Source organism: Bacillus sp. EB106-04-02-XG92 (assembly GCF_058791995.1).
In genome coordinates, this window is sequence record NZ_JBYTEA010000002.1 from 43,698 (window position 1) to 100,609 (window position 56,912).

Consider the following 56,912-nt stretch of genomic DNA (forward strand, 5'->3'; position numbering starts at 1 on the left):
GGATGGAGCTTCTGACATAGAGGCGCTTTTTGCCTCGGCGGAAGAAGCGAAGCCACCGAACATTTTAGCCGCTGGAGCTAGATATTAATAAAAGCGGAAGCGGCTCGTTCAAAATGTGAGGGGGATGGAGCTTCTGACATAGAGGCGCTTTTTGCCTCGGCGGAAGAAGCGAAGCCACCGAACATTTTAGCCGCTGGAGCTGGATATTAATCTAAAAGCGGAAGCGGCATCGCTTCCTAGAAAGAGACCCAAATGGGTCTCTTTTTTTATTCAAATAACAATTCCCCTTTAACATCATAAAACAAAATTGGAAATCCCTCTCAAAAAATGAGATAATTAATACTATAGAATCGTTCACACATATATAGAAAAAAACATAGGGGGACGACACATGCCAAAAATGGGGAATACTTTTTTAACAATGCAAGAACTAGAAAAGAAAAAAGAGTATTTATTAGACCTTTCATCCGTTATACCAACGTGGAATGCGAGCTACCAATTTTTATTTAAAGAAATCCAGCAAGAATTATTAAGTAAAGTAAATGAAAAAATCGAACAACATCAATTCATTTTAAATATATGTGCAGATCAACAAGTAGGGGCATAATGTATTACATACAATTGTAGTATAAAAAAGAGACCTCACCGGTCTCTTTTTTCATTTTAAGACAGCCAATCTAATTTTCTAATCCCGAGCTTATCAACTGGTAAACGAAGTGATCCATAAAAGTGCTTCATAAATTGCTCTGAACGGTTCACATCGTGTAAAATGGCTTCTAAGCGATCTCTATATATGCTTTTTTGTTCTTCGTTTCCTGTTTGGTAATATCGTTCAACTGTTTCAAAATAGTGAAGCGGGAACAGGAGCCTTGCAAATAATAAGCGCCAACCAAATGAGGATAGCGAATAATTTCGTTCATAATCTGTAACAAATTGAACGATTGTTTTCTCCCAGTCTTTCTTTTTTTCAATCATCATATAACGGATTAATTCTGCTATATCTCGAGTTGGATGATCATACACCCAATCAAAAGGGAGTTTGAGACGCTTCGTTTGATGCCATAATAAAGGTGTGAATCGTTCTTGGCAAATTGTTGCTGCATCAGTTAGTTGCGGCGTATCATCCATCTCTGTATCAACAACATATTGAATTGCATTTTCTGCAACTCCTAAGTAATACGGGAAGGATTCAATAAACAATTGATCGAATACGTCTGTAGGGTGGTTCATCACTTGTGATTGCCAAAACTTTTCTAATTGATCGAGCCTTTTTTCCCATAACGCTTTCCATTCACCAATGCGGCTTAATTGCTCGATCTCTTCCGGAAAAAAAGCACCTCGTTTATGGAATATAGAAAGCTCACTTCCTAATGATGTAGCATGTCGTTCTAACGCACGCATACCTTTTAATAAGCAGTAATTTTGTTCTTCTATCTCACTTACATAGTAGCCGTGTATAGTCGGAACGAAAGTCGCTACAGTTATATCCCCTTGCTGGTTCATATAGTCACTGAGCTTTTTCATCTCTACAAGTACTTCTTCCTCCATTTCTCCAATTGGAACAAGTACATAAATTTTGTTGCGAATCCAAAAGCTTTTATAGGGGCCAAGGGGGATTAATTCTTTAACATGCATATGATAATGCTCATAAATATGATGAATCATCGCATTCGCCACCTATGGTTTTTCTTTATATATATGAGCTTGTGCTCGCCTTTCATTCCTATGCACGTGATAAAGCAACGAAACGTATACAAATACTAAAAAGAAAAAAAGGTGATAAACATGAAAGAATCAAATCAACTACAAGAAAGAGCATTGCAACTATTACAAGAGCGCGGTGTAACGATTGACGATATTGCTGAGCTTGTTCATTTTCTTCAAAAAAAATATCATCCAAATTTAGAGATGTCAGAATGCCGTTATAACGTTGAGCGTGTATTATCAAAACGTGAAGTACAAAACGCATTGATTACAGGTATCGAACTCGATGTTCTTGCTGAAAAAGGAATGTTAAGTGAGCCATTACAAGATATCGTAAAACGTGATGAAGGCTTATACGGAATTGATGAAGTAATCGCACTTTCTATCGTTAATGTGTACGGCTCTATCGGTTTCACGAACTTTGGATATATCGATAAATTAAAACCTGGTATTTTAGAATATTTAAATGATAAATCATCTGGAAAGGTGCATACATTCCTTGATGATATCGTTGGCGGAATTGCTGCCGCTGCTTCAAGCCGCTTAGCGCACAGAGCTGAGCATTCGGAATAATAAGACATGAAAGACCGTCAGTTTCATATTGACGGTCTTTCGTATTCCATGAGCATAAATTCTCTTCCCCGGCTCAAAAAAATAGGACCTTGCTGAAAACCTATATTTTTATATAGCGTAATTGCTCTCGTATTAAATGTCGCTACACTAAGCCGGAATGTTTTCGGCTTACATTCTTTAACAGCAAAGGCTATCCCAGCTTGAAAAAATTTTTTCCCCAGCCCCTTCCCTGTTAACACTGGCTTCATACCAAGTCCGATATCAATTACATCTTCTCCACCATATAAATGAGCATCTCTTCCCCCTGGCACTTGTGCATTTTCCCCAAAACAAAAATAGCCAATAAACGCTCCCTTATCGTCACAGCAGCCATAATACGTCCCATCTAATAATTCTTCTATTACTTCTTCCTCACCTGAAAAACTATACAAATTATAAGGTTCTTCGTACGTCCACGTATTTACCTCATTTGCTTCTTCTACCGTTAACTTATGTATATCCATCCTTCTCTCTCCTTATCAAATGTTCTATATATACTCATTCATTTTTCACACCTCATTTCCCTCCAATCGGAATATGCATAATTGCATACGCACACCTATGAATCAAATGGTACAATTTTATTTGAATCGCTGTTGCTACACTTCTTGATCAAAGAAAAGGCGTTAAAACGGATATTAGCGCCTTATCAAACTCAAGCAATTGGCACATTTTGTCATCGTTAAAGACACTCAAAAGAGTGTCTTTTTTTTATTTCTCACAAGGACTTACTCATTTCAAAGTATAAACACATAAAATAATGTAACTCTTTACATGCATGAATCCTTTTCTCAAAGTTGTTCAGTAGACTCAAAATAAAAAAGCACTCTTCACTAGAGTGCTTTTTACTTTCAAATAGGGAGGTTACATATATGGATAGTACTCTCGTATTTAACTTCGGCATTGGTATTGTCATCATTTTATTTGTTTTCTTTGTTCTTTGTATGAGCGGGGTATAGCAATCTTTTATGCTGATAACTCCTTTAAAGTATCACTTAATTTAAACTTTCTTAATTGTAAGGAGGCAATCCATGCTGCCCCTGCCCCAAGTATCACGCTAGCTAGAGCCAGTATGACAACTTGATTATACGGAATAATAATAACCGTTAACTCTAAGCTTGATAACACGATATAGCTAAACAGAATCCCACCAAAAATGCCGATACAACCAGCTATCGCTCCAAGTAAAGTTCCCTCTAATAAAACGATCCTTCTCATTTGCTTCGGAATAGCTCCTACTGCACGAATCATACTAATTTCAGCACGTCTTTCATGCAAACTTGCGACAATTGCATTCATTAATCCTATGCCAGAAATAATGAAAACAATTACAACTAACAAGCGAATTAACATCATCATTTGCGATAATAACTGCTCTTGTTCTTTCAATAAATCATAACTGTTTATAACTTCTACATTCTCTTTATTCTTTGTAATTTCTTTTACTTGCTTCTTAATCACTTCAAATGATTGATTAGAATTAGTCATAATTTGAATGGCTTCATATCCTTGTACGTGAAACTTATCGCGAGCCCATTGTTCATTCACAAAAATATCCAAACTCCTTAACCTTAATCCTTGCTCAATAATCGAAACGACTTTAATTGTTTGTTTTTCTTTCCCTTTTCCTTGTACTTCAATCGTATCATGCAACTGAAGCCCTAAATTTTTAGCCACTTCTTTCGTAATGACTCCCTCACCATCTTGTAATGGCTTATTTAAAGCTTGTCCTGCAATCACTTTCGCCTTTGTTACTTTCTGGTACGCTACAATATCGTTACCTACAACTTCCATTGAATCATAGTTCAAATTGTTTTTTTTCATAAATTCATACCACTCTTGATTCGCTTTTTTAAAGTCAAAATTCACAAGCTTTGCTGTAAAGTCAGTAGCATTTCCTACACTTGCCTCTACGCCATCAATTTTTCTAACCTTCTCCATCCAACTAAACGGTAATGTTTCTATTCCTTGCGACTCTACTGGAATTCTTACTACTAAGTCCGCTGGTAAATGTTTTTGTAACCCTTTTTTCATACCTTCATACATAGAATTTACATACATCGTTCCAACAAGTGCTAACATAAAACCAAATGCTAATATAGCAACCGACACAGCTGCCTTGTTTCGATAACGAATTACATTCCGGCTACTAATCGTCGTTTCAACTCGTAATATCATTTGGAACGGTTTTGCAATCACTGGTGCTATTACGCGAATAAATAACGGAATCGCCAATAACAAACCAACTGCAAATAACAGCGCTCCTATCGCACTTGGATTGAAACCGATATACTGCTCTAATATGCTACCCGTGAGTCCAATAACGGTACCAATGATTAAAATGCTAAGGCTAAAAGCACTCCATCTTTTTTCTTTTTTCTCATTACTAGGAAGACCTGGCCGAAGTGCTTGAACAGGTGGAATCTTTCTAACCATGAAAGCCGGTATAATAGCTCCTATGACAGACATAACAATCCCTAGTAAAAACGTAATGAGTAGAACCTCACCTGAAATCGAGAATGATGCTTTCCCTGCCCCCTCAATATTCACCCATTTGTTAATAAAAGATGCGGCGATTGTTTGCGTACCTGCCCCAAGAATAACTCCTGCTAGCGATCCAATTGCTCCGATGCATAAAGCCTCTAATAAAACGACTAATATAATTTGATTTGGGTTACTACCAAGCGCACGTAATAATGCCCACTGCTTAAATCGACTTCTAACAGATAAGAAGAAACTTCCCATTATTAAAAGAGCTACAACAAATAAGGCAATACCACCTAAACTAAAAATTAACGGTTTCATTACATTTAGTCTTTCAAATGCCTTATCAACATAAGTACGTTGATCTACCTTTATATTTTCTACCTTCTTATTTACATCAAGAGCAATTGCTCTTTTCACATGTACATCGGCTGTTTTCACTTGAACGAGATTAAATTGATTTGGTAAATTTAATTCTTTTTGAAGCCAATGGATTGGAAAATAAGCACTGTGCCCCATTGCTGCCATTAACGGCGGATTTAAAATGCCGACGACTTTCACATTCTTTTCTCCATGCTGCGGGAATGGCAATTTAATCGTATCTCCTACTCGTATATTTTCACGATCTGTATACCCTTTTGTCAGTGCTACTTCAGCCCCTACTTTCGGATATCGACCTTCTACTATTTTATAAGAATGCATTTCTGGAGAATCTTGCTCAACACCCCAATAGGACGGTTTTCCTGATAACTCTTTATAATTTGGAAAAGGATATGGTATAAGTACTTTTGAAATTTTTTCAGCATTTTCTAAGCCATCTATCCCTTTTAAACTTTCATTATTTAAATACATATCGTTTTTTATATAGCCAAATTGTAAATTATAATCTCCATACCGGCTTACTACTTGTTCCTTCATGCTTTTCTCTACTGATTGATTGCCTAGCAATAACATCGTCGCTAACATGACACCTAAAGCTGCACCGAGGGCAATCAACATGTTTCGCAGCCAATTTTGTTTCATTGATTTTATCGCATACTTAATTACCCATCGCATCACCTTTACCTCCTACTTTAAAGTGACGGTTCATAATCTCTTGAATGTGAGTAACTTGTTGCGGGATATTTCGAAATTTCCACCCTTTACTTTCAGCATGTTCATGAATCACTGCACCATCTAATAAGAACACAACTTTATCCGCATGGGCCGCTACGAACGGATCGTGCGTTACAATGACAGCTGTTTGCCCTAACTCATCACAGGCATTGCGAAGTGCCGCAATTATGTTTTTGCTATTTTCCGAATCTAATGCCCCTGTTGGTTCATCAGCTAATATAATAGCCGGCTCATTTGCAAAAGCTCTTGCGATCGCAACCCTTTGCTGTTGCCCACCTGATAACTGTGCTGGTAAATGCTTTCCTTTTCCCTTTAGCCCGACGAGTTCTAATAAACGAGTTGCTGTCATCGTTGCCTTCTTTTGCGAGACATTATCTAACAGTAACGGTAATCCTACATTCTCTTCTGCACTAAACACTGGAATCAAATTAAACTGTTGAAAAATAAAACCGATTTTATGCCTTCTAAATAAAGCTAGCTCTTTTTCTTTTAATGTTGATATCTCTGTACCGTCAACTCGAATACTACCTACTGATGGAATATCTAATCCACCTAACAACTGAAGTAAGGTCGTTTTACCCGATCCACTTGCCCCCATAATACAGACGAAATCTCCTTTTTGAATTTGAAGATTAATGCCTTTTAATATTTTTACTTTACTATCCCCAATATCAAACGATTTTTCTAACCTTTCAATTTCAATAATATTCATCCCAATATCCCCTTCTCTCTCTATTTACCAATCTATATATTCTATTCAGAATGCAAAATCCCTACTTTTTTGTATTTTTTTGTCATATACTAACATGTATCCCATATTAGCTAATTACATTTCCGCTTTATTTCTCACGTCAAAAAAGTTGACTCTCACAACAGAGGTAACCATAATAGTTACATAAATAAAAAACTATCCACAAATAGGAGGAAGAACAATGAAACATGTAATCGTTTATGCACACCCAAATACAGAAAGCTTCAACCATGCGATTTTAGAAACGGTAAAAAGTCAATTAGAAGAAAAAGGTCATGAAGTACGCGTTCGCGATTTATACGAGTTAAACTTCAATCCAGTATTAGGCGCTTCCGATTTCATCTCATTTTCTCAAAGAAACACACCAGAAGATATTAAAGAAGAGCAAGAGCATATCTCTTGGGCTGATAGCATTACATTCATTTATCCAGTTTGGTGGGCGGGACTTCCTGCTATTTTAAAAGGATACGTTGACCGTGTATTTAGCCACGGCTTCGCTTATGCTTACGGTGAAAATGGTATTGAGAAGTTATTAAGTGGTAAAAAAGGCTTATTATTATCTACAATGGGAAATACGAAAGAAGCATACACAGCAGGCGGTATGTTTGAAGCAATGAAGAAAACAGCAGATGTTGGTATCTTTGAATTTACAGGCATTGAAACAATTGAGCATACATTCTATACGAGTGTTCCTTCTGTGGATAATAGTGTGCGTAAGCAATATCTTGAAGAAGTTAAAGATGTTGTGAATCGTGCATTTTAATAAAAAAACTCCGGCTTTAACAACCGGAGTTTTTCATTTCATCATTAATTTCGGAATATATCTTTGAAGAACGCTTTCTAATTCATTCATATCTTCCTGCCTAATAAGTAAATTTACATTGTCATTCATTTTTTCTCGCCCGCGATATAAAAATATATTTTCTTTTGGACTTTCCCATGTTGATGTTTTATAGCCTTTTAATTCTTCGTATGAATAAAAGTTTAATCCGTCTACTACACCTTTTTCATATATTTGTACACTTTTAATAAGATGGATAGCTATTAAAGTCATAAAACAACTTGCTACAGCATGAATACCTAGCTGAATGAGAAACTGTTCAACAGTATCCATATCGCCACTTACGTACTGAGCATATATATACATACATTGTCCAATGAAATATGCTGGTCCAAGTAATGCAATCCAACGTCTTTTCACCCGAGGATACATTGCAATGCGTTTTCCTGCGCCTTTTTTCATTTCATTTATTTTATATATCTTCCATAGAACAAAAAACAACACACATAATGTAAAAATAAACATAATACATGACATCCAATACACTCTGATCCCCCCTTGTATCATTACATATAAATTTTACATTTTATATAACGACAGCGAATATGCAATTATGCATAAAAAAACAGGTAACCTATTCCGGTTACCTGCTTTTCATTACATCTTCTCAATCCACTCCGTCAAGTTATGCACAACTTGCGTTGGTTGTACTTCATATTCTGTTAACTTCTCCACAGTTGTTACTCCAGTGTGGACAAGAAGGGTGTGCATACCAGCATTTATTCCTGCTAAAATGTCTGTATCGTAGTTATCCCCAACCATTAATGCTTCATTTTTTTCTATGCCAAGCACTTTTAAAGCTTGTTCCATAATGATTGATTCTGGTTTTCCGATGAAGATCGGATCCACACCTGTTGATACCGCTACAACTGATGTTAATGAGCCGTTACCTGGTAATAATCCGCGCTCAGTCGGAATAGCAATGTCTCCATTTGTAGAAATAAACGTTGCGCCGTTACGTACAGCAAGACAAGCTTTTGCTAATTTTTCATATGTGATGTCACGATCTAAACCAACAACAACGAAATCAGGATTTTCATCCACAAGTTCAAAGCCTTTTTCCACAAGCGCATCATGTAAGCCTTCTTCACCAATCATATATACAGTTGCGTCTTGTTTACGTTCATAAATAAAGTTCGCTGTCGCCATACTCGTTGTGAATACTTGCTCTGCTTTCGCTGGAATATCGAAACGAACAAGTTTTTCTGCCACTTGTTCTGGTTTACGCGTTGAGTTGTTCGTAACGAATAAATATGGAATACCGCGCTCTCCTAATGCTTTTACAAAGTCGCTCGCTTCTTCAATTTGTTCTTCTCCGCGATACATCGTACCGTCTAAGTCAATTAAGTAACCTTTATACATCGATTATGTCTCTCCTTCTATGCTAACGTTCTCACCTATCATACCACTCTTATATTACCCGCTTTTCCCAAAGAAAAAAACGCTTTACCTTAAAGCGCCCCATAACGTTCATTTTTTCTCTTTTACTTGGTAAGAACAACTACAATCGCCCTCACACATGTTTGCTAACGTCTTCACATCTGCTCCTGCAAATAAACGATTATACATCTCTTTTTCATCTTCACATACTTGCGGGAATCTCTCTGCAATTTCCTTTAACGGACAGTTTTGTTTTTCAATTACGAAAGAGTTTTCTCCATCTCTCTTTATTTGAACCATATAACCATTTTTCTCTTGCATAGCTGCTATCTCTTGCACTTTATATGCTAAATTCTTTTGATTACTCACTCGCTTTTGCAACTGTTCTTCCATTCGCTTCGTTCTCTCTTTTAAAACGTAACGAAGTATTTTTTCATCACCCATTCGAGCTAAATCTTCTAGCATATCAATCGCAAATTGCTTATACTCCTTCGGGAATGTATCTTCTCCCTTTTCACTTAATCCATACAAATAAGTTGGTCTTCCGACATGTTGCCTTACCATCTTGGAATAGATGAAACCATCTTTCTCAAGATTACTTAAATGTCTTCGAATCGCCATTTCTGTAATCTCTAAAACGTCAGCTAGTTCCGCTACCGTGTGTTCTCCCTTTACTTTCAACAATTGCACAATTTCGTCTTTCGTCGTACGTGCTTCCCCCATGTTTCAACCTTCTCCCTTTTCTTTCTCGCATACAATATAAGATCCCCAAAAAGGTACCTTGGGGATCTTATAAGCATAATTATTCTGGTACAAATGCAGATACAGGTCCTAATTCCTTCTCTAAATAACTGCGAATATTTGCTGGGTATTTCTCTACCACTGCAATATGTTTTTGAATCGTCTTATATAATTCATCATGATTCATTTGAATATAATCTTGCGTAAGCATTTTTCGAAGAAGAATCACTTCTTTCATTCCTTGTCCTTCTTCTGCACTTATCACTCGCTCGTCCATCAAAATGTCGATAATATCTTCATAACTTCCTGGATCGCGCATAATAAATCCATCAATCATCGCATTCCCTACATCTAATACAGTATCAATAATGAGATGAGCTATGCGTTCTAATGCGTAAAATTCAAACTCGGTTTCATATATCTTTTTCTCTTGAAATGTACTTGTTGCTCGTTCTAAACATACTAGCATTTGTTCTATTTTCTTTCTGTCTACAAAATACATGAATGTCACCTACCTGGAAATTAAAGCATTTACATTTTAATTGTAACGCTTTCTTCTGAAAAAATCGACAATTTTTCGAATTCACCTTTTCTCCGTTATTTGTTATAGTTATATTTGTATGATTTTTGAAATTGGAGGAATGAAATCTTGGAACGTGAACTCGCACTAGAAATTGTCCGTGTAACAGAAGCAGCAGCATTAGCATCCGCACAGTGGATGGGCCGCGGAAAGAAGAACGAAGCAGATGATGCAGCAACTACAGCAATGCGTGATATGTTTGATTCAGTAAACATGGCAGGTACAGTTGTAATTGGTGAAGGAGAACTTGATGAAGCACCGATGTTGTATATTGGTGAAGAACTAGGAACAGGTAACGGTCCAGAAGTAGACATCGCCGTTGACCCATTAGAAGGTACAAACATCGTTGCAAAAGGTCTTGCAAATGCAATGGCAGTTATCGCAATCGCAGATAAAGGGAACCTTCTTCATGCTCCTGATATGTACATGGAAAAAATCGCGGTTGGTCCAAAAGCAGCTGGTAAAATTAGCTTAGATGATCCAATTGAAAAAACAATTGAAATTGTAGCAGAAGCTAACAATAAAAAGATTCGCGATCTAACGGTTATCATTCAAGAACGTGAACGTCATCAAGATATTATTGATCGTGTTCGTGCAAAAGGTGCACGCGTAAAATTATTTGGTGATGGTGATGTTGGTGCGTCAATCGCAACAGCACTACCTGGGACAGGTATTGACTTATTCGTAGGTACTGGCGGAGCTCCAGAAGGTGTTATTTCTGCAGCAGCATTAAAATGCCTTGAAGGTGAAATGCAAGCTCGCTTAGTTCCAATGAACGAAGAAGAAGAAGCTCGTTGTCGTGAAATGGGATTAGAAGACCCACGTCAACTTCTAATGCTAGAAGACTTAGTATCTGGTGATGATGCAATCTTCTCAGCAACTGGTGTATCTGCTGGTGAATTATTAGACGGCGTGAAATTCCTTGGCGGAGATTTAGCTGAGACATATTCTATCGTAATGCGTTACAAAACAAGAACAGTACGATTCATTAAAACGCATCACCATTTAGATCATAAGCCACACTTAAACTTAGATATTTAATAAAGGAGCCATGTGTATGGAAGAACGTTTCTTTCTGTACGACGATACAGTCGCTACAAGAACTCGTTTCGTTAGCTTTATGGGAGAAAATGAGCGTCATGATTTAGCGCTTTTATACTCCGATCGTCATTACGGTAAAACAATTGTCCTTGATATGCAGCGCAATAAATTTGCAATCATCGGTCCTGACGATTTAAACGAACCAGGCTACTTAGAGCATGCATTTTCTATGACTGAAGAAATTGCAGAAGAACTACGCTCATTTTTATTTGAACTTATATAATTTATCTTAGGCACCAGCTGTTTTAGCTGGTGTTTTTCTGCTTTGAGTATTTTTAATTTTCAAACTAATGTGTTATAATTAAGAATAAATCTATTTGGATAGAAAGGACGTTATCTACGTATGCCAACAACTACTTTGTAATGGACCAGCAATTGGATAGCATTACTCTCAAAAAAGCTCCGTGCTTTTTCAAGGGAGTAGTCTGCCCATTCCCATTACAAAGGAACGTAACGCATCTGTAGTATGATGTTTACGGAGGTTCCTAAGGGAACCTCCTTTTATTTTTGTCTATTTCTCATGTCTTCATACTACAAGACATCCAAATAGCTGTATTACGTTTCTTTGCCACTACTATAAGAGGTGAAGAAAAATGCAGAAAGTACAACTTTCTTGGAGTTTATATGAAAACGAGCAAAATACAATTGAAAAGTATTGTAAAAATTGCAGACGCACTACCTTATTTACTGACACGAATATTCGTAGGCATAACGCCAACGGAAAAAATATATATCGTTTTGCCATTTATAAATGTCCGAAAGATCATACGTGGAACCAAAAGCTTCGTATTTATAAATCATTTACTGATCATGTGGAAACAGTCGATATGCCTCAACAAGATCAAACAGAAACAACTACTACCATTTCCATTACACAACATAAGGAAAGCGACGTAGCTGAAATTACAATTGTATTAGACCTCGTTTTTGGTTCCCACCGAATCGATAAAGCTTTATCCACATATATTTCTGACTGGAGCCGTACACGCATTGTGGATAAAATTAAAAATGGTGATATTCAATTGAACGGACAACAAATGAAGCCAAATACAATACTTTCTGAAGGCGATCATATCTCGATTTGTTTATAATGCAAAAAATCCTCTTACAATCGTAAGAGGATTTTTTTATTTCTTCACTTTTCGTAATACGAAGTGTGCACAACCGAAGTTACAGTACTCGTATAAATACTCTGTTAACGTACTAATTTTTGTATCATACGTCGAACGTTGATTACTATCATCAAAGAAACCGCGCAATCTAAGTTGCTCATAACCCCAGTCTCCAACGATATAATCATATTTATTTAAAATTTCTGCATAACGCTCTTTAAATGCTTCTTCACTAAAACCATCACGAAAGTTTTTAATTACTTCGTACTGAACATTATTAATGCTCACCGTAGCATGCATCTCTTGCTCTTGCTTTTGCTCCATCATTAACTTCCTCTCTAAGCATTCTTCTTTTTATCGTATCACAAAGCATACCAACCAACAATTTCAAATACAAAAAATTGAAAATTAGTGCATGCTATGGAGAAGGAGGTGATACATCGTGAAAAAACAAATTATACTCTCTCTCCTCACTCTTTCCTTATTTGCAGGCTGTCAAACAAATAATAAAGCCGAAATGGAACGTGAAGAAGGAAGTCGTGTTCTTGTTTCCAACAAAAACGACATGTATCATACGGAAAATACAAATACACGATTAACGAGAGTCGGTTACTCATCTAAACAAAAACATGAAGTATCTAACAAACAAGTAGGAGCTATTAACCGTGAGAAAGTCGCTGAAATGATTACAAGCATGGCAGTCAAACTTCCTGACGTTACAAACGCTGCTACACTCGTTACTGATGATGAAGTATTTGTTGTATACCGTGCAAACACAACGGATCCAAAACTCGTAGCGGATCAAGTATATAGAGCTGCTTTGTCCATCGTTCCTCGCTATTATAAAGCATATGTATCAACAGACCAAAAGTTGATTTCTCAAATTCAAGGCCTTCAATCTGGCGCATTAAATGATACAGAATATACACAAAGCATTGATATGTTAAAGCGTGAAATGAGTAAAAATCCTCATTTGAACAATACAGGGGATCAGACTTTAAATAATATGATAAAAAAATAAAGAAGGTGGAGAAAAACTCCGCCTTCTTTATTTTTAACTATTTCTTACGATCCGCATAAACCGCCATCGCATCACACATAAACTGCGCTAATCCCACGCCAAACTTATCGATATTTTTCGTGAAGCGCTCATCAGCGACGTACATTTGACCGAGTCCTTTAAAAGCGTCTAATGAATATTCACCGAAGTTTTGCAAGTAATCGTACCATACTCCAATTGCTTCCTGTGCCTCTTTACAATCTGGTGCGCCGTGTCTAAGCGCCGCTAAGTTTCTGTAAATCGTATTAAACTCTTCTTGATTGTCTTTTGACATACCTTTCGCATATTCATTCGCTTTATCTACAGCTGCGTCTCCCCATCTTTCACGCGCTTCTTCTTCGTACGGATTATGGCTGAAATCGAAGCCTTCAAATTTCTCTTTATTCGTCATTTCAATCTCTCCTTTTGTATGCTGAATTGTCTTATCAATCGTCGCAATTACTTTATCTAACCGCGCACGCTTTTCAAGAAGCATTTTCTTATGAAGCTGTAGCGCTTCTTCTCGGTCAAATGATGGACTCATGATAATTTCTTTAATTTTCTTCAAAGGGAAGCCTAGTTCTTTAAAAAATAAAATTTGCTGCAATGTCTCTAAATTTTCATTGGAATACAGACGATATCCAGACTCTGTCGTCTCGTCTGGGGTTAACAACCCAATTTCATCGTAATGATGCAGTGTGCGCACACTAATTCCAACTAAATTAGCTACTTCTTTTACCTTCATTGTCATGTGTATCTCCCCCTTAATACATACGATAAAGTATGACGCAACGTTAGAGTCAATAAGTAAATTCATTTTTTTGTTAAAAGTTTCATCTCCACTATATTTCATGCATAATAGATATGTACATATATTAGAAAGCGGTGAAAATATGGTTTCAAGTACGGTAATTGCCAGTATCACAATTCAACTTGTGCTTTCGATTCTGGTACCTATTATTGCGTTTGTTTATTTTCGTAAAAAATATCATATTAATTGGAAAGTAGCCGGCGTCGGTGTTCTTATTTTTATTGGGTTTACTCAAATTCTGGAGACGCCGTTCCACCTATTTATGCGCGGAAATCCGGCAATCGCTCCAATTTTAGAAAATCCATTTGTCTTCGCACTTTATGGCGGTCTAACCGCTGGTATTTTTGAAGAATTAGGACGCTTCGTTGCCTTCTTCTTCTTACTAAAAAAATATCAAGAATATAAAGATGGTTTTGCTTACGGAATAGGTCACGGCGGGATTGAATCTATTTTAGTCGGTGGATTCTCGGCATTACAGACACTTATATTCGCAAATGCTATTAACAACGGTAGCTTCGCTCAAATGACAGAAAAACTACCACAATTAAATGTTGTAAAGGATATGTTAATAGAGCAGCCTGCTTATTTATACTTCCTTGGCAGCTTGGAAAGAATTATGGCTCTTGTGTTGCAAATTGCCTTTACGATGCTTGTCTTATACGCAGTAAAACAGAAGAAATATATCTTCCTTGTTTACGCTATATTATTCCACACATTTGTAGACTTTTTCGCGGCACTTTACCAAACAAAAACAATCAACATCTTTGTTGCAGAAGGAATTACCCTTCTCTTCACAATTGGTGCTGTCATTCTTATACGTAAAATGAAAGAAAAATTAATGAGTGTGCCGGAATAAAAAATAACCCACCTGTTGGTGGGTTATTTTTTATATGGATTATCATAATGATGATGATAGCTTTTTCCCTCTTGCAGCTTCCTCTTCGTTTCTGCATCTATAACAATGTACTTACGAAATTCGTCTGCTTCATTTTGAGAAAAGGACGCGAAAAAATAAACTTGGCGATCAGGGTGAATAAAAGAATCTTGGAACACCACACTACTCCGACAACCTACAGCTGTTTTTTGTAAGAAAGAAAATTCTTCATCCGGCACTTCTTTAAATAAGATCTTTTTCCGAACGCTATATGCTACATCGTTGTATTCTTTGTAGATTTTCTTATCTAACTGTTCATAAAATACATCTTCACTCGCAAACGATTTATTTCGGTTGCTTGGATAATCTAACCTTTGATTGGAATGTGCATATGTTGTGGACATTTGCGTAAGAAAACAAATCATGAATACGAGACATATCATTTTTTTCATACTGGCACCTCAATTTTCATTATCCACATTACTTTTCCACATCTATAAATCAATATGCCGTTTCCAATAAAAAGGAATTTTTTTCGCATTTGTCGAAGTATATAGCGTCAACTTGAAAGATGGGGATGAATTATGAAGAAATTGATTGTAATACGACATTGTTCAGCAACTGGCCAAGAACGTGGTGCGGAATTAACGATTGCAGGAAAAAATCAAGCAAACATTCTTGCTACATTTCTCTTAGAAAACCAACCACAAATAGATCATATTATTTCAAGCCCATTTGTGCGAGCTATCGATTCTATTCGGCCTTATGCACTCCAAGCTAATTTGTCTATCCAAGAAGATGAAAGATTAGCTGAACGCATATTAAGCGACGTTCCAATGGACGATTGGATGCAAAAACTAGAATCTACTTTTACAAATATAGATATTGCCTTTTCAGGCGGAGAGTCAACAAAACAAGCAACAGACCGTGCTATATCGCTTATCCAAGACGTTTTAAAATTAAACCGTACTACAACACTACTCGTTACACATGGAAACTTACTTACGCTCATTTTAAAGCACTTTGATCATACGATCGGCTTTAATGAATGGAGAGCTTTAACGAATCCTGATGTTTATGAAATTATAATCGATGAACAATGTACTATAAAACGATTATGGGAAGCACCATCCAAGTAATATCTCTTTCCAACACATTCAGTTGACGCCACGAGAAGAAACTGTACTAACAATAGAAAGGGGTATCACTCCATATGTACGAAGATGTACTTGCTTTACTACATAAAACAAATGCTTCTTACGAAAAGTTTGAGCACGAACCGGTACTCGATTATGAAACAGATCGTATCGTACGTGAAAGGCTCGGCTTACAAGGTACTCCAAGTAAGAGCTTATTTTTGAAATCAAAGTCTGGAAATTATTACGTATTTTTCACGTTAGAGGGCACAAGGCTTAACCGGGGAGAGATGAAAGAAATAACTAGGGAACGCTTATCTCTCTGTTCTCCTGATGAACTGCGAGACAAAACTGGTTGTACGCCGGGATGTGTAGCTCCTTTCGGGTATTCACACGATGTAACAATTATTGTGGATAACGCTATTTATACGTACGATAAAATTTTAATTACACCTGGTGTACCTGAATTTACAATCGAATTATCCACAGAGGAATTAAAGAAAATCTTATTAACATGCTCAAATACTGTTTTAGAATATAAACAAAAAGAGAGCTTATAATAGCTCTCTTTTTTTCATTATTTTGCTTCTGCTGTTTTTTCTTTTGCAGAACGAACTTGCTCGTCCGCATGGTAAGAAGAACGCACAAGTGGACCAGCTTCACAGTGGCTAAAGCCTTTGCTAAGTGCAATTTCTTTAAGCTCTGCAAATTCTGCTGGTGGGTAATATTTAAGAACTGGTAAATGCTTCTTAGATGGTTGTAGGTATTGTCCAAGAGTTAAAATATCCACATTGTTTGCACGTAAGTCATCCATTGCTTCAATTAAATCTTCTCTCGTTTCACCTAACCCCACCATAATGCTCGATTTAGTTGGAATATCAGGCTGCATTTCTTTCGCTCGACGTAAAAACTCTAATGAACGGTCATATTTTGCTCTAGCGCGAACTCGGTTAGATAATCGACGTACTGTTTCAATGTTATGGTTTAAAATATCTGGTTTTGCATCCATTAACATTTTTAAGTTTTCTTCTACTCCACCCATATCAGATGGTAATACTTCGATTGACGTAAATGGATTTTTACGACGTACAGCTCGTACTGTTTCAGCAAAAACAGCTGCTCCCCCGTCTTTTAAATCATCACGTGCAACCGCTGTTATAACAACGTGCTTTAAGCCCATTTGTACTACAGAATCTGCTACGCGTTCTGGCTCTTGTAAATCAAGCTCAGTTGGTAAGCCTGTTTTAACCGCACAAAAACGACAAGCACGTGTACAAACCGCACCTAAAATCATAAATGTTGCTGTTTTTCTTACAGCCCAGCATTCATGAATATTCGGACATTTTGCTTCCTCACAAACTGTATGAAGATTTTTAGAACGCATCATTTTCTTTAAGCCTGTATAGTTTTCATTCGTGTTTAACTTAATTTTCAACCATTCGGGCTTGCGCTTATATTCTGTTTGTTTTGTCATGGTTATCAACTCCGCACAATATGAAATAGTTTACCGTGTTCGCTTCTTTCAATGTAACATATCTATTCTAACGTATGAAAGCGATTTGCTCAAATGAAGATTCTAAGATTTTTTCCAATCGTTCCCTATAATGAAATACTCCGTATATCCCACACTAAAAAGAGTGATGATGTGAAAGGAGTCTATTTCATGCTTCGAAAAATTTCTCTTTTGCTTTCGATTTGCTTTCTTCTCCACCAAAACATCGCTTACGGTGAGGATAATCAGCAAAGCATATACGAAAAGCGCATGGCACTATATAAAGAAACCGAGCAATCTTCAGGCATTCCGTGGTATTACTTAGCTGCAATGGATCAATATGAAAGAAATATACGGAGCGTAAGAAAAGATATTCCGAAAAAACCAGATGCCATCATCTCCCTCTATTTCAAACCAGAAATATGGGCTGGACCTGTTAACGGTAACGACACTCTTCCCCATACAATTGCTCTATTTGGCGGGTTAGGTTTAGATGGTGACAAAGATGGATTTGCAAATGCAAATAACGACCGTGATCTTTTGCATACAGCAGCAACGATTTTAAAAAAACAAGGAACGTCCGAAGACCGTGTTCACATTATGCTTTGGGAATATTATAGACGTGCAAAAACAGTTGAATTAATTTCCGAATACGCGCAAATTTATAAACATTACGGACGTATTAATTTAGAAGGAAATGCGTTCCCTCTTCCAATTCGTAGTGACCATAGCTACCGTAGTACTTTCGGTGCTGGAAGAAGTTTTGGGGGAAGAAGAGTTCATGAAGGAACTGATATTTTTGCAGGCTATGGCGTACCAGTAAGATCTACTTGCTATGGCATTATTGAAACAAAAGGTTGGAACCGCCTTGGTGGATGGCGCATCGGTATTCGCGACCTTCATAATAATTATCATTACTACGCTCATTTAGGCGGATTCTCAAAAGAAATACAGCTCGGACAAATTGTTGAGCCAGGAAAAGTAATCGGATTTGTTGGTAGCACCGGTTACGGCCCTCCCGGCACAGCTGGAAAATTCCCGCCCCACTTACATTTCGGTATGTATAAAGACAATGGCTATACAGAATGGGCTTTCGATCCATACATGCATTTAAGTCTTTGGGAGCGAAAAGAACGCGCGAATACAAAACGATAACCGTAGCAATATGCTACGGTTATTTTTTAAATTCGGCTAACTATCCGTTTTCTTTTTATCAGGTACAACAACACTTCCGCTTCCATAATACGTAGGCACTTCTCCTTGAACAATGCGCGTTGCAATCGGAACGTCTTGCTTCACTTTTATTTCTTTCGTATGAAATGGAATAATGACTTGCAACGTTACTTCCATCTCCATAATAATTTGAATCGCTGTCGTATTGATTCCGTGCGGTTCAATTTTTTGTTTAATATCCGTATTCACATGACCAATCGTCGTGAAATCAATTGGAATATCGGGTCCTATATTTCCAAGAAGCGCATTATCCGTTACGCGACCAAAAGGAACTGCCATCGTTGCTCCATTTTTTTCAGAAATACCTAGCTCCTTCAAGTCACCTTGTTCTACTTGCTGTAAATATTTTTCTATGTACGTGGTTGTTGACGTTACGATTTCATTTACTTGCTTCGTATTTAAATTAATTGTGGATACTTTCCCGTTTTTATCATTTTGTACTTTCATTAATGAATCGACATCGAACCCTTCATTAATTCTGTCTTTTACCGCCTTCGTCATAACCGCTGTCGCCATTTTATGCGTCTCTACTTCTCCATATTTCATTAATGTGGGCTGAATGCTACTATTCACAATCCATAATCCTTGTACGAGTAATATGACAAAAAGAATAAACGACATAAGCAGTATGTACCGAAAGGAAATAGGTCCCCTTCGAAACCGCGAATTTTTCGAACGAAATATACTCATAAAAAACCCTCCTTCTTATATCATTTCTATGCAAGAAGGAGGGACGATATATGCTTATCTCATTTTTAATAATGCTTCTTTTCCGATTGTGCCAGCCGTAATACCTAAAGTTTCGGCTTCAATCGTTACTGATTCTAGCGGTGCTTCAAGAAGTTGTTCAATCGTTCTTACACCAACCGCACGGCCAGCAATAATTCCTCGATCCCCTAACTTCTCATTTAAAAGACCTACATCTAATGCACCGCACATAATATATCCTTTATCGCTCATTACAGCTAGCAAATTTGTCTTTGGAAGTTTGACGCTAACCGCGATAAACGTATAATTATCGATTATAATTGGCTCCACATTAACCATAGTTCACACTCCTCTCTTTCTTATCTGTATGACAAGAGAAAAATGAGTGTTACAAGTTACCTAGCCTATAGTTTGACGGAAGATGTATGAGTTATTAACATGTCTGTTAACACATCTCTAAGTAGTTCTGGCATATAATATTGTTTGTCAGAAAGTGTGGATAGCTCTGGGTATAAGTAGCCGAATGTAAACATATCAATCGTTCCTATTGTATATATACGATCTAATTCCAGCGATTCCCCGTTAATCAATACATCTTCGAGTAAAATTTTATTCCCAGGAATCGTATCTGGAATAACTTCTACACCAGCGTAAATCATTTTCCCCATCACTTTCCCGCGAAATCCGAATCCTTTTACCTCAAGGTTCTCCATATTCGGGCGACGTGCTTTCAAAATAACTTCTCGTAACGTTTTCCCTGGCACTTTTAATAAACATGGATTAATGGGATGTGGACAAATTCTGTGAATATCTCCGCGCGTCACAACACCTTCTTCTAACCCTTCAAGAAGTACACCAGCGTTCACCATGCCAATCTCTGCACCGCACCACGTTTTCAGCGCATTCGCTAACATGTGCGAAAATGCTGTCTCCTGAAACCAATCGACCGGTAATGATTCCTTTAAATGAACGACAGGCTCTGCCATAATCTGTTTACTTTCTGCTTGCAGCAATCCAATTGTGGATAACGGTTTGCTATAAGCACCTAAACGTTCTATCTTAATCGCTCTACCGTCTTTTTTCAACAGCTTCTTCGTTTCTTTATCCACAGTAAGCTGAACGTGCCCAACGTAACGTCCCCACTTTTCACAACAACAAAGTAACGTATTATTCATAAGAACGCCACGCTCAAATAAATGATGCGTATGTGCCCCTAAAATAACATCTACATCATAATGCTCTGCCATATACTCATCCATACTTTTTCCAAGATGAGAAAGGACAACCGTAATATGAGCCTCATCTCGCACTTCTTCTAAAATAGACTCTAAATGAATAAGCGGATCTTCAATATGCCAATCGAGCATATGATAAAACTCTGGATAAGCTACCGTTAACCCGATAAAAGCAATTGTAATCCCATCTGTCGTTGTATGTAATTTATAAGGCTTTGCCCACTCCGGACGTACCCCTTCTTTTTCAAATAAATTCGCGACGAGCACCTCAAATCCAGCATCATCATATAGATGATTCAAATGCTCCTTCGCTAACGTAATTCCTTCATTATTTCCGATCGTTACATAATCATATAACGCCTCATTTAAAAGCTTCGTATTGCCAAGTCCATTCGTCGCTTCCGAAATACTATGAAAACGATCCACATGATCGCCGATATCAACCGTCAAAACGGTCTCTCCGGCTTCTTGTCTTCGCTTTTTCTCCCCTTGTACAAACCGAGAAATTTGCGGCCAATTTTCAAAATGACTATGTATATCGTTTGTATGATAAAGGTGGATGATTGTTTCTTTATTTATATTCAGAGAAAAAACCTCCTCTCAGTTCCTTACTGCCATTTACGCTATGCGTACGCAATAATCCTGTAAATACTTTTCGTCTTTTCTTGCTATTTTACATTGTACTCGCATTATGAGAAAAAGCAAAAAATTACCCTTTTTGATATGAAAACTTTATTTTTCTAGTTTGTGGATTAGTTGGTAAAGCGGGGATTTGTGAGAATTTTTTTTGAGTGGTTTTGCGAGTATTTTGGTGGATTTCCCCCATGGGTTTGTTAGTATCTTAGCATCAACTACTTCAATTCGGTGCTTTATGAATAGGTGCTCCTCTTTCCTCTAAATATTGAGGGGTATATGCCCAGTTCTGCTATGTCGTAATTTGTTGATAAGTCGATATTCCTTGTCGAATCGTCGATATATTGAAATAATCGCTGATATATTCCGAGTTATGTTCGATATATTTGAAAAATCGCTGATATATTTAGCTGGAAACCTACCTGGGTATCTCAGCTAATCCCAAGCCCAGCTCACAAAATAAAAAAGCGCCCTGCACAGCAGGGCGCTTTCTTCATACTTATATTAACCAATAGAACCTTCCATCTCAAACTTGATCAGGCGGTTCATTTCAACTGCGTATTCCATTGGAAGTTCGCGAGTGAATGGCTCGATGAAGCCCATTACGATCATTTCTGTAGCTTCTTGCTCAGAAATACCGCGGCTCATTAGGTAGAATAATTGTTCTTCTGATACTTTCGATACTTTCGCTTCATGCTCAAGTGAAACGTAATCGTTTTTGATTTCGTTGTAAGGAATTGTATCAGATGTAGATTGGTTATCCATGATTAACGTGTCACACTCGATGTTAGAGCGAGAGTTTTTCGCTTTTGGTCCGAAGTGTACGATACCACGGTAAGTTACTTTACCACCATGCTTCGCAATCGATTTAGAAACGATTGTTGAAGACGTGTTTGGTGCTAAGTGAATCATTTTCGCACCAGCATCTTGGTGTTGGCCTTTACCAGCAATCGCGATAGATAATGTTAAACCACGAGCGCCTTCGCCTTTTAAGATAACTGCTGGGTATTTCATTGTTAATTTAGATCCGATGTTACCGTCAATCCATTCCATCGTTGCGTTTTCTTCACAAACCGCACGTTTTGTAACTAGGTTGTATACGTTGTTCGCCCAGTTTTGGATTGTTGTATAACGGCAATATGCATCTTTTTTAATGATGATTTCTACTACCGCACTGTGAAGTGAGTTAGTTGTGTAAACAGGTGCTGTACAACCTTCTACGTAGTGTACGTGTGCGCCTTCGTCTACGATGATAAGCGTACGCTCGAATTGTCCCATATTTTCAGAGTTAATACGGAAATACGCTTGAAGTGGCGTATCAACTTTAACACCTTTTGGAACGTAGATGAATGATCCACCAGACCAAACTGCAGAGTTTAATGCAGAGAATTTGTTGTCTGTTGGTGGGATTACTTTTCCGAAATGCTCACGGAAAATATCTTCGTTCTCTTTTAATGCGCTATCTGTATCTTTGAAGACGATTCCTAGAGCTTCTAGGTCTTCTTTCATGTTGTGGTATACAACTTCAGATTCGTACTGTGCAGATACACCAGCTAAATATTTTTGCTCAGCTTCTGGAATACCTAATTTATCAAATGTTGCTTTAATTTCATCAGGTACTTCATCCCAAGACTTCTCAGATTTCTCAGATGGTTTTACGTAGTACGTAATTTCATCGAAATCTAAGTCGTTTAAGTCGCCGCCCCATTGTGGCATTGGCATTTCATAGAACTTATCCAGTGATTTTAAACGGAAGTCTAACATCCACTGTGGTTCTTCTTTCATACGTGAAATCTCTTCAACGATCTCTTTTGTTAAACCGCGTCCAGCACGGAAAATCGAAACGTCTTTGTCTTTGAAACCATATTTGTAATCGCCGATATCTGGCAGTTGCTTCGCCATGTTGGTGTGTCCCTCCTTAGATAACCTCGTTTTTAGGAACCTTTAACATTACTTATCTTCGTTTAAGCCCTTTTCTAACGCTTTCCACGCTAATGTTGCACATTTAATACGTGCAGGGAACTTGCATACGCCTTGTAATGCTTCAATATCTCCTAAATCGATGCTGTCATCGTACTCTTTTCCTAGCATCATGTCAGAGAAAATTTTAGAAAGCTGAAGTGCCTCTTCAATTTTCTTACCTTTTACTGCTTGTGTCATCATGGAAGCTGAAGACATTGAGATAGAACATCCTTCTCCTTCAAACTTCGCTTCTTGCACAATACCTTCTTCTACTTTCATCGTAAGTTGAATACGATCGCCGCAAGTTGGATTGTTCAAGTTTACTGTAACACTATCTTCTAACACGCCATTGTTACGAGGATTTTTATAATGATCCATAATAACTTGACGATATAACGTATCTAAATTATTAAATGACATTTGTGAAATACTCCTTTGTCTTGATTAGCGATTCAACAAATGTATCAATTTCTTCTTTTGTATTATATAAATAGAAGCTCGCACGTGCTGTTGAAGAAGCTTTCAGCCACTTCATAAGCGGTTGTGCACAGTGGTGTCCTGCGCGAACTGCAATACCTTCTACATCTAATACTGTCGCTACATCGTGAGGATGTACGTCTTCAATATTAAATGTAACAAGACCAGCGCGATGCTTTGGACCATAAATTGTAACGCCATCTACTTCTGATAGTCTTTCTAAAGCATATTGCGCTAATTCATGTTCATGCTTTTCAATATTATGAAGACCGATTTCTTCTAGGAAATCAATCGCCGCACCAAGTCCGATTGCATTACCGATAATCGGTGTACCTGCTTCGAACTTCCACGGAAGCTCTTTCCACGTAGATTCTTGTAAATCTACGAAATCAATCATTTCACCGCCAAATTCAATTGGCTCCATATTGTTCAGCAATTCTTTCTTACCATATAATACGCCGATGCCTGTAGGTCCGCACATCTTATGAGCAGATAATGCGTAGAAATCACAGTTCAAATCTTGTACATCCACTTTCATGTGAGGTGTACTTTGTGCACCGTCAACGACCATAATTGCGCCATTTTCATGTGCGATTGCTCCGATTTCTTTTACAGGGTTAATCGTTCCAAGCACGTTTGAAACTTGCATAATAGAAACGATTTTTGTATTCGGTGTAACTGTTTGACGAACATCTTCTAAAGAAATTGTACCGTCTGGTTGAAGCGGAAGGTATTTTAAAGTTGCACCAGTTTTCTTCGCAACTTGTTGCCACGGAATGATGTTACTATGGTGCTCCATGTAAGAAATAACGATTTCATCGCCTTCTTTTACATTTTCAAGACCATAGCTAGCCGCTACTGTATTTAATGCAGTTGTCGTTCCGCGCGTGAAAATAATCTCTTCCATTGATTTCGCGTTAATAAACTTACGAACTTTCTCGCGTGCACCTTCATACGCGTCGGTAGCTTTCGTACCGAGCGTATGAACACCGCGATGCACGTTAGAATTATATTCTTTATAGTAACGTTCTAACGTTTCAATGACTTGAATTGGTTTTTGAGAAGTTGCTGCACTATCGAAATAAACAAGTTGTTTGCCGTTCACTTTTTGATCAAGAATTGGAAACTGTTTGCGTATTTCATGAATATTCATTAGCGAACTTTCCTTTCAATTACCTCAACAAGCTGTGCCTTTACTCCTTCAATTGGAAGCTCATTAACTACAGGTGCTAAGAATCCATGGATGACTAAACGTTCTGCTTCGCGTTTTGGAATACCACGGCTCATCAAGTAGTATAGTTGGATTGGATCTACGCGACCTACTGAAGCTGCGTGACCTGCCATTACATCATCTTCGTCGATTAAAAGAATTGGGTTTGCATCACCGCGTGCTTTTTCATCTAACATAAGAACGCGAGAAGATTGTTGTGCATTTGATTTAGATGCACCGTGTTCAATCTTACCAATTCCGTTAAAGATAGATGTTGCACTATCTTTTTGTACACCGTGTTTTAAAATCCAACCTTCAGAGTGTTTACCGAAGTGAACAACTTTAGTTGTAAAGTTTTGTGTTTGGTTACCACGGCCAATTGTTACTGTTTTCGTATCAGCATATGAACCGTCGCCCCTTAAGTTTGTAACGTTCTCTGAAATTGTGTTTCCGTCATTCATAAGGCCTAGAGCCCAATCAATGCGGCCGTCGCGTCCTACTGTGCCGCGGCGGTTAACGTAAGTTGTTACGTCTTTTGCTAATAGATCAACCGCACCAAATTTCACTTGTGCGCCTTGTTCCACGATTACTTCTGCTACGATATTTGCAATACCTTTAGCATTTTCATTTGCAACGTAGTTTTCTACATAAGTTGCAGTACTGTTCGCATCAGCTACGAATAATACGTGGTTATATACGTTAGCTTCTTCGCCGTCTACTAAGAATACAGCTTGAAGTGGAGTTTCAAGAACAACGTTTTTCGGAACATATACGAATGCACCGCCGTTGATTAATGCAGCATGAAGTGCAGTTAGACGATGCTCGTCTACTTTCACGCCGTCTTTCATTAAGTACTTTTGTACTAGCTCAGCGTGCTCAGTTGCAGCTGTTACGATGTCTGTAAAAATAACACCTTTTTCTTTTGCTTCGTCTGCTAAAGAAACGAACGCAGTTGTACCAGTGCGTTGTACTAATACGCTGTTGTTTTCATCGATTAAGTTTTTCACTGCTTCTGGAAGCTCTGTTAAAGAACTTACAGGCTCTTGCTTAGCAGCGTCGCCTTTTCCGATAAAGTCCCATTTTTCAATTTTCGTTTTATCAGGCGTTGGCATTGGAAGTTCAGTTGCTTGTGCAAGAGCTTGTAAGCGGAACTCAGTCAACCAAGCAGCTTCGTTTACTTCGCTTGCGCGTTGACGGATTGTTTCTTGATCGAAAGGTAATGTACCGATTGTCATGTTTATGCTCCTCTCTTACGCTTCTTGCTCTGTTGTTTCGTCTTCAATACCTAATTCTTTTTTAATCCAGTCGTAACCTTCAGCTTCTAGACGTTGTGCAAGCTCAGGGCCACCAGATTTAACGATACGACCGTTCATCATAACGTGAACGAAGTCTGGAGTGATGTAGTTTAATAAACGTTGGTAATGCGTAATCATTAGGCAACCGAACTCTTCGCCGCGCATTTCGTTAATACCTTTAGATACAACTTTTAATGCATCGATATCAAGACCTGAGTCGATTTCGTCTAAGATTGCGATTTTTGGCTCAATCATCATTAATTGAAGAATTTCGTTACGTTTTTTCTCTCCACCAGAGAAACCTTCGTTTAAGTAACGTTGTGCCATTTCTGGATCCATTTCTAGGAATTCCATGTTTTTATCTAATGTACGGATAAATTTCATAAGAGAAATTTCATCGCCTTCTTCACGACGTGCGTTAATTGCAGAACGTAAGAAGTCAGCGTTTGTTACTCCGCTAATTTCACTTGGATATTGCATTGCTAGGAATAGACCTGCTTGTGCGCGCTCGTCTACTTCCATTTCTAATACATCTTCACCGTCGATGATGATGCTACCTTCTGTTACTTCATATTTTGGGTGACCCATAATTGCAGAAGATAAAGTTGATTTACCTGTTCCGTTAGGTCCCATAATTGCGTGGATTTCTCCACCCTTTACTTCAAGGTTTACACCTTTTAAAATTTCTTTGCCATCAATTGATACGTGTAAGTCTTTAACCGTTAATGTAGAACCAGCCATCTCAATACCTCCATTAATCCTATATATACATTTTAAAAATTCCTAAAACGTTCATATTCTCATTTTATTCTCATTCTAATCTTATATCAAATAAAATGATATCGCAAACGACGAAAAAAAGTAACAATTTTTTCACAAATGTATATAAGTATTTCCCTTGCCCCCTTATATGATACACCTTTCTTCTTATTTATATAAAGAAAAAAGGACTGGTAATTTTCCAGCCCTTTCCTTATATTTATTCATTTACCGGAAGTACAGCACCTTTATATTCTTTAGTAATAAAGTCTTGAATTTCTTTTGAATGCAATACTTCTACTAGCTCTTTAATTTCTTTTTTCTTCTCGTCACCTTTACGAACTGCAATAATATTCGCGTACGGAGAGTCTGATCCTTCAATCGCAATTGCATCCTTTGTTGGATTTAATTTCGCATCAATTGCATAGTTTGAATTAATGAATAAAGCATCGCCTTCATTATTTTCATATAACTTCGGTGACAATCCAGGCTCTACATCTGTTTTAAACTTTAAATTTTTCGGATTTTCTACAACATCTTTTACTGTTGCCTTAACAACATCTACGCCATCTTTTAATTTAATAACGCCACCTTTTTGTAAAAGTGCCAGCATACGTCCACGCTCTGCCACGTTATTACTCATAATAACTGTCCCGCCCTCTGGCAAGTCTTTTAAGCTTTTATATTTCTTAGAATAAATACCCATTGGCTCTAAATGGATTTTTCCTGCATTTACAATTTTATATCCTTTTTCTTGAATTTCTTTATCTAAGTAAGGAATGTGCTGGAAGTAGTTTGCATCAATTTCCTTATCCGCTAACGCTTTATTCGGCAGCACATAATCTTGGAATTTTTTAATTTCTAATTTAATACCCTTTTTCTCTAATATCGGCTGTGCCTTCTCTAAAATAACAGCGTGCGGCACGTTAGAAGCTCCCACAACAAGCTTATTCTCCTCTTTCCCTCCGCAAGCCGCTAATGTAAATACAGACAGCGCTGTAACAACTGACAATAGAATCTTTTTCATATGATGTCCCCTTCTCCCCTATAGTTATGTAGTAAAAAAAGGACCGGCATACACCAGCCCTTTTTCAGCAATTATTCTTTTACAGGAACAACCGCTCCTTTATATTCTTTAGTAATAAAGTCTTCGATTTCTTTAGAATGCAATACTTCTACAAGCTCTTTAATCGCTTTTTTATCTTTATCACCTTTACGGACAGCTACTACGTTTGCGTATGGAGAATCGTCACCTTCAATTGCAATTGCATCTTTTTCTGGGTTTAATTTCGCATCAATTGCATAGTTCGAGTTAATTAAAACAGCGTCGCCTTCTTTATTGTTATACACTTGTGGTAATAAACCAGGCTCAATATCCGTTTTGAACTTTAAGTTTTTCGGATTGTCTGCAATATCTTTTGGAGTTGCACTAACTGGATCTACTCCGTCTTTAATTTTTAAAATGCCTTCTTTTTGTAAAATTGCTAAACCACGTCCATGGTCAGTAACGGAATTACTCATAATAATTGTCGCCCCGTCTGGAAGTTCTTTTAAGCTCTTATATTTTTGCGAGTATACACCGATTGGTTCTAAATGAATTTTCCCCGCTATTTCAAAATCATATTTTTTATCTTTAATTTCTTTTTCCAAATACGGAATGTGCTGGAAGTAGTTTGCATCCAAATCCTTATCCGCTAACGATTTATTTGGCAACACGTAATCTTGGAATTTTTTCACTTCTAATTCAATTCCTTTTTTCTCAAGTAACGGCTTTGCCTTTTCTAAAATTTCAGCGTGCGGTACGTTAGAAGCTCCCACAACAAGTTTCTTTTCATCTTTATCTTTCCCGCCACAAGCAGCTAACCCAAAAATTGAAGTCGAAATAAGTGCTGTAAGTAATAATTTTTTCATTTGAAACATCCTCCCGTTTTTTATTATCGTTTATCTATTCGAGTCGTTACACGATCACCAATCCACTGAATGAAAAATACAACTAGTAATACACAAATTGTCGCAACGATTGTTACATCGTTATTTCCTCGTTGGAATCCTTCTAAATATGCAAGTGTTCCAAGACCACCAGCACCAACAACTCCCGCCATTGCTGTATAGCCTACTAAAGCAATTGTCGTAACCGTAATACCAGATACTAATGCTGGTAACGATTCTGGAATTAACACTTTCAAAATAATTGTGCTTGTTTTTGCTCCCATCGCTTTTGAAGCTTCAATTACGCCTTTATCAATTTCGCGAAGTGCGATTTCAACCATTCTCGCGTAAAACGGTGCCGCCCCAATAATTAAAGCTGGCAACGCTGCACTTGCTCCAAGAATTGTTCCAAGCAAGATCTTTGTGAATGGGATTAATAAAATAATTAAAATGATGAACGGTATAGAACGGAAAATGTTTACGAACGCTCCAATCGCCGTATTAACCGTTTTGTTTTCCCATAAATTATCTTTCGCTGTCATGAAAAGTAACAATCCTAAAATTAGTCCTAAAACAAATGTGGCAAGAGCTGCGATTGCCGTCATATATAACGTTTCACCAGTTGCTTCTAACATTTGATTCCAATCAACATTTGTGAGTAACTTATCCATGTGCAATCACCTCCAGCTCTACTTGATCTTGATGTATTCCCTCTATTGCTTGCTGAATCGCTGTTTCCTCACCATTTAAATGAACAACTAAACTACCGTAAGAACCGTTATTCGTTTGTGCGATATTCCCTTGTAAAATGCTAACTTCTATATCACTGCGCTGCATTAATCTTTGAAGTACTGGTCTTTCTACAGCTTCACCGATAAATTGCAAACGAACTACTTTACCATCTGGATATTTTTCAATTAAACTTTCAATCGTTTCATTTGTATCTTCAGAATCTGTTAACTGCTGTACAAATCGTTTCGTAATGTCTTTCTGCGGATTGCGGAATACATCAAGTACTGGACCCGTTTCTACAATCTGCCCTTTCTCCATTACCGCTACTCGATTACAAATTTTCCGAATCACGTGCATCTCATGTGTAATAAGTACAATTGTTAAACCGAGACGCTTATTAATATCTAATAATAAATCTAAAATTTGATCTGTCGTTTCTGGATCAAGAGCTGATGTTGCTTCATCACATAAAAGCACTTGCGGATTGTTAGCTAGCGCTCTTGCAATACCAACGCGTTGTTTTTGTCCTCCGCTTAGCTGAGATGGATACGCGTCTCCTCTTCCTTCTAATCCAACAAGATGAATTAACTCATCCACGCGTTTTCTTCTCTGCGCCTTATCAACACCTGCAATTTCAAGCGGGAACTCGATATTTTCGCGTACAGTTCGTGACCAAAGTAAATTGAAGTGCTGAAAAATCATTCCGATTTCTTGCCTTGCCTTACGAAGTTCACTTCCTTTAATCGCTGAAATGACACGATTTGCAATTGTAATTTGGCCAGAAGTTGGTTTCTCTAACTGATTGAATAATCTGATTAAAGAACTTTTCCCAGCGCCACTATATCCGATAACACCAAAGATTTCACCTTTGTCTATTTTTAAATTGGCATTATCTACAGCAGTGACATCACCGCTTTTTGCTTTATATATTTTCTTTACATTCTCTAATAGAATCATGGTGTATCACCCCTTTTTTTAATAAAAAGCGTAAGCGGCTCGTTTAGAACAAGAGGACGCCCGAATCCCTGACGTAGAGGCGCTTTTTGCCTCATAGGAAGGGATGAAACGACCGACTGCTCTAGCCGCTGAAGCTAGATTTTTGGATCGACTCCGCAATTTTTTATGTTTAATGCGTGTAGTCCACCGTTATCACTACTTTTATTATTTGAATGTCCTCCACATTCAAACAATAAAAAAACCTTTCCGCTTTAGAGAAGCAGAAAGGTTTATGTGCGTATATAACAACATTATCCCTCTCTCTCATCTCTCAAAGCATTTGCTTTGCAGGAATTGGCACCATTTCAACATAAGTTGACGGTTGCCGGGCTTCACAGGGCACAGTCCCTCCACCTCTCTTGATAAGAGAAATCAGATTACATTTTCGTCTGATTTGTAATTTATGAAATTGTCTATATTTTATGAATTGAATTGTATCAATATCCACACACCATGTCAACAGAAATTTTCGCAAAAAATGAACCTTCAGAATTTTAAGCCCCTACTGACATCGGTTTACATATGTGAAACATCGATTCGACTAATAGCATCGTTCGATATGTTCCCGAATATTGTACACGTCCATCGTTCATTAACATTTGCAATCGTACATTGCCGTTTACCAATTGTTTTACATCTTCTTCATCTACACAAACGATTTGCTCCGTCCCTATTTCCTCATGTAGTAGTTCTATATAATCTCTTGAAATTTGTAACGAACAACTTTCATCTCCAAAGCGGAAATTAACAGTTTTTTCTCCTTGTCTTAAAAGCGGCTCTAAATGATACTGACCATTAGCGTAATTTACAAATGATTGCAGCAAAGAATATAATTTCACCTTAAATCACATCCTTCATATCACTTTCTATTACACATACCATTCCCTCTCACTAAGGAGCAATCCTGTTACTTTCGCTCGACAAATACTGTAACCACACTGCATCTCGACATATTTCCCAAGAAATATGTCGAGGCGGCAAAAACTTTGCCGCCTACTTTAATTCCGTATATAAATATTCAACCGAATGAAATGCATATATCTTCTTCATGAGTGTCCCATTTTCAAAAACAAGTAAACACGGTACACTTTCGATTCCATACTCTTTCGCTAAATGCGGAGCATAATTTAAATCTAACATTCCAATTTTCAAATCTTCAATTGTCAGCTCAACGACAGTTAACATCTTTTTTGCTAATTGGCATGTTCCACACATTGGAGTATATACATATAACACTGTTTTTTCTTCGTTCTCTATTAGGGCTGTTGCTTCGGCTCCTGTCCAGTCAATCACTTCTATCATTCCTTACCGTAAATATTCTGTATAAACGTCAATGTCAGCTCCCCATAATACATTTGCTAAGTGTGAAGATGGCGCAGTTGCCACTTCTCGGTACGAGCGATCAATATAAATATGCTCTGCTTGCGGAAATTCTTTGCGAAATTGTTTCCTTAACTTTTCTCCAGCATCATCAGCATCCACTAGCACATACACTTCCTTATCAAAAAACTGATCAACGAGCTCATCCATTTTCGACAAACCAATTGTACCATTTGTACAAACAATTTCCACCGGTTCCCGAATAATAGATTCAATCTTTCTTCTATCTGATGTACCTTCTACAATAATGACTTTTTCTACATAAATCATATGTCATCACCCGATCACCATATACTATACAACCTTTAACTTAGTATATAGTATATTCGTTATTTTCATGTTGTTTCCTGTTTATTTTTGCAAAAGAAAAGCGGAGGCGGATCGTTCAGATTGTGAGGGGGATGGAGCTTCTGACGTAAAGGCGCTTTTTGCCTTGTAGGAAGAAGCGAAGCCACCGAACAATCTAGCCGCTGAAGCTGGACAATAAAAAAAGCGGAACCGACTGTTTAGCCCTGTTGGCTAAGGTTCTTTCGTACAGAAGACGCTTTTTGTCTTCTCGTACGGAAGGTTCTTAGACAGGAAGGGCTAGGAGGTGGAGCTAGACAATGAAAAGCGCAGGCGGCTCGTTCAGATTACGAAGCCCATGAAATCTTACCAAAAAACGTTCATTCCCATAATAGCTTATTCATTTACGCTCGATTTTAAATGTATTATGTAGCACAAAATAAAAAAGGACAGCACAAAGGCTGTCCTTTAGTCGACTATAATTAGTCTTGGTTTGTCATTTCTGCATATTTTTCAGCAGTTAATAACTTCTCAACTTGGCTTGCATCAGAAAGTTCAACTTTAACCATCCATGCACCCTCGTATGGAGATTCGTTAACAAGTTCTGGTTGGTCACTTAATTCTTCGTTTACTGCTACAACTTTACCGCTTACAGGCGCATATAACTCAGAAACTGTTTTAACAGATTCTACGCTTCCGAATGGCTCGTCAGCTTCGATTGTTGCACCTACTTCAGGAAGTTCAACGAATACGATATCGCCTAGCTCACCTTGTGCAAAGTGAGTAATACCGATAACAACTTCATTACCTTCAGTTTTTACCCATTCGTGTTCTTCAGAGTAACGTAAATTATTTGGAATGCTCATGACTGTACCTCCAGTGAATGTATTAATTATGTAAAAATACCTTATTGGTACTTTTTCCACACACTTTCAAACTGCTCTTCGTTAAAACCAAGTGTTACATTCGTTCCATCTGTTACAATTGGACGTTTAATCAACATGCCATCAGATGCTAAAAGCTCGTACATTTCGTCTTCACTCGCATCTTTTAACTTATCTTTCAGACCAAGTTCACGGTAACGCATTCCACTTGTATTAAAGAATTTTTTCAATGGTAATTCACTTTTTTCATGTAAATTACGTAAATCTTCTTTTGATGGTGGATTTTCAACAATATGAATCATCTCATATGCTACATCGTTTGCCTCAAACCATTTCTTTGCTTTTTGACATGTGCCACACTTTGGATATGAATAAAATGTTACTGTCATAAATTCACCTACTTTTTTACTAACCTTTACCTTTATCATATAGAAAACGTTTTATTATTTCAAACGATTATTCGCTAAACTTTTACTTATTTCGTGATTATTTTTAATAATCCTGCTGATTTTTCTTATTTTTCCGCCATTTGTTAAGAAAAAATAAATATATAAATTTTTTTAGATTCTTCTCGCATCCATCCCCGAACATACATCTTAAACAAACGTTTGATTAACTCCCTATTTTTCTTTGTTAACCCTTGAATTGCATCGGTTTCTTCCTACCGAACATATACCTTAAACAAACGTTTGATTCATTCTCTATTTTTCTTTGTTAACCCTTGAGCCGCATTGTTTTCTTCCTACCGAACATACATCTTAAACAAACGTTTGATTCATTCTCCATTTTTCTTTGTTAACCCTTGAGCCGCATCGATTTCTTCCTACCGAACATATACCTTAAACAAACGTTTATTTAACCATTTCAGCCTATAGTCACAGAATCTGTAAACACTTTAAATGACAAAGGCTTACAGATAAAAGGAACTAACGATTTTGACCGTAGTAATGAGCCCATAAAAAAGTTATTAAGCCTATCATCAATAAAGCAAAAGTAACTGCTCCTGAGAATATGAAATTCAAATTATTGACTGAAATATAAAAGAAGTGCCCTTGCTTAGAGACAGGGTACTTCTTTTTTATCATTAATCTAAAGGTAAACGTATCCTTCATTAAAGTAAAAATATATAGTTCTCTACTTTTTCGTAATTTATTCAAAATCTTTGCGGAACCGCCACTAGCCCATTTACATCATTAGCGTTAGCTGAGATTAATTATATTTTTCTACGTACTACATAAAAAGCTAAGGAACCCATAATAATAGGTGCAACTAAACTAGAAGCATATGCACTAGTAATAGTAAAAAGAGAGAGTATAAATATATAGATAAGAGCTAGTCCAATAAATACAGGAATTCCAACTCGAAACTTCCTACATTGTTTTATGTTCCTGTATAACCCTTCTCCAATTAGGCAAGCTACAAGATCTAATACACTACCAAATATGATGAGAATTACAATAAATCCAACTATGTTAGGTAAACCATTCTCGTTAGAATAACTAGGATCAGAAATATACGGTATTAAGAACCATAGGATAATAAAAGTAAGCAGACTTGCAGCATAACTAATTAAAAATTTCCTCAACGTAATCATCCCCATAATTTTCTAATATTATCTTCATTGTATGACATAATGCCCTATTATCGATAGCAAGACTACCATCCACGAAATTGCTAATTGCATGAAATAAAAAAGACGCATTTAAATGGATGCGTCTTTTTGCGATGTTTCTTTTGTGAAATCATATAAAGCAATTGCGCCTAAAATAACCAATATACTTTCAGGGGCATCTAACAAAATAGTTTTCCAAGTTTCTGATATTACCCATTTAATACCTGCTGCTGATTCAAGATATGCTTGAAAATAACCGATTGTAAAATCAATTACAAATAAACATACAAGTAATGTTAGACCAATTCGAATTAATTTCTTGTTTGTAAACATGTAACACCTCTCAAAATTCATTGTATATTTTTGATTTTAATTATTTATATACAAAAATCCCTATATTTAATTTTAACATAGGTAATATCCAAATAAATACAATATGCACATTTGCATATTTCATGAATATTGAGGAAGTACTGTTAATAAAAAAACTTACTAATATAGGGCAAACTAGCTTTAGCAATCCCAACAAATAATCGTATAAATAACGGAATTAGTTGAACCACTATATAATAAGGGAAAACCCCAGTTCCTGGTTACCAACCATAATAATAGCCCAATACTCATTAACTTAACTACGTTTCTTTTTTCCATGATATTTCAAATTCTCCACCATGTTCTTCTGTTATAATTTTAACTTTATATGTATCATCTTTAGACACTTTAATATTATTTTTACTGTTTCCACTAGTAACTTCCAGTATTTTATTATCATTTGAATCTAAAACATAAGCCTTTATGGTTCCTTGCTTAGTTTTATCAGTAAAAGAAAAGATCCAATTCTCCCCTTTTCTAACTTTCCTATCTTGAGTTGCATATCCAGTAAATTTCCTATAGTCCCCAGATATACTACCAGATACGCTATCTGAAGAACCATGAACTTTACCACCAACAATCGTTCCTTCTCTTGTAAAACACCCACTAAGAACTACCAAACATAGAACAAATAATAATGTATTTTTAATAGTTTTCAACATCATCCCCCCTTATCCTCACAATAAATATCCTCCTATTTACATTTTTTCTTTCATAAAGAAAAATGGACCTATGCCCCAGTAAATAACGTGATGAATGTTGACAATCCCCTTGTTAGAGTACCATATAAAAAATAAAAAGGAGTAATAAGCAATGAATATTAAAATAGTGGATATATCAGACAAATTATTAGATGGATATAAAGTTTTAGTTCAAGTAGATAGCAATCAATTTATCGCTGAGTGGGGTGGCGATAAGCCAGAAAAACACGAAAACTATAATGTAGAAATACATATAGATGATGAATTTATATGGAATACAAATATAAGCTTTTCAGATAAAAATGCAAATGCAATAATTCAGAATAGTAAAGGCTTTAAAGTAATTGCTAAGCTAGATTATAACAGTGAGGATAACTTAGCAACACTAAATATCTACGATAGTATAATACTAATTGATTTAGAAGAAATCGAGCAAGATATAGAAAATGAATGGGTAGAAATGCAGTGCACTTCAATTAAGATATTTAATACTAATTTTTAAAAGAAACCCATTACATAACTATGGCATAGTCGTTATGATGTAGTGAGATATAGAAAGAGTAAACGAATATATAAATAAAGATGTTTATATGCATATGAATATCCTACTGCAATTCCTGCTCAAGCAGACGCCACTAACCAATACCAATCCCAAAGGGAGATGTGGAACTAACATTATCACCCCTTAATAAAACGAGCTAATATTGGATGCGCTTCATTAAAACTTTATAATTAAATCCGCAATAGCTGATATACAATTATAAATCGGTATCATTACATCTCGCATACGTTGTAAAGCTTGCGTGAACTTCTCAATCATATTTTTATCTATGCTTCTGCATAAAAAATAAGAAGCCTCTTATACAGGCTTCTTCCTCATCTATTCAAATAATCTGCAATCGTTTTAAATACGACGATATACATATTATGAATACTTTCTTCAGTATTTCCACCATTTGATAAACCAACTGCCCATTGTTGTCCTTCACCACTTCCGATATTTGCAAAGCCTTGCGTATACATAGCATTTACATCTTTTCGAGCACTGTTATACTCTATCCCTTTTGTAATAAAAATCGAATATGACTTATCTTGTAAACCGATAAAAAACACTGGTTTCTTTAGTGATGAAAATACATTTTTATATTGTTCTGTTGAGGCTTCTTGAAAGTGATCTTTCATTATTAGAAAACCATCCACTTCCTTAGATTTCTTTTCCAGTTCCTCTAACTTCATTTCCTCAAACTTTATATTTCTAAACGTATCTTTCGGTTTTTCTCCAATAACTCCAATTACGAGTGCTCTTCCGTTATATTCTAATTTCTCTCCTTCTTTATCCTTTGCACACCCAGCACCGACTAGGCATATCAATATAAAAACTAAGAAATACGATAAACGCTTCATATAGCACCCTCCCCTTCTTTTCAGTCAAGTGACAAAAACGTAAGGTTCATTCAAGAAAATGTAAGTAAAATCGATAGCCCAAATTACGTTTCTATATTATAATCAATTGAATTTACTTACATTACTAAACATAGGAGATTATTATGAAGAAATTTAAACTTTCATCTTTTCTTCCGTTAAGTTATATACTTCTACTCGTACTCGTAAGTCCCCTTTACGATGTATTAAATAAATCGGCTGTTCACGCAGTAGATGTCACAACTATAGTAGATGATTGGATTCCATTTGTAAAAGCATTTATTATTCCTTATTTACTTTGGTTTCCTTACTTATACGGCGCACTTATTTATTACTGCTTTGCAGATCGAAAACAATATTATGTCACTTTAAGTAGTATCATTCTTGGAAAACTTGCTTGTTTTTCTATTTATTATTTTTGGCAGACAACTGTACCACGTCCAACAGTCGTTGGATCAGACGTATTTTCCGAACTAGTCCGCTATATTTATAGTATCGATCAACCAGTAAACTGTTTCCCTAGCATTCACGTTCTTACTACCTTTATCATTATGTTAGCTGCCTTTAAACGTAGAGAACAACATGCTTTTGAATATTACATCCTTATGTTCTTCGGTACGCTCATTATTTTATCAACGCTATTTACGAAGCAACACGCATTTGTAGACGCTATTTCTGGAATGACACTGGCAAGCATACTATACTTCGGCGTTCAGCTGTTATTAGCAAAAGAAACCGTACGTGTTCCAGTAAAACAAAATCAAAAAATGTAAAAAGCAGACTGTGGCTTCCAGTCTGCTTTTCTCTATATAAAAGGAGATTTTCAAGTTAAGATTGTGGTACAGTCATATCACCAGAGTGAATACGACCTGCTTTTTTAAGAGCAATGTAAAGTATATAAGAAACAGCTACTGGAATGATGATATAAGTGATTACCATCGCTGGGACAACTTCCCATCCTTCGCTAGAAATTAAATTAATTGGTGCGATAAGAGAACTTAATCCAAGACCTGCAATTTCTTTTCCTGCTTCCAGTTGGAAAATTAATGCGGATACTGGACCAACTATAGCACTGGCGACGACAGTTGGGACGAGAATCATTGGATTTTTAGTGATATTTGGCAACTGTACTTTCGGAGTACAAAGTGCTTGAGCTAATATGCCGCCTAAATTGTTTTCTTTCGCTGAGATGACAGAGAATCCGATAAACTGAGCAACGCAGCCTGCAAGAGCAGCACCACCTGCAACACCGTCTAAGCTAAGTGCGATCGCTAACGCAGCTGATGAAGCTGGAGAGATAAGTAATAGTCCCCAAACGACTGCAATGACGATAGAAGCGATGAACGGGCTACCAGCTGAGCTATCTTTAATAAATGCTCCAACTGTATTTAACACAGGAGTAATATTATGAGATAACCAAATACCGACTAAACCAGAACCTAATATTGCCGCAAATGGAACGAGCATCATATCTAACGCAGTTTTTCCACTTAAACGTTTACCAATATATACAGCTAAAGTCGCTGTTAATAATGCACCGATTGGCTCACCTGTTTTAATGATTAGACCTGCTTCAGTAATTGAAATGGATCCAGCACCAATCGCTCCAGCTACCATAGCCGAGAAGATTACAAGGCCATTTGCACCGAGCATAAAGGCAATTCCGGCACCAATGGCTGGTGCCATAAGTGATTTTGCAACAACTCCGATTGTAATAAGCAATGGAATATCAACAATTCTTCCTATATTTTCGATTAGTAAACCAATTCCAAGGGATACGAAAATACCTTGTGCGATTCCAGCAGATGCTTTAAATACACGAGACATTATATATTCCTTCATTTGTTTCACCTTCTCCTATAAGTTAGTAACCAATTGTTTTCATATAATCACGTAAAATATCGTTTGATTTTGCGAATCGAGATTCTTCATCCTCTGTTAAGTTCAGTTCTACAATTTCTTTTATACCATCTCTAGTAATAATAGCTGGTACTCCTGTACAAATATCATACTCTCCGTACTCCCCATCTAAAATGGCTGATACAGCAATTACACGGTGGTCATCGTTAAAGATTGAACTCGCAATATACGCTAGAGAATTTCCGATTCCGTAATAAGTAGTACCTTTTCGTTTATAAATTTCCCATCCAGCTTTTGCAGTCTTCTCAACAATTTCATCTAAATCTATTTCACCAAATCGTTCTTTTTGTTCTTCTAAAATTTGTAGAATTGGCTTTCCACCAACAGTTACGTGAGACCAAGCAACCATTTGAGAATCACCATGTTCTCCTAATGAATACCCATGAATACTACGAGGATCTACATGTAACATTCCAGATAAAATTGTTTTTAAGCGAGAAGAATCTAGTGATGTACCAGTACCGATTACACGATTTCTAGGTAATCCAGATAATTTCCACACTTCATATGTAATAATATCAACTGGGTTCGATGCAAGTAAGAAAATACCATCAAATCCACTTTCCATTACGCCGCCAACAACACTTTCCATAATCTTCGCACTCGCTCCTAAAGTATCTAAGCGACTTTGCCCAGGCTTTGGTGCTGGTCCTGCTGTAATGATAACGATGTCCATATCTTTGCAGTCTTCATAGCTTCCTGCATATACTTTTGTTCTTGTATTTGTAAAGTTAATGCAGTGTGATAAATCCATCGCTTCCCCAACTGCACGTTCATGATTTATATCAATTAATAATAGCTCTTCGCAAATGCCTTGATTCACAATGGAATATGCACAACTTGATCCAACTAATCCAGTACCGATAATTGCAATTTTTCTTGTATTTCGTTTCATAGCAATCTCTCCTAATTGATCATATAATCTATTTCTTTTGTTCTTTACACTCCTAATTATAGAGGTTCCCACGATATAAACCATGGATACTTTGTGAAATATTGAACAAACTTTTGTCCTTTTTGTGAATTGTTATATTCCATTTTCGTCATATTTGTTACAACTGGAAAAATATTTATTATATATTTATTGACATACACAAAAGAAAAAAACGAGCGACTTCATTCGCCCGTTTTTTCATCCCATTATTCTGCACTTAATTGGCCTTTTAATTGCTGTACAATCATTGGGTTAGCAGGTGCTGCCGGTTTGTAATAACTCTTTTGCTTTGCGTACTCATACATATTACGTTGACGCATCTCATCTTGATTACGAATTTGAATTAACGTTTGATGTAACTGTTCATTATCAGACTGAGCAATATAATTTGCATAACTTGTTAAACTTGCATTTAATCCTGCTAAATAATCATTTACCATATCTTTTTCATTCATGTTCCGCTTCCTCCTATCCTAGGAAAGTCATTAATTGTTGCTTCGTATTTCGTGCATCTTGCGCATCCTTTTGTAACATTTGTTTCAATTGTGGATCTGTACACGTTTGTGCATACTGCTCCAACTTGTTAATAATTGTTGCGTGTCCACCGATCAAATGACGTAAGTTTTCTACTTCAAGCTCTGTTAAGTTTTGCATGGAATACTCCTACCTTTCTTCTTTCATTCTCCTTTAGTATTCTACTCTTTTTAAATCATATTCATGAAAAAGCTTTCTTACATTTCACATCTATTTATAAATACAAAAAAATGTTATAATTACAGAAAAATACAAATTTTAAATAGGTAACCTATGACAACAATATAATCCCCGAACAAACCATAGTAGGTAGGTGTGCTTATGCCAAAATATTTTAAAGTTATCTTCCTAATGGTTTATGCGATACTGTATGTAAAATTGTTGATTGATATATTAACTTCAAAACCATTATTCACTTCTATACCTTTACATATGTTATTTCTCATTTGTTTTTTACTCATTGTGCTTAACAACTATAAAAACCACAATACTACGTTTTTCTTAGCATTTATTAGTACAACTCTATTAGTAAGTATTAGTTTCATTAAAAGTATTCTTATATAAAGGAGCAATGAACATGAAAACACATGACTTCCTTACAGAAATCCAGAAGGGCTCTGAACCTAGTCCATATCAAGATCCCATCGCATTCAGTTTCGTTTGCTTTTTCTTAGCGATATATACATTTTTCAAACCTGCAAAATGATATCATTTCATAAGAAAAAACCTACCATTCTTTTCGAATCATATGCACTAAAAAACCTTAGAATCACTTCTAAGGTTTTTGTTTGCCTCACTTCTTATTCACGTAATCCTTTAATAAACGTTTCCAATAATACATGTAAACTTATATCCAAATCTAACGGCAAACCAAATCCGCCTTGCTGTTCAATCGACGCAAATCCATGACAAATACTTCTGAATCCACGTGTCGCATGAAGTGCATTCTCTCCGTCTAACCCGTACTGTTGTAAAACATGAAGACAAAGCGTTACAATTCCGTCACCTGCTTTTCTTACTTCTTCATCTCGTAAAAAAGTTGCTTCATACAGTCCAGGATGTTTGCGTACGAATGCTACATACGCTTCTCCTAAAGCATGAATTGCTTCGTCCGTACATTTCCCCTCAGCAGCTTCTTCTAGCCTGTTATGCAGCTGTTTGATTCCGTAAATACCAAGATTTTTCCGTACATCTTGTAAACCTTTTACATGATTGTATAGCGAGGGCGAACGTACTCCTAATGTTTGCGCTAATGAAGCTAACGTTACTTCTTGTATTCCATTTGTATCTGCAATTTCTGCTGCTGTTTCTACAATTTTCTGTAATGTAAGTCCGATTCTCGGTGACATAAATTAGTCCTCTTTTCTACTTTCTATATTCCGCTTCGCTTCCTTAATAGCAAGCTCTATGACAGTGCCTGGATTCTTTATCATTTTCCCATGTCCTGCCGCAAGTAAGGAAGGAGCATATTCGCTTAACTTCTCTGCACTTTGTAATGATATTTCTTTGCTCCACGTTGCCATCGCAGGAAACGGAAACCAAAATTTCATTTGTCCCGAAACAGCCATACCTCCTCTTGTTTGGAATGCATCCCCGACAATAAGAGCTTTATTTCGTACATCAAGAAATGACATGGAGCCTGGCGTATGTCCCGGTGTCACAATTGCAAGAAGCGATCCAACTCGGTCGCCATCTTCCAATAACACATCAGGTACCGTTTTTACTTTTTTAGGTACACCGCCTTTTATCGGTATATTCGGTTCATCCTCTTGTAACGTCGTATCTCCTTCTAACAGCTTTGCGTCCCGCTTAGAAATATAGACTGGAACGTTAGGAAGTACTTCCTTTAATGCGTCTAATGAACCGATGTGATCATCATGTGCATGTGTTAATACAATCTTAGTAATTGGTTTTCCTATTTTCTCAGCCGCCTGTAAAATACCTTTTGCGCTATATGGCAAAGCTGCATCAATTAAAGTTAAACTATCTTCTTCCTCCACAAAGTAACAATTCACAGGAAACACTCTTGGCAAAAATGACAATTGATATACCGTTTGTTCATGTATCATTCTCATATTTCCATCTCCCTTTTCACGAAAACTAATACTATTAGTTTCATTATACTAATGGTATTAGTTTTGTGTCACTAAAAATTTCATTTTTACAAAAAAAAGAAAAGTAGCCGTTTATACGACTACTTTTCTTTACAGCTATTAAACTGTGTAACGCTCATCTTCTAAAATTTTCGCAGCGATTTCACGTTTCTTCGGAATTACGTTAAGTGGTGTGTGGCGAGTTAATTTACGTAATGATGATAACATCATGCGCAGCATGTCGCCATTTTCAACTGCGATAAGTGTTTCTTTCGCATCTGCTTCGATTTCGTTGAACGCTTCTTGGCAGAATACTTCAGTGTATAACACTTTTTGTTTATTCTTTTCAAGACCAGTTGCTTTAATTGCTTTCTCTGTACGAAGAACAGCTGACTCCATTGCGTATAGGTTACTTACGATATCAGCGATATTCACAAGAATTTCTTGCTCTTTATCTAATGCTTTACCGTATTTTTGAGCAGCTAATCCAGCTACCATTAAACCAATTTTCTTCGCGTTAGTTACTAAATATTTTTGAAGTGCTAATGGCTCATCGCCTACTTCTTCTGGCATCATCATCATTAACTCTTCTTGTAATTTTTGTGCTTTTTGAAGAAGTGGTAATTCACCTTTCATCGCTTTACGTAAGAACGTACCTGGTACGATTAGGCGGTTAATTTCGTTCGTTCCTTCGAAAATACGGTTAATACGAGAATCGCGGTACATTCTTTCAATCTCGTACTCTGCCATAAATCCGTAACCACCGTGAATTTGAACACCTTCATCTACTGTATAATCTAGTACTTCAGAACCGAATACTTTGTTTAAAGAGCACTCGATTGCATATTCAGCGATAGAAGCTGCTACTGCTTTACCGTCCTTTACTTCTTCTTCAGATAATGTGCTCATGCGGCTTTCGAATAAACCTACTGTACGGTATACAGAGCTTTCAGCTGCATATGTTTTCGCTGCCATATTCGCAAGTTTCTCTTGAATTAATGGGAAGCGAGCGATTGGTTGTTTGAACTGTTGACGTTGGTTTGCATATTGTGCTGAAATTTCTACTGCACGTTTTGCAGATCCAACTGTACCAACACCTAATTTATAACGACCGATATTTAAAATGTTGAATGCGATAATATGACCTTTACCGATTTCACCAAGTAAGTTTTCTTTCGGTACTAATGCATCTTCTAAAATTAACGTACGCGTTGAAGAACATTTAATACCCATTTTCTTTTCTTCTGGGCTTGTAGATACACCAGCATATTCTTTCTCTACGATAAATGCTGAGAAGTGCTCTCCATCAATTTTTGCGTATACGATAAATACATCAGCGAATGCAGAGTTTGTAATCCACTGTTTTTCACCATTTAATACGTAATGTGTACCTTCTGCATTTAAACGTGCCGTTGTTTTTGCACCTAATGCGTCAGATCCTGAACCTGGCTCAGTTAATGCGTATGCAGCTAATTTTTCACCAGTTGCAAGTAATGGTAAATACTTTTTCTTTTGCTCTTCGTTACCGAATAATACGATTGGTAAAGATCCGATCCCTACGTGAGCACCGTGAGTAATTGCAAAACCACCAGCGCGAGAGAATTTCTCTGCGATTAACGCTGAGCTTACTTTATCAAGACCAATTCCACCGTACTCTTCTGGTACGTCAGCACCTAATAAACCAAGTTCCCCAGCTTCTTTTAAAAGACGAACAGAACGATCAAACTCATGTTGCTCTAAATATTCAAGCTCTGGAAGAACTTCATTTACGATAAAGTCCTCCGTCGTTTTTGCAATCATTTTATGCTCAGATGAAAAATCTTCTGGCGTAAACACTTGATCAATCGTAATCTCATCAACTAAAAAGCTACCGCCTTTAACCGCATTTCCTACTGTTTTTTCCATGAAAATTTCCTCCTTCATATTTTCATGAGCCGCTTCTTCCGTTTTGAAAGAAGCTGGCTCTCAATTTTATTTTTTATAACCCTTGGTTGCTTCCATTCTTTATAATCTAGTTCCAGTGGCTAGAACAGTCGGTCGTTTCACTTTTTTTCAATCCAGTTCCAGCGGCTAGAATGTTCGGTGGCTTCGCTTCTTCCTGCGAGGCAAAGAGCGCCTCTACGTGTGAAGCTCCATCCCCCTCACATTCCGAGCGAGCCGCTTCCACTTTTTTTATAGTAATTCAAACACTCCCGCTGCTCCCATTCCGCCGCCGATACACATTGTTACGATACCGAATTGTTCGTTGCGACGTTTCATTTCGTGAATAAGAGATAGTGTTAGTTTTGCTCCTGTACAGCCAAGTGGATGTCCAAGTGCGATTGCACCACCGTTTACGTTTACTTTTTCTTCATCTAAGCCAAGCTCACGAATAACTTGGATTGATTGTGAAGCGAATGCTTCATTTAGTTCGAACAAGCCAATATCAGATAGCTCTAAACCAGCTAATTTTAACGCCTTTGGAATTGCTGCGATTGGGCCGATTCCCATTACTTCTGGTGGTACGCCAGCTACTGCAAATGAACGGAATTTCGCAAGTGGCTTCATACCATCACTTACTGCTTTTTCACGATCCATTAATAATACAGATGCTGCACCATCACTCATTTGTGAAGAGTTACCAGCTGTTACAGAACCGCGAACGTTAAATGCTGGACGTAATTTACCTAAAATGTCTAGTGTCGTTTCTGCTCTTACACCTTCGTCTTGTGCAAAAATGATTGTTTCTTCTTGCAGTTTGTTGTTTGATCCAACAGTACGTAACGTTACATCTACAGATACTGTTTCATCAGCAAAATTCCCTGCAGCTAATGCTTTCGCAGCGCGTTGATGACTTCTTACTGCAAATGCATCTTGCTCTTCACGAGAAATTCCATATTTCACAGCGACTTGCTCTGCTGTATGTCCCATGCCCATATAATATTCTGGAGCCGCTTCTACAAGGCGACTATTCGGACGAACAACGTGTCCCATCATTGGAACTAAACTCATTGATTCCGCTCCGCCTGATAATACAGCTTCCGAGTGACCAAGCATAATGCGCTCTGCTCCGTAAGCGATACTTTGTAGCCCTGAAGAACAGTAACGGTTAATTGTAATAGCTGGAACATCGTAAGAAAGTCCTGCTAATCCGCCGATATTACGAGCCATGTTTAAACCTTGCTCTGCTTCTGGCATCGCACAACCGAAAATTAAATCATCAATTGGTCCTTCATAATTCGCACGCTTTAACGTTTCCTTTACTACTAACGCCCCTAGATCGTCAGGACGAACTGTTTTTAATGAACCCCTCTTTGCTTTTCCAATTGGTGTTCTTGCTCCCGCAACAATGACAGCTTCTCTCATGAACGATATCTCCCCTCGTTATTAGTTACGTAATGGCTTTCCTTTTACAAGCATGTGCTGCATTCTTGCTTGTGATTTCATCTCACTTACTAAGCTAATAAATGCTTCACGTTCTACATCTAATAAATACTGCTCATCAACTTCTGTTCCGTACGGCACTTTTCCGCCCGCGATGACATATGCAAGTTTCTTCGCAATGTGAAGATCATGTTCAGAAATGTAACCAGATAAATGCATTGCTTCTGCACCAAGTACAAGCGTTGCATATCCTGTTTCACCAACAACCGGTATCTTTTTACGGATCGGTGCTTTATAACCTGCTTCATATAAAGCAAGTGCTTTCTGTTTTGCATCGTATAGTAAGTGATCACCATTCACACTAATACCGTCTTTATCACCTAAGAAGTTATGAGAAACTGCTTCTTGTCCTGAAGTTGAAACTTTCGCCATTGCGACTGTTTCGAATACTTTATTTGCAACCTTTTGCAGATCAAACTCTACGCCGTTTGCCATTTTATTTAAGTGTTTAATGTATAACTCTTTATTACCGCCTCCGCCAGGGATTAAGCCAACACCAACTTCTACTAAGCCCATATACGTTTCACTAGAAGCTTGAATGCTAGCTGCTGGTAAGCAAACTTCTGTACCTCCGCCAAGCGTCATACCATATGGTGCTGCTACAACTGGCTTAGAAGAGTACTTAATTTTCGTCATTGCATCTTGGAAGTTTTTCACAACCAACTCAATTTCAAAGTAGTTGTCATCTTGCGCTTCCATTAAAATCATTGCTAAGTTCGCACCAACGCAGAAGTTTTTCGATTGGTTACCGATAACAAGACCTTTGTAATTCTTTTCTACTTCATCAATAGCGTAGTTAATCATTTGCGTAATATCCATACCGATTGCATTGCTCTTCGAATGGAATTCTAGGCAAAGGATACCGTCGCCTAAATCGATTAAGCTCGCTCCGCTATTTTTCTTTAATACACCTTTTTTTGCTTTTAATTGTTTAAGAGAAATTGCCTTTTTATTACGCTCAATTAGCTTATATTCGCCATTATCGTAATAGTAGCTATCCCCGTTATCATGTTTGTAGAAAGTAGTGAAACCTTTCTCTAACATTTCTCTCACCCAAGTCGGAACAACTACGCCGTTTTCTTCCATCTTTTGAACGGACTTTTCAACGCCGATTGCATCCCAAACTTCAAACGGTCCTTGCTCCCAGCCGAAGCCCCACTTCATCGCTTGGTCAATTGCAACGATATCGTCAGCAATTTCTTTATGAAGTTTTGCAGAGTATAAAAGAGTCGGTGTAATGATGTTCCATAACAACTCTCCTGCGCGGTCTTTCGCATATACAAGCGCTTTCAATTTATTCGATAAACCTTTTTCTTGTTTACTTAACTCGATAGATGCAGCTTTTAATTTTTTGCGAGCTTCATACTCCATCGTTTCTGGATTTAATTCTAAAATTTCTTTTCCTTGTTTTAAGAAGAAGCCTTGACCTGTTTTGCTTCCAAGCCATTTTTTATCAAGCATGTCATGCATGAAAGCTGGTACTTTAAATACATCACGCTCTTCTTCTTGTACGTTTTCATATACGTTATTTGCAACGTGTACGAATGTATCTAAACCGACAACATCTAATGTACGGAACGTTGCGCTCTTCGGACGACCAATAAGCGGGCCTGTTACAGAATCAACTTCCCCAATGCTATAGCCGCGTTTTACCATCTCTTGAAGAGTTACAAGTAAACCATACGTACCAATGCGGTTTCCAATAAAGTTTGGTGTGTCTTTTGCGATAACAACGCCTTTTCCAAGAACGTCTTCGCCAAATAATTTCATGAAGCTTAATACTTGTGGATCAGTTTCTTTCGTCGGTATTACCTCTAGAAGTTTTAAATATCGTGGTGGGTTAAAAAAGTGTGTGCCTAGGAAGTGTTTCTGGAAGTCGTCTGAACGACCTTCTGCCATTTTTTCTACTGAAATGCCTGACGTATTCGAGCTTACAATAGAACCCGGTTTACGAACAGCATCTACTTTTTCAAATAGTTTCTTTTTAATATCTAAGTTTTCAACTACTACTTCAATAATCCAATCTACATCAGCTAGACGCTCAAGATCATCTTCTAAGTTACCTGCTTCAATCAGTGCTAGGTTTCCTTTCACTGTCAGAGGAGCTGGTTTTTGCTTTAATAGTTTTTGCAATGCCGTATTACTAAAACGATTTCTCACACTTTTATGTTCTAATGTAAGTCCCTTCGCTTCCTCTTCTTTTGTTAGCGCAGGTGGTACAATATCAAGCAATAATGTCGGAATACCAATATTAGCTAAGTGTGCCGCAATCCCTGAACCCATTACGCCTGAACCTAGAACAGCAGCCTTTTTAATTTGGAACATCCAATTCTCCCCCTATTCTTGAATGAATGCTCATTCAATTTTTCGACATAAGTCGCAATCAATGAGTGAGCCTCTACTAATAAATATATGATACAGTTTGAATTTTCGCAATATATTTATTGATAAAATTTTCTGAAATAAATACTTTTCTTTTATTTGCCCATGCTATATGTATGTATTTTCTTCACTCAAATACACTTTTCCTTTTTATAATCTGACGAAACTGGAGGAATATATATGGCAAAACTTAAGAAGAACCCTTCAAAAGCTGGAATTAGCGCAGCGAGCGTAACTGGAAATGCAGGGCCGCATAATCACGGTGTGGAAAAGGGCCGTCAAGGTAATAACCAACAATACAAGAAGCATAATATGGGCGAAAAATAACGGTATATTTTTGGGCAGAAAACGTGGCATAATGGGTATTGGCTGCTTTTTCTGCCCAATTTATTTGTACATATGGAAAACAAAAGAGGGAACGATGATGAAACGAACAATAGTTATGATTGTAATGATTGCTACACTATTTACAGGGATGATTTTCTTCTCTTACGCCCAAAGGCAACAAGCTGTAAGAGCCGATCAACCTAGTATCACCGGAAAATACGCCATTACAATTGATGCAGACACAGGTGAAATTTTGTATGGAAAACGAGAAGACGAACGCTCTTATCCGGCTAGTGTAGCAAAGATGATGACAACCCTTCTTTTACTAGAGAATGTAAAAGAAGATGAAGAAATTACGATTACAGAGAACGCAATTAAAACAGAAAGTCAAAGTAAGAAGATTAAACTTCGTGCTGGGGAAAAGTTAAAGCGGGATGAAGCATTAAAACTTATGCTTATCATTAGTGCAGACCCAATAGCTGAATCCATCGCAGAACATATTGCAGGATCAAAAAATGAATTTGTAAAAATGATGAATGCTAGAGCGAAGGAACTTGGTACAAAGCATGCGACTTTCAAAAATGCAAGTGGCGCTGATGCACTAGGGAATAAAGTGTCACCATATGACATTGCTATGATTACGAAAGAAGCATTAAAGTACCCAGTTGTTTTAGAATATATGAATTCAACACGTACAACTCTACATACTTCAGAACGCTCTCCAAACATTGCAAACTATGGACGAGAAGAACTATATGACGATCCATATGCAATTGGAAGTAAAAGCGGTCTATCAGCACTCGGAAAATATACGGTCGTAACAGTGGATGAAAAAGACGGTAAACGCGTTATTAATGTTGTATTATCTTCTACTCGCAAGCAACTATATCCTGATACGAAAAAAATGGCACATTACGCATTTCAGCAATTAAAATAACCAAGGAGTATTTTCTCCTTGGTTATTTTTTAACCATACCTTTTAATACGAACGCAACGTTTGCTGGACGCTCTGCTAAACGACGCATGAAGTAGCCATACCAGTCGTTTCCATAAGGTACGTAAACGCGCATTTTGTAACCTTCTTTTACTAGCTCAAGTTGACGCTCATTACGAATACCATATAACATTTGGAATTCAAATTGGTCTCTTGGAATGTTGTGTTCTTCGGCAAGTTTTTTCGTATATTCAATAATCGCTTCGTCATGTGAAGCAATTGCAGTATAATTTCCATTTAATAAGTGCATTTTAATAATTTTTTTATAGTTATCATCTACATCTTTCTTATCCGGGAACGCTACCTCTTCAGGTTCTTTATAAGCTCCTTTTACAAGACGTAAATTAGGACTATAAGCATTTAATTCTTCCATATCTTTTTCTGTACGATATAGGTAAGCTTGAATAACTGTACCAATATTATCGTACTCGGATTTTAACTGTTTAAAGATATCAATTGTCTTTCCGCAGCGTGTATAGTCTTCCATATCAATGGTAACGAACACACCATTTTCTTTTGCAGCTTCCAAAATACGGCGCATATTGTTCATTACGATTTCATCAGAGATATCTAATCCCATAGAAGTCATTTTTAAAGAAAGTTGCGAATCAAGGCCTTCTCTTCCAATAGCACGGATCGCTTCAATCGATTGGTTAGCCATTTCATTTGCTTCCGCTTCATTATCAACGAATTCCCCTAAATAATCGATCGTTACACAAAGTCCTTGCTTGTTCAATTGTTTAATAGCTGCTGTCGCTAATTCAATCGTCTCCCCTGCGACAAAGCGACCTGCACCAAAGCGTAAACCGTACTTTTTAGCCAGTTTTGTTAGCGCTTTATTTTTAGATAAGAAAAGAAACGAATTTCGCATTAATTGTTCCATGTAATTCACCCCTATGACTTAATTTATCTGTTTTTTACCCCTCTTCAAAATTATATCATTGTTTAAAATTATTGGATACAAATAATTATTTAGATAATTTATAAAATACTATAAAAACATTTAAAACCCTATATTCTCGCTTATAAATATGCCTGAAATATTTTTCGACATTTAGAAAAATGGAGTTTACTAGGCACAAAATAGGCATGTCGAAAATATTCGACATGCCTATAAAAACCTTTATATTCCATGTAAATTATACAAGGATATTAATACAGAAGACTTGAGATTATATTTATCTCGATTTTTTTATTGCTCATTTCTCTTCTCTTCATTCAGCCTTTTAATATCTGTAATTAACTGTACCATCTCTTCTTTCGCATCAGGATATGTTTCATTCCAATGCTTCACTAAAGCTGGCATCGTCTTCGCTATGTAAGAATACAGTGCCCACTTCTGCACCTGTTCTTTTCTCTCTTCATTGCTCTCTCCAAGTAATAGTTCCGTGTACTTCTCTAACAACCCATCAAATTGTTCGTTAAACTTTTCACTCATCTTATCTACCTCCTATATGAAAAAAGCAGCGAAAATCGCTGCTTTTCTTTATAATTTTGATCGAACAGAGTTTAATTTCTTCTCCATTGTGCTTACTTTATCACGACGATCATCGATACGAATTGTTGTCGCAACGCGCTGCGCACCTTTCGCATATGGAACTTCATGCATTTGTTGAACTACTTCTAGAATGACAGGAAGATCTCCTTCAATAATTGTATTCATTGGTGTTAATTGATACTTCACGCGATCTGCATTTTTCTCTAGCACCTTTTGTACTTCTGCTACATATTCACTCACACTTGGATTACCTGTTCCTACTGGAATAATCGATACGTCAACAATTGCCATAGTAGTCTTCCTCCTATAATTGCTTCTTATATATCCATTGTCTATTTTACCGAAATACTCATCATTTTACTAATTTGTTATTCCTCTATTTTAAACTGCTCAACTAATCTTTCTAAGTCTCTCATATGCTCCGTCAAACTTTCCATCGTATGAGCTACCTTTTCTAGATGATTCACTTGTGATTCAGTTGCAGCATTTACTTCTTCAGAAACAGCTGCGCTTTCTTGACTCGTACCAGCAATTGTATGCATGACCGCTGTAATTTCTCCTTGCTCGTAACCGATGTTATGTACCTCTTCTACAATTTGTTCCACTGAAGTACTAATCGTATTTACAACTGACATAATGGTACGGAATTCCGCCTCTGCTTCTGTCGTAACATTATTTTGTATATCCGCAATGTCTTTCAATTTACTTACAACTTCTACAACTCGTCTTACCTCTACTTGTACATCACCAATCATCGTCGCAATTTCTACTGTTGCTTCTTTTGATTGTTCCGCTAATTTTCGAACCTCTTCAGCGACAACAGCAAAGCCTTTACCTTGTTCCCCCGCACGTGCCGCCTCGATTGAAGCATTTAAAGCAAGTAAATTCGTTTGATCTGAAATACCTTTTATAAGCTCTACAACATTTTGAATCGATCCAACTCTTTGCTCTAACTTTCCAGATGCTTCCTCTGTATGAACAACAATCGAAGAGGATTGGCTCCTCGTACGAACTAAATTGCGCATCGTATTTAATCCTTGCTTTGATGCCTCTTCAGCTTTGCCAGCCACACCTTTTATTTCCCCAACAGAGTTATTCATTTGTTCCACTGATTGCGCCATATTTTCGAGCTGCTCTGAAACTTCATCGACACTATTAGCAAGAGTGGACGCTCCTCCGCTCACATCATCCATTGCACCTGAAACTTCTCTACTAGCTGCTACAGTTTCATTCGTTAAATAATGTAGATTATTCGTTGATTGTTGCACTGTTGATACACTATTTTTAATTTTGCTTACCATTTCATTCATTTGCTCAACCATATGATTAAAATGGTTCGTCAGCTCTCCAACTTCATCCTTACTTGTCACTTTCATTTGCAACGTCAAATCTCCTTCTGCCACTTTCTGAACGTGATTCGTTAATAGTTGCAACGGTCTTGCTAATCTTCTTGAGAACAAGTATGAGGCTACGATTCCAACTAATAAGCTAATACATGCCATTATAAGGACTGTATTTCTCGTACTATTTAATAGCCCATCAATCGTTTCTTTCGGATAAAAAATTCCTATCTTCCATTTCATCAAATCAAATGACTGACTATATGCAACTACATCTTCACCTTTTAATGTAGTGACAGCATATTTTGTTACATCTTTATTTAAACTCTTCACAAGTGGCTCTTTCGAAACATCTTTCCCTATCTTTTCTGGGTAAACAAGAGCCATATTTTTATCATTTATAATAAACATTTCTCCGCCGTTATTGTATTGAATATTATGGAGTAATTTCTGAATTGTTCCGAGCGATACATCCATCGCCACAACACCTAATACAGATCCATCTTGCGCTGTAATTGCTTTAGAAACTCCCACACTTAGCTTACCTGTAGCAATTTCATACATAGGTTGTCCCCAGTGAACCTTTTTCACATCAGCTTCTGAGTCTTTATACCATGGTCTTGTCGTTGGATCATATCCTTCTGGCACTTGTCCACCTTCAGCAAGATTGGCACTTAATGTTTTTTTATCTTTCGTACCAATATATAAGTCTAAAATGCCTGGATGATTCTTTTTATACTCCGAAAACTCTTTCGTCAAAAATGTTTCCTCTTCTGGAGTAACCCCGTCTTGAAGCATATTACGAATCATCTCACTGTTCGCATAATACCCCATATCTTCATCCGTTCTTTGAACAAATGTCGTAAGTTGCTCTGTCACAAGATCCATCGTATTTTGAGAATACTGGTCTAAGGAGCGCACTTCCTTCTCTTTCTGTAATTGATACATAGCTGTACCTAATATTACGAACATCATAGAAATAAGTACCGAAAATACTACCGCAATTTTTAAACGTAAACTTCTTAACATCTTCCCCCAAGCATCCCGATACGATAAACTTAACTAAATCTATACAATTCAATCAAATTTACACAAGTTAGTGCTTCATCGTGTTCTCGCAGCCCCAAAGGGACGAGGGGTATAACACTCCACACGAGGCAGTATCGTTACCTCCTATTATCAAGCATTTATTTTACCCATCTTGATAAATTTGTCGCAGCATTCAAATCTCTATCGTGATGGCTATTGCATGAAGCACAACACCACTCACGTATTTTTAAACTCCACTGTCCTTCTGGTTGAACTGAATGGTCGTATTTTACTCCGCAACATGAGCAAATCTTGCTGGAAGCGAACCATTTATCAACTTTTACATACGCAATGCCGTACTTCTCGCATTTGTATGATAAACATTGAAAGAAGAAGTTTAATTTTTGAAATGAAAATGCTTTCGATAGTTTTTTGTTTTTTAACAGGTTTGAGATAGATAAGTCTTCCACAACAATCCTCATTGGTTTGGTTTTCACCAATTTAGCTGTTGCTTGATGGATATGGTTATTTCGGATATTCGTAATTTTCCTAGATAACCGCAGGTGCTCGATTTTTGCCTTTTCATATCCGGCAGATTGAACTTTTACACCTTTTTTAAATCTCCTAGACATATCTCTTTGCGCTGACTTTTTCCTTTTCAAAAGTTTTTTAACCTTGGCATCTTTGTTTATATTTCGTTCTTTCATACCATTAGAAGCTACAAACAGCTCTTTTAAACCAACATCCACACCAATCGACTCATTCGTTAGTTCTTGTAATTCAAAGTCTTCTTGGAATCCTATACTAATCCACCAGTGACGACCATCAAAGGTAACTCTTGGATTGGATGTTTTTTTATTTCTTGATAGTTGTTGGCTTGTTTTCACTTCTCCAATAGACTGAATATGAACTACTTTCTTTCCTATAATCAGTCTTTCATAATTAGCATAAAATCCTTGGATTACATCTTTTTTGGATTTATAAGAAGTGTGAGAACCATTTTTGTACTTTTTGAACGAATTTTTTCTCGCCGTATCAAAATCTTTTGAAGCCTGTTTAGGAACTTGTGCATTAATGTCTTTTAACCACTCATATCTTTTTCGCTTCTTGATCTTTGTAAATCGTTTCTGTAAAGCTAACTGTGAAACAGATTTTCCAAATAGCTTATAGTATCTATCACTCATTCTTTTACAATAGTTATAAGCGAATCTTGCAGCACCAGCATGGTTTCTAAGCACTTTTTCTTGTTTAGGCGTTGGAATCAGTCTAACTTTCTTCGCCAATATCATCAGAATGTAACTCCTTTAATGAAAGATTTGTTCTTCTGAATCGTAGCGTGTTCCACCAGCATTCTCCTGAGACTACTCGGATGTAAACCTGTTAATTCCGATACTTGACTAACTCGTAAAAATTTCATTATTATTCTTACCTCATTGAACCTAACATAGCACATACGTTCGATAGATTCAATGAGGTTTGATAGATTTAATTAAATGTATCTCGTTCAACTAAGGGCGCAATTCCTTAGCCAGTTCTCTTATGAACTTCTCCTGTTTTCACATGAGCGCAGACTATATGTTTATCTCTTTAGAGATAGAGGATTTTTCCACCACCATAGGCTTGTGGTGTACTCTCGTCAGTTATACGAGATAGTCGTTGAACGTTCATCTTATCCAGTTTGACTTAGATGATTCGAGGCGGAAGACCCATTGTTCTAGTGTTTAGGATTTAACCTTGCACGATCTGATTGATTTTTTCTGCTTTCGCGACATTCACGCTCGCTATTTCTAGCCACGTTGTAGTTCAATCAGCTTTAGGGATTGCCCGCAGTTAACCCTCACTACTAGCCAATTACTTGACTAGCAGGGCTTACTGATATATTTAATTAACTTTCATTATAATTGGTTAAATAAATCGTAACAGTTAGTTACCCTTCTCGTTGTATTGTAATCATATTAATCACTATATTAAGTATAATGGATAAAATTAAAAAATTGAAATTTATTCTCACCTTAATACAATTAGAAAACTGACTACCACTTGTGCAAAAACAAATAGTTCATTATCCTTAAAATATAATCTCATTCGTTCGGAGGTAACTATGTTACAAAAATTCGGTTTCTCACAATATGAAAGCCAAGCTTACGAAGTTGTCGTATCAAGCAACGAACCATTAGATGCTACAACAATCGTGAAGCATTCTGGTGTGCCAAAAGCAAAAATATATGAAGTGCTAGCACGCCTGATCGATAAAGGAATGGTAATGGATTCTGTTTCAGAAAAGAAAAAGCTGTATACAGCATTACCACTCAAGCTAGCAATTGAAAAATTGACGACAGAATTTCAATCCAATATTAAAGAATTGGAGACAACTATATCGAAAAAATCATTTACAGATGACCGTGTATGGAGCTTAAAAATGCAATCTTCTATTCGCGTTCAAAGTAAAGAACTCATCGAAAGTGCAAAAGAATCGATTCGCATTTCAGCTTGGAATGATACTCTTTTAGAATATCTTCCGTTATTAGAAGAAAAAGCAAAACAAGGCGTCAAAACCGAGTCCCTTATAGTTGGAAAAGTCGAAACAGACTTAGAAAACATGCATTTTCTAATCCCAGCGGAAGAGCCTAACGCGCTAGAGCGATACTTACTGCTCATCGTTGACGACCGTGAAATTTTATTTGCTGGCGTAGAGCAAGAGTCATGGCAAGCAATGAAAACAATGTCACAACCTTTCGTAAAGTTCTTTACAGAATTTTTCTATCATGACGTTGCACTTGCAAAGATTACCCAGAAACACCATGATCTCTTTATGGAAGATGAGGAAATTAAGAGTTTG

At 37.0% G+C, this 56,912-nt stretch carries 63 protein-coding genes and 1 riboswitch (1 of these 64 only partly in view); of the genes, 16 read left to right on the top strand and 47 right to left on the bottom strand.

Annotated features, from left to right (window positions below):
• Window positions 1-391: 391 nt before the first annotated feature.
• On the top strand, window positions 392-607 hold the full coding sequence (locus tag AC3WVA_RS06265; protein ID WP_001125501.1) for a hypothetical protein: 216 nt from the start codon (window positions 392-394) through the stop codon (window positions 605-607).
• A gap of 56 nt (window positions 608-663) precedes the next feature.
• Here AC3WVA_RS06265 and yutH read toward each other — a convergent pair whose 3' ends face one another.
• A complete protein-coding gene (gene yutH, locus AC3WVA_RS06270; protein ID WP_001974264.1) occupies window positions 664-1,665 on the bottom strand; it encodes a spore coat putative kinase YutH in 1,002 nt (333 codons plus the stop codon).
• A gap of 120 nt (window positions 1,666-1,785) precedes the next feature.
• On the opposite strand from yutH, the gene AC3WVA_RS06275 reads away from it, so the two are divergent.
• Window positions 1,786-2,277: a phosphatidylglycerophosphatase A family protein gene (locus AC3WVA_RS06275; RefSeq protein ID WP_087959426.1), complete on the top strand. Its 492-nt coding sequence runs from the start codon at window positions 1,786-1,788 to the stop codon at window positions 2,275-2,277.
• Window positions 2,278-2,300: 23 nt separating this feature from the next.
• On the opposite strand, the gene AC3WVA_RS06280 is transcribed toward AC3WVA_RS06275, so the two are convergent.
• The 3 genes from AC3WVA_RS06280 to AC3WVA_RS06290 all read right to left on the bottom strand — a co-directional run bounded on the left by AC3WVA_RS06280 (window position 2,301) and on the right by AC3WVA_RS06290 (window position 6,628).
• Complete coding sequence (locus AC3WVA_RS06280) at window positions 2,301-2,780, bottom strand: GNAT family N-acetyltransferase (RefSeq protein WP_098346617.1); 480 nt, start codon at window positions 2,778-2,780, stop codon at window positions 2,301-2,303.
• Between the two features lie 502 nt (window positions 2,781-3,282).
• Window positions 3,283-5,856, bottom strand: a complete 2,574-nt coding sequence (locus tag AC3WVA_RS06285) for an FtsX-like permease family protein (RefSeq protein ID WP_417902969.1) — start codon at window positions 5,854-5,856, stop codon at window positions 3,283-3,285.
• Window positions 5,840-6,628: an ABC transporter ATP-binding protein gene (locus tag AC3WVA_RS06290; protein WP_417902970.1), complete on the bottom strand. Its 789-nt coding sequence runs from the start codon at window positions 6,626-6,628 to the stop codon at window positions 5,840-5,842. Before AC3WVA_RS06290 ends, AC3WVA_RS06285 begins: the two co-directional genes overlap by 17 nt.
• A gap of 220 nt (window positions 6,629-6,848) precedes the next feature.
• On the opposite strand from AC3WVA_RS06290, the gene AC3WVA_RS06295 reads away from it, so the two are divergent.
• Entirely contained in the window at window positions 6,849-7,430 is a 582-nt protein-coding gene (locus tag AC3WVA_RS06295) for an NAD(P)H-dependent oxidoreductase (RefSeq protein WP_098346614.1), read from the top strand.
• A 33-nt stretch (window positions 7,431-7,463) separates the two neighbouring features.
• Here AC3WVA_RS06295 and AC3WVA_RS06300 read toward each other — a convergent pair whose 3' ends face one another.
• From AC3WVA_RS06300 to AC3WVA_RS06315, 4 genes are all read right to left on the bottom strand, one after another.
• Complete coding sequence (locus AC3WVA_RS06300) at window positions 7,464-7,994, bottom strand: iron ABC transporter substrate-binding protein (RefSeq protein WP_098346613.1); 531 nt, start codon at window positions 7,992-7,994, stop codon at window positions 7,464-7,466.
• 111 nt (window positions 7,995-8,105) lie between these two features.
• Window positions 8,106-8,870, bottom strand: coding sequence for a TIGR01457 family HAD-type hydrolase (locus AC3WVA_RS06305; protein WP_000276467.1), 765 nt, complete (start codon window positions 8,868-8,870; stop codon window positions 8,106-8,108).
• Window positions 8,871-8,978: 108 nt separating this feature from the next.
• Window positions 8,979-9,611 carry a helix-turn-helix transcriptional regulator gene (locus AC3WVA_RS06310; protein ID WP_048528350.1) on the bottom strand — a complete coding sequence of 211 codons (633 nt, stop codon included), beginning with the start codon at window positions 9,609-9,611 and terminating at the stop codon, window positions 8,979-8,981.
• A 79-nt stretch (window positions 9,612-9,690) separates the two neighbouring features.
• Complete coding sequence (locus tag AC3WVA_RS06315) at window positions 9,691-10,131, bottom strand: DUF86 domain-containing protein (RefSeq protein ID WP_048528348.1); 441 nt, start codon at window positions 10,129-10,131, stop codon at window positions 9,691-9,693.
• Between the two features lie 147 nt (window positions 10,132-10,278).
• Between AC3WVA_RS06315 and glpX the strand changes: the two genes are divergently transcribed.
• The 3 genes from glpX to AC3WVA_RS06330 all read left to right on the top strand — a co-directional run bounded on the left by glpX (window position 10,279) and on the right by AC3WVA_RS06330 (window position 12,401).
• On the top strand, window positions 10,279-11,250 hold the full coding sequence (gene glpX, locus AC3WVA_RS06320; protein ID WP_048528346.1) for a class II fructose-bisphosphatase: 972 nt from the start codon (window positions 10,279-10,281) through the stop codon (window positions 11,248-11,250).
• A 16-nt stretch (window positions 11,251-11,266) separates the two neighbouring features.
• On the top strand, window positions 11,267-11,533 hold the full coding sequence (locus AC3WVA_RS06325; RefSeq protein ID WP_000392615.1) for a DUF3055 domain-containing protein: 267 nt from the start codon (window positions 11,267-11,269) through the stop codon (window positions 11,531-11,533).
• Between the two features lie 370 nt (window positions 11,534-11,903).
• Window positions 11,904-12,401, top strand: coding sequence for a cytoplasmic protein (locus AC3WVA_RS06330; RefSeq protein ID WP_098346612.1), 498 nt, complete (start codon window positions 11,904-11,906; stop codon window positions 12,399-12,401).
• Between the two features lie 36 nt (window positions 12,402-12,437).
• Here the strand turns inward: AC3WVA_RS06330 and AC3WVA_RS06335 are convergent, their stop codons facing one another.
• A complete protein-coding gene (locus tag AC3WVA_RS06335; RefSeq protein WP_002008894.1) occupies window positions 12,438-12,749 on the bottom strand; it encodes a YutD family protein in 312 nt (103 codons plus the stop codon).
• Between the two features lie 115 nt (window positions 12,750-12,864).
• Between AC3WVA_RS06335 and AC3WVA_RS06340 the strand changes: the two genes are divergently transcribed.
• On the top strand, window positions 12,865-13,443 hold the full coding sequence (locus AC3WVA_RS06340) for a YhcN/YlaJ family sporulation lipoprotein (protein ID WP_088313419.1): 579 nt from the start codon (window positions 12,865-12,867) through the stop codon (window positions 13,441-13,443).
• A 37-nt stretch (window positions 13,444-13,480) separates the two neighbouring features.
• Here AC3WVA_RS06340 and AC3WVA_RS06345 read toward each other — a convergent pair whose 3' ends face one another.
• A complete protein-coding gene (locus AC3WVA_RS06345; RefSeq protein ID WP_048528338.1) occupies window positions 13,481-14,212 on the bottom strand; it encodes a MerR family transcriptional regulator in 732 nt (243 codons plus the stop codon).
• A gap of 100 nt (window positions 14,213-14,312) precedes the next feature.
• Between AC3WVA_RS06345 and AC3WVA_RS06350 the strand changes: the two genes are divergently transcribed.
• Window positions 14,313-15,128, top strand: a complete 816-nt coding sequence (locus tag AC3WVA_RS06350) for a YhfC family intramembrane metalloprotease (RefSeq protein ID WP_141539475.1) — start codon at window positions 14,313-14,315, stop codon at window positions 15,126-15,128.
• 23 nt (window positions 15,129-15,151) lie between these two features.
• Here AC3WVA_RS06350 and AC3WVA_RS06355 read toward each other — a convergent pair whose 3' ends face one another.
• Window positions 15,152-15,598, bottom strand: coding sequence for a hypothetical protein (locus AC3WVA_RS06355; RefSeq protein WP_098346610.1), 447 nt, complete (start codon window positions 15,596-15,598; stop codon window positions 15,152-15,154).
• A gap of 132 nt (window positions 15,599-15,730) precedes the next feature.
• On the opposite strand from AC3WVA_RS06355, the gene AC3WVA_RS06360 reads away from it, so the two are divergent.
• Both AC3WVA_RS06360 and AC3WVA_RS06365 read left to right on the top strand, forming a co-directional pair.
• The gene (locus tag AC3WVA_RS06360) at window positions 15,731-16,285 is read left to right on the top strand and encodes a histidine phosphatase family protein (protein WP_098346609.1); all 555 of its coding nucleotides are present in this window, start codon (window positions 15,731-15,733) and stop codon (window positions 16,283-16,285) included.
• Between the two features lie 74 nt (window positions 16,286-16,359).
• Window positions 16,360-16,842 carry a YbaK/EbsC family protein gene (locus tag AC3WVA_RS06365; protein ID WP_098346608.1) on the top strand — a complete coding sequence of 161 codons (483 nt, stop codon included), beginning with the start codon at window positions 16,360-16,362 and terminating at the stop codon, window positions 16,840-16,842.
• Between the two features lie 17 nt (window positions 16,843-16,859).
• Here the strand turns inward: AC3WVA_RS06365 and lipA are convergent, their stop codons facing one another.
• Entirely contained in the window at window positions 16,860-17,756 is an 897-nt protein-coding gene (lipA, locus tag AC3WVA_RS06370; protein ID WP_000166375.1) for a lipoyl synthase, read from the bottom strand.
• Window positions 17,757-17,945: 189 nt separating this feature from the next.
• Here lipA and AC3WVA_RS06375 point away from each other — a divergent pair, with 189 nt between their 5' ends.
• Window positions 17,946-18,929, top strand: a complete 984-nt coding sequence (locus AC3WVA_RS06375) for a M23 family metallopeptidase (RefSeq protein ID WP_098346607.1) — start codon at window positions 17,946-17,948, stop codon at window positions 18,927-18,929.
• A 36-nt stretch (window positions 18,930-18,965) separates the two neighbouring features.
• Here AC3WVA_RS06375 and yunB read toward each other — a convergent pair whose 3' ends face one another.
• From yunB to AC3WVA_RS06475, 20 genes are all read right to left on the bottom strand, one after another.
• Window positions 18,966-19,697: a sporulation protein YunB gene (gene yunB / locus AC3WVA_RS06380; protein ID WP_492321830.1), complete on the bottom strand. Its 732-nt coding sequence runs from the start codon at window positions 19,695-19,697 to the stop codon at window positions 18,966-18,968.
• 54 nt (window positions 19,698-19,751) lie between these two features.
• Window positions 19,752-20,054 carry a YunC family protein gene (locus tag AC3WVA_RS06385; protein WP_048528325.1) on the bottom strand — a complete coding sequence of 101 codons (303 nt, stop codon included), beginning with the start codon at window positions 20,052-20,054 and terminating at the stop codon, window positions 19,752-19,754.
• A gap of 65 nt (window positions 20,055-20,119) precedes the next feature.
• Window positions 20,120-21,535: a bifunctional metallophosphatase/5'-nucleotidase gene (locus AC3WVA_RS06390; protein WP_492321866.1), complete on the bottom strand. Its 1,416-nt coding sequence runs from the start codon at window positions 21,533-21,535 to the stop codon at window positions 20,120-20,122.
• A 552-nt stretch (window positions 21,536-22,087) separates the two neighbouring features.
• Complete coding sequence (gene sufB / locus AC3WVA_RS06395) at window positions 22,088-23,485, bottom strand: Fe-S cluster assembly protein SufB (RefSeq protein ID WP_001118827.1); 1,398 nt, start codon at window positions 23,483-23,485, stop codon at window positions 22,088-22,090.
• 48 nt (window positions 23,486-23,533) lie between these two features.
• Window positions 23,534-23,965, bottom strand: coding sequence for a Fe-S cluster assembly sulfur transfer protein SufU (gene sufU, locus AC3WVA_RS06400; protein WP_000009525.1), 432 nt, complete (start codon window positions 23,963-23,965; stop codon window positions 23,534-23,536).
• Window positions 23,955-25,175, bottom strand: a complete 1,221-nt coding sequence (gene sufS / locus AC3WVA_RS06405; protein WP_001020769.1) for a cysteine desulfurase SufS — start codon at window positions 25,173-25,175, stop codon at window positions 23,955-23,957. The genes sufU and sufS overlap by 11 nt, the downstream gene beginning before the upstream one ends.
• Window positions 25,175-26,467 carry a Fe-S cluster assembly protein SufD gene (sufD, locus tag AC3WVA_RS06410; protein ID WP_098520318.1) on the bottom strand — a complete coding sequence of 431 codons (1,293 nt, stop codon included), beginning with the start codon at window positions 26,465-26,467 and terminating at the stop codon, window positions 25,175-25,177. The genes sufS and sufD overlap by 1 nt, the downstream gene beginning before the upstream one ends.
• Window positions 26,468-26,482: 15 nt before the next feature.
• Window positions 26,483-27,268 (bottom strand): Fe-S cluster assembly ATPase SufC, encoded by a 786-nt coding sequence (sufC, locus tag AC3WVA_RS06415; RefSeq protein ID WP_000929160.1) that lies wholly within the window; start codon window positions 27,266-27,268, stop codon window positions 26,483-26,485.
• A 238-nt stretch (window positions 27,269-27,506) separates the two neighbouring features.
• The gene (gene metQ / locus AC3WVA_RS06420; RefSeq protein WP_048528316.1) at window positions 27,507-28,313 is read right to left on the bottom strand and encodes a methionine ABC transporter substrate-binding lipoprotein MetQ; all 807 of its coding nucleotides are present in this window, start codon (window positions 28,311-28,313) and stop codon (window positions 27,507-27,509) included.
• A 71-nt stretch (window positions 28,314-28,384) separates the two neighbouring features.
• Window positions 28,385-29,197: a methionine ABC transporter substrate-binding lipoprotein MetQ gene (gene metQ, locus AC3WVA_RS06425; protein ID WP_048528312.1), complete on the bottom strand. Its 813-nt coding sequence runs from the start codon at window positions 29,195-29,197 to the stop codon at window positions 28,385-28,387.
• Between the two features lie 23 nt (window positions 29,198-29,220).
• On the bottom strand, window positions 29,221-29,886 hold the full coding sequence (locus AC3WVA_RS06430) for a methionine ABC transporter permease (protein ID WP_048528311.1): 666 nt from the start codon (window positions 29,884-29,886) through the stop codon (window positions 29,221-29,223).
• Window positions 29,879-30,904, bottom strand: coding sequence for a methionine ABC transporter ATP-binding protein (locus AC3WVA_RS06435; RefSeq protein ID WP_098880807.1), 1,026 nt, complete (start codon window positions 30,902-30,904; stop codon window positions 29,879-29,881). The genes AC3WVA_RS06430 and AC3WVA_RS06435 overlap by 8 nt, the downstream gene beginning before the upstream one ends.
• A 300-nt stretch (window positions 30,905-31,204) precedes the next feature.
• Window positions 31,205-31,312: riboswitch (SAM riboswitch) on the bottom strand.
• 125 nt (window positions 31,313-31,437) lie between these two features.
• The gene (locus AC3WVA_RS06440) at window positions 31,438-31,782 is read right to left on the bottom strand and encodes a hypothetical protein (RefSeq protein ID WP_048528307.1); all 345 of its coding nucleotides are present in this window, start codon (window positions 31,780-31,782) and stop codon (window positions 31,438-31,440) included.
• Between the two features lie 154 nt (window positions 31,783-31,936).
• Window positions 31,937-32,245 (bottom strand): thioredoxin family protein, encoded by a 309-nt coding sequence (locus AC3WVA_RS06445; RefSeq protein WP_081257791.1) that lies wholly within the window; start codon window positions 32,243-32,245, stop codon window positions 31,937-31,939.
• Window positions 32,246-32,248: 3 nt separating this feature from the next.
• Complete coding sequence (locus AC3WVA_RS06450; RefSeq protein WP_000640869.1) at window positions 32,249-32,593, bottom strand: toprim domain-containing protein; 345 nt, start codon at window positions 32,591-32,593, stop codon at window positions 32,249-32,251.
• A gap of 497 nt (window positions 32,594-33,090) precedes the next feature.
• Complete coding sequence (gene gcvH / locus AC3WVA_RS06455) at window positions 33,091-33,474, bottom strand: glycine cleavage system protein GcvH (RefSeq protein WP_000026896.1); 384 nt, start codon at window positions 33,472-33,474, stop codon at window positions 33,091-33,093.
• A gap of 41 nt (window positions 33,475-33,515) precedes the next feature.
• Entirely contained in the window at window positions 33,516-33,881 is a 366-nt protein-coding gene (locus AC3WVA_RS06460) for an arsenate reductase family protein (RefSeq protein ID WP_000218968.1), read from the bottom strand.
• An 824-nt stretch (window positions 33,882-34,705) separates the two neighbouring features.
• Window positions 34,706-35,077 (bottom strand): hypothetical protein, encoded by a 372-nt coding sequence (locus AC3WVA_RS06465; protein WP_098880808.1) that lies wholly within the window; start codon window positions 35,075-35,077, stop codon window positions 34,706-34,708.
• 117 nt (window positions 35,078-35,194) lie between these two features.
• Window positions 35,195-35,437: a DUF3937 family protein gene (locus AC3WVA_RS06470; RefSeq protein WP_141539472.1), complete on the bottom strand. Its 243-nt coding sequence runs from the start codon at window positions 35,435-35,437 to the stop codon at window positions 35,195-35,197.
• Between the two features lie 299 nt (window positions 35,438-35,736).
• Window positions 35,737-36,138 (bottom strand): hypothetical protein, encoded by a 402-nt coding sequence (locus tag AC3WVA_RS06475; RefSeq protein WP_141539473.1) that lies wholly within the window; start codon window positions 36,136-36,138, stop codon window positions 35,737-35,739.
• 151 nt (window positions 36,139-36,289) lie between these two features.
• Between AC3WVA_RS06475 and AC3WVA_RS06480 the strand changes: the two genes are divergently transcribed.
• Window positions 36,290-36,679: a hypothetical protein gene (locus AC3WVA_RS06480; RefSeq protein ID WP_098520324.1), complete on the top strand. Its 390-nt coding sequence runs from the start codon at window positions 36,290-36,292 to the stop codon at window positions 36,677-36,679.
• Between the two features lie 374 nt (window positions 36,680-37,053).
• On the opposite strand, the gene AC3WVA_RS06485 is transcribed toward AC3WVA_RS06480, so the two are convergent.
• Window positions 37,054-37,581 carry a hypothetical protein gene (locus AC3WVA_RS06485; RefSeq protein WP_492321831.1) on the bottom strand — a complete coding sequence of 176 codons (528 nt, stop codon included), beginning with the start codon at window positions 37,579-37,581 and terminating at the stop codon, window positions 37,054-37,056.
• A gap of 143 nt (window positions 37,582-37,724) precedes the next feature.
• On the opposite strand from AC3WVA_RS06485, the gene AC3WVA_RS06490 reads away from it, so the two are divergent.
• Window positions 37,725-38,372, top strand: coding sequence for a phosphatase PAP2 family protein (locus AC3WVA_RS06490; RefSeq protein ID WP_071758621.1), 648 nt, complete (start codon window positions 37,725-37,727; stop codon window positions 38,370-38,372).
• Between the two features lie 55 nt (window positions 38,373-38,427).
• Here the strand turns inward: AC3WVA_RS06490 and AC3WVA_RS06495 are convergent, their stop codons facing one another.
• From AC3WVA_RS06495 to AC3WVA_RS06535, 9 genes are all read right to left on the bottom strand, one after another.
• Window positions 38,428-39,441, bottom strand: coding sequence for a PTS sugar transporter subunit IIC (locus AC3WVA_RS06495; RefSeq protein WP_000666176.1), 1,014 nt, complete (start codon window positions 39,439-39,441; stop codon window positions 38,428-38,430).
• A 22-nt stretch (window positions 39,442-39,463) separates the two neighbouring features.
• Window positions 39,464-40,414, bottom strand: coding sequence for an L-lactate dehydrogenase (locus AC3WVA_RS06500; protein WP_098346601.1), 951 nt, complete (start codon window positions 40,412-40,414; stop codon window positions 39,464-39,466).
• 245 nt (window positions 40,415-40,659) lie between these two features.
• Window positions 40,660-40,908 (bottom strand): spore coat protein, encoded by a 249-nt coding sequence (locus AC3WVA_RS06505; RefSeq protein ID WP_001002985.1) that lies wholly within the window; start codon window positions 40,906-40,908, stop codon window positions 40,660-40,662.
• 13 nt (window positions 40,909-40,921) lie between these two features.
• Window positions 40,922-41,107, bottom strand: coding sequence for a hypothetical protein (locus AC3WVA_RS06510; RefSeq protein WP_001180555.1), 186 nt, complete (start codon window positions 41,105-41,107; stop codon window positions 40,922-40,924).
• Window positions 41,108-41,787: 680 nt separating this feature from the next.
• Window positions 41,788-42,336, bottom strand: coding sequence for a TetR/AcrR family transcriptional regulator (locus tag AC3WVA_RS06515; RefSeq protein ID WP_098346599.1), 549 nt, complete (start codon window positions 42,334-42,336; stop codon window positions 41,788-41,790).
• Window positions 42,337-42,339: 3 nt separating this feature from the next.
• Complete coding sequence (locus tag AC3WVA_RS06520; RefSeq protein WP_098520328.1) at window positions 42,340-43,062, bottom strand: MBL fold metallo-hydrolase; 723 nt, start codon at window positions 43,060-43,062, stop codon at window positions 42,340-42,342.
• 138 nt (window positions 43,063-43,200) lie between these two features.
• Entirely contained in the window at window positions 43,201-44,985 is a 1,785-nt protein-coding gene (locus AC3WVA_RS06525; protein ID WP_098048602.1) for an acyl-CoA dehydrogenase FadE, read from the bottom strand.
• A 267-nt stretch (window positions 44,986-45,252) separates the two neighbouring features.
• A complete protein-coding gene (locus tag AC3WVA_RS06530) occupies window positions 45,253-46,425 on the bottom strand; it encodes an acetyl-CoA C-acetyltransferase (RefSeq protein WP_001206342.1) in 1,173 nt (390 codons plus the stop codon).
• A 21-nt stretch (window positions 46,426-46,446) separates the two neighbouring features.
• Complete coding sequence (locus AC3WVA_RS06535) at window positions 46,447-48,828, bottom strand: 3-hydroxyacyl-CoA dehydrogenase/enoyl-CoA hydratase family protein (protein ID WP_492321832.1); 2,382 nt, start codon at window positions 48,826-48,828, stop codon at window positions 46,447-46,449.
• A 237-nt stretch (window positions 48,829-49,065) separates the two neighbouring features.
• Here AC3WVA_RS06535 and AC3WVA_RS06540 point away from each other — a divergent pair, with 237 nt between their 5' ends.
• Entirely contained in the window at window positions 49,066-49,212 is a 147-nt protein-coding gene (locus AC3WVA_RS06540) for a YuzL family protein (RefSeq protein WP_001096344.1), read from the top strand.
• A gap of 97 nt (window positions 49,213-49,309) precedes the next feature.
• A complete protein-coding gene (locus AC3WVA_RS06545) occupies window positions 49,310-50,149 on the top strand; it encodes a D-alanyl-D-alanine carboxypeptidase family protein (RefSeq protein ID WP_048528285.1) in 840 nt (279 codons plus the stop codon).
• Between the two features lie 22 nt (window positions 50,150-50,171).
• On the opposite strand, the gene AC3WVA_RS06550 is transcribed toward AC3WVA_RS06545, so the two are convergent.
• From AC3WVA_RS06550 to AC3WVA_RS06570, 5 genes are all read right to left on the bottom strand, one after another.
• Window positions 50,172-51,089 carry a proline dehydrogenase family protein gene (locus AC3WVA_RS06550; protein ID WP_048528283.1) on the bottom strand — a complete coding sequence of 306 codons (918 nt, stop codon included), beginning with the start codon at window positions 51,087-51,089 and terminating at the stop codon, window positions 50,172-50,174.
• A gap of 309 nt (window positions 51,090-51,398) precedes the next feature.
• Window positions 51,399-51,644 carry a YusU family protein gene (locus AC3WVA_RS06555; protein ID WP_001290594.1) on the bottom strand — a complete coding sequence of 82 codons (246 nt, stop codon included), beginning with the start codon at window positions 51,642-51,644 and terminating at the stop codon, window positions 51,399-51,401.
• Between the two features lie 48 nt (window positions 51,645-51,692).
• Window positions 51,693-51,995: an MTH1187 family thiamine-binding protein gene (locus tag AC3WVA_RS06560; RefSeq protein ID WP_071758411.1), complete on the bottom strand. Its 303-nt coding sequence runs from the start codon at window positions 51,993-51,995 to the stop codon at window positions 51,693-51,695.
• Window positions 51,996-52,072: 77 nt separating this feature from the next.
• On the bottom strand, window positions 52,073-54,073 hold the full coding sequence (locus AC3WVA_RS06565; protein ID WP_098520330.1) for a methyl-accepting chemotaxis protein: 2,001 nt from the start codon (window positions 54,071-54,073) through the stop codon (window positions 52,073-52,075).
• Between the two features lie 158 nt (window positions 54,074-54,231).
• Complete coding sequence (locus tag AC3WVA_RS06570; protein WP_492321833.1) at window positions 54,232-55,362, bottom strand: RNA-guided endonuclease InsQ/TnpB family protein; 1,131 nt, start codon at window positions 55,360-55,362, stop codon at window positions 54,232-54,234.
• An 812-nt stretch (window positions 55,363-56,174) separates the two neighbouring features.
• On the opposite strand from AC3WVA_RS06570, the gene AC3WVA_RS06575 reads away from it, so the two are divergent.
• Window positions 56,175-56,912 carry the 5' portion of a TrmB family transcriptional regulator gene (locus AC3WVA_RS06575; protein WP_000939486.1) on the top strand. 21 nt of this gene lie beyond the right edge of the window, so 738 of the gene's 759 nt are visible here — the first part of the coding sequence; its start codon is at window positions 56,175-56,177; the stop codon falls past the right edge of the window.

What these genes read in the sequence shown, in the direction of transcription:
- AC3WVA_RS06265 (WP_001125501.1), top strand. Translation starts at nt 392, where the DNA reads ATGCCAAAAATGGGGAATACTTTTTTAACAATGCAAGAACTAGAAAAG.
- yutH (WP_001974264.1), bottom strand. Translation starts at nt 1,665, where the DNA reads ATGATTCATCATATTTATGAGCATTATCATATGCATGTTAAAGAATTA.
- AC3WVA_RS06275 (WP_087959426.1), top strand. Translation starts at nt 1,786, where the DNA reads ATGAAAGAATCAAATCAACTACAAGAAAGAGCATTGCAACTATTACAA.
- AC3WVA_RS06280 (WP_098346617.1), bottom strand. Translation starts at nt 2,780, where the DNA reads ATGGATATACATAAGTTAACGGTAGAAGAAGCAAATGAGGTAAATACG.
- AC3WVA_RS06285 (WP_417902969.1), bottom strand. Translation starts at nt 5,856, where the DNA reads ATGCGATGGGTAATTAAGTATGCGATAAAATCAATGAAACAAAATTGG.
- AC3WVA_RS06290 (WP_417902970.1), bottom strand. Translation starts at nt 6,628, where the DNA reads ATGAATATTATTGAAATTGAAAGGTTAGAAAAATCGTTTGATATTGGG.
- AC3WVA_RS06295 (WP_098346614.1), top strand. Translation starts at nt 6,849, where the DNA reads ATGAAACATGTAATCGTTTATGCACACCCAAATACAGAAAGCTTCAAC.
- AC3WVA_RS06305 (WP_000276467.1), bottom strand. Translation starts at nt 8,870, where the DNA reads ATGTATAAAGGTTACTTAATTGACTTAGACGGTACGATGTATCGCGGA.
- AC3WVA_RS06310 (WP_048528350.1), bottom strand. Translation starts at nt 9,611, where the DNA reads ATGGGGGAAGCACGTACGACGAAAGACGAAATTGTGCAATTGTTGAAA.
- AC3WVA_RS06315 (WP_048528348.1), bottom strand. Translation starts at nt 10,131, where the DNA reads ATGTATTTTGTAGACAGAAAGAAAATAGAACAAATGCTAGTATGTTTA.
- AC3WVA_RS06325 (WP_000392615.1), top strand. Translation starts at nt 11,267, where the DNA reads ATGGAAGAACGTTTCTTTCTGTACGACGATACAGTCGCTACAAGAACT.
- AC3WVA_RS06330 (WP_098346612.1), top strand. Translation starts at nt 11,904, where the DNA reads ATGCAGAAAGTACAACTTTCTTGGAGTTTATATGAAAACGAGCAAAAT.
- AC3WVA_RS06335 (WP_002008894.1), bottom strand. Translation starts at nt 12,749, where the DNA reads ATGATGGAGCAAAAGCAAGAGCAAGAGATGCATGCTACGGTGAGCATT.
- AC3WVA_RS06345 (WP_048528338.1), bottom strand. Translation starts at nt 14,212, where the DNA reads ATGACAATGAAGGTAAAAGAAGTAGCTAATTTAGTTGGAATTAGTGTG.
- AC3WVA_RS06350 (WP_141539475.1), top strand. Translation starts at nt 14,313, where the DNA reads ATGCATAATAGATATGTACATATATTAGAAAGCGGTGAAAATATGGTT.
- AC3WVA_RS06355 (WP_098346610.1), bottom strand. Translation starts at nt 15,598, where the DNA reads ATGAAAAAAATGATATGTCTCGTATTCATGATTTGTTTTCTTACGCAA.
- AC3WVA_RS06360 (WP_098346609.1), top strand. Translation starts at nt 15,731, where the DNA reads ATGAAGAAATTGATTGTAATACGACATTGTTCAGCAACTGGCCAAGAA.
- AC3WVA_RS06365 (WP_098346608.1), top strand. Translation starts at nt 16,360, where the DNA reads ATGTACGAAGATGTACTTGCTTTACTACATAAAACAAATGCTTCTTAC.
- lipA (WP_000166375.1), bottom strand. Translation starts at nt 17,756, where the DNA reads ATGACAAAACAAACAGAATATAAGCGCAAGCCCGAATGGTTGAAAATT.
- AC3WVA_RS06375 (WP_098346607.1), top strand. Translation starts at nt 17,946, where the DNA reads ATGCTTCGAAAAATTTCTCTTTTGCTTTCGATTTGCTTTCTTCTCCAC.
- yunB (WP_492321830.1), bottom strand. Translation starts at nt 19,697, where the DNA reads ATGAGTATATTTCGTTCGAAAAATTCGCGGTTTCGAAGGGGACCTATT.
- AC3WVA_RS06385 (WP_048528325.1), bottom strand. Translation starts at nt 20,054, where the DNA reads ATGGTTAATGTGGAGCCAATTATAATCGATAATTATACGTTTATCGCG.
- sufB (WP_001118827.1), bottom strand. Translation starts at nt 23,485, where the DNA reads ATGGCGAAGCAACTGCCAGATATCGGCGATTACAAATATGGTTTCAAA.
- sufU (WP_000009525.1), bottom strand. Translation starts at nt 23,965, where the DNA reads ATGTCATTTAATAATTTAGATACGTTATATCGTCAAGTTATTATGGAT.
- sufS (WP_001020769.1), bottom strand. Translation starts at nt 25,175, where the DNA reads ATGAATATTCATGAAATACGCAAACAGTTTCCAATTCTTGATCAAAAA.
- sufD (WP_098520318.1), bottom strand. Translation starts at nt 26,467, where the DNA reads ATGACAATCGGTACATTACCTTTCGATCAAGAAACAATCCGTCAACGC.
- sufC (WP_000929160.1), bottom strand. Translation starts at nt 27,268, where the DNA reads ATGGCTGGTTCTACATTAACGGTTAAAGACTTACACGTATCAATTGAT.
- metQ (WP_048528316.1), bottom strand. Translation starts at nt 28,313, where the DNA reads ATGAAAAAGATTCTATTGTCAGTTGTTACAGCGCTGTCTGTATTTACA.
- metQ (WP_048528312.1), bottom strand. Translation starts at nt 29,197, where the DNA reads ATGAAAAAATTATTACTTACAGCACTTATTTCGACTTCAATTTTTGGG.
- AC3WVA_RS06430 (WP_048528311.1), bottom strand. Translation starts at nt 29,886, where the DNA reads ATGGATAAGTTACTCACAAATGTTGATTGGAATCAAATGTTAGAAGCA.
- AC3WVA_RS06435 (WP_098880807.1), bottom strand. Translation starts at nt 30,904, where the DNA reads ATGATTCTATTAGAGAATGTAAAGAAAATATATAAAGCAAAAAGCGGT.
- AC3WVA_RS06445 (WP_081257791.1), bottom strand. Translation starts at nt 32,245, where the DNA reads ATGATAGAAGTGATTGACTGGACAGGAGCCGAAGCAACAGCCCTAATA.
- AC3WVA_RS06450 (WP_000640869.1), bottom strand. Translation starts at nt 32,593, where the DNA reads ATGATTTATGTAGAAAAAGTCATTATTGTAGAAGGTACATCAGATAGA.
- gcvH (WP_000026896.1), bottom strand. Translation starts at nt 33,474, where the DNA reads ATGAGCATTCCAAATAATTTACGTTACTCTGAAGAACACGAATGGGTA.
- AC3WVA_RS06460 (WP_000218968.1), bottom strand. Translation starts at nt 33,881, where the DNA reads ATGACAGTAACATTTTATTCATATCCAAAGTGTGGCACATGTCAAAAA.
- AC3WVA_RS06470 (WP_141539472.1), bottom strand. Translation starts at nt 35,437, where the DNA reads ATGTTTACAAACAAGAAATTAATTCGAATTGGTCTAACATTACTTGTA.
- AC3WVA_RS06475 (WP_141539473.1), bottom strand. Translation starts at nt 36,138, where the DNA reads ATGTTGAAAACTATTAAAAATACATTATTATTTGTTCTATGTTTGGTA.
- AC3WVA_RS06480 (WP_098520324.1), top strand. Translation starts at nt 36,290, where the DNA reads ATGAATATTAAAATAGTGGATATATCAGACAAATTATTAGATGGATAT.
- AC3WVA_RS06485 (WP_492321831.1), bottom strand. Translation starts at nt 37,581, where the DNA reads ATGAAGCGTTTATCGTATTTCTTAGTTTTTATATTGATATGCCTAGTC.
- AC3WVA_RS06490 (WP_071758621.1), top strand. Translation starts at nt 37,725, where the DNA reads ATGAAGAAATTTAAACTTTCATCTTTTCTTCCGTTAAGTTATATACTT.
- AC3WVA_RS06495 (WP_000666176.1), bottom strand. Translation starts at nt 39,441, where the DNA reads ATGAAGGAATATATAATGTCTCGTGTATTTAAAGCATCTGCTGGAATC.
- AC3WVA_RS06500 (WP_098346601.1), bottom strand. Translation starts at nt 40,414, where the DNA reads ATGAAACGAAATACAAGAAAAATTGCAATTATCGGTACTGGATTAGTT.
- AC3WVA_RS06505 (WP_001002985.1), bottom strand. Translation starts at nt 40,908, where the DNA reads ATGAATGAAAAAGATATGGTAAATGATTATTTAGCAGGATTAAATGCA.
- AC3WVA_RS06510 (WP_001180555.1), bottom strand. Translation starts at nt 41,107, where the DNA reads ATGCAAAACTTAACAGAGCTTGAAGTAGAAAACTTACGTCATTTGATC.
- AC3WVA_RS06515 (WP_098346599.1), bottom strand. Translation starts at nt 42,336, where the DNA reads ATGTCACCGAGAATCGGACTTACATTACAGAAAATTGTAGAAACAGCA.
- AC3WVA_RS06520 (WP_098520328.1), bottom strand. Translation starts at nt 43,062, where the DNA reads ATGAGAATGATACATGAACAAACGGTATATCAATTGTCATTTTTGCCA.
- AC3WVA_RS06525 (WP_098048602.1), bottom strand. Translation starts at nt 44,985, where the DNA reads ATGGAAAAAACAGTAGGAAATGCGGTTAAAGGCGGTAGCTTTTTAGTT.
- AC3WVA_RS06530 (WP_001206342.1), bottom strand. Translation starts at nt 46,425, where the DNA reads ATGAGAGAAGCTGTCATTGTTGCGGGAGCAAGAACACCAATTGGAAAA.
- AC3WVA_RS06535 (WP_492321832.1), bottom strand. Translation starts at nt 48,828, where the DNA reads ATGTTCCAAATTAAAAAGGCTGCTGTTCTAGGTTCAGGCGTAATGGGT.
- AC3WVA_RS06540 (WP_001096344.1), top strand. Translation starts at nt 49,066, where the DNA reads ATGGCAAAACTTAAGAAGAACCCTTCAAAAGCTGGAATTAGCGCAGCG.
- AC3WVA_RS06545 (WP_048528285.1), top strand. Translation starts at nt 49,310, where the DNA reads ATGAAACGAACAATAGTTATGATTGTAATGATTGCTACACTATTTACA.
- AC3WVA_RS06550 (WP_048528283.1), bottom strand. Translation starts at nt 51,089, where the DNA reads ATGGAACAATTAATGCGAAATTCGTTTCTTTTCTTATCTAAAAATAAA.
- AC3WVA_RS06555 (WP_001290594.1), bottom strand. Translation starts at nt 51,644, where the DNA reads ATGAGTGAAAAGTTTAACGAACAATTTGATGGGTTGTTAGAGAAGTAC.
- AC3WVA_RS06560 (WP_071758411.1), bottom strand. Translation starts at nt 51,995, where the DNA reads ATGGCAATTGTTGACGTATCGATTATTCCAGTAGGAACAGGTAATCCA.
- AC3WVA_RS06565 (WP_098520330.1), bottom strand. Translation starts at nt 54,073, where the DNA reads ATGTTAAGAAGTTTACGTTTAAAAATTGCGGTAGTATTTTCGGTACTT.
- AC3WVA_RS06570 (WP_492321833.1), bottom strand. Translation starts at nt 55,362, where the DNA reads ATGATATTGGCGAAGAAAGTTAGACTGATTCCAACGCCTAAACAAGAA.